The sequence below is a fragment of the Schlesneria paludicola DSM 18645 genome, assembly GCF_000255655.1.
Classification (GTDB): domain Bacteria; phylum Planctomycetota; class Planctomycetia; order Planctomycetales; family Planctomycetaceae; genus Schlesneria; species Schlesneria paludicola.
Window position 1 is genome coordinate 231038 of record NZ_JH636437.1, and the last position, 57671, is coordinate 288708.

General features: G+C 56.7%; 37 protein-coding genes (2 of these 37 running past the window's edge). 19 read left to right on the forward strand and 18 right to left on the reverse strand.

Translation table 11 applies throughout. The features are described 5' to 3' along the window. Both OSO_RS0139260 and OSO_RS0139265 read right to left on the reverse strand, forming a co-directional pair. Positions 1-44, reverse strand: partial view of a SixA phosphatase family protein gene (locus tag OSO_RS0139260; protein WP_010588187.1) — the 5' portion only. Its footprint begins 454 nt before the window's first position; 44 of the gene's 498 nt are visible here — the first part of the coding sequence; its start codon is at positions 42-44; its stop codon lies off the left edge, out of view. Between the two features lie 43 nt (positions 45-87). Further along, positions 88-447: a hypothetical protein gene (locus OSO_RS0139265; RefSeq protein ID WP_010588188.1), complete on the reverse strand. Its 360-nt coding sequence runs from the start codon at positions 445-447 to the stop codon at positions 88-90. Between the two features lie 565 nt (positions 448-1012). Between OSO_RS0139265 and OSO_RS46895 the strand changes: the two genes are divergently transcribed. From OSO_RS46895 to OSO_RS0139325, 8 genes are all read left to right on the forward strand, one after another. Then, on the forward strand, positions 1013-2416 hold the full coding sequence (locus tag OSO_RS46895; RefSeq protein ID WP_050986305.1) for a PP2C family protein-serine/threonine phosphatase: 1404 nt from the start codon (positions 1013-1015) through the stop codon (positions 2414-2416). Positions 2417-2798: 382 nt separating this feature from the next. Next, positions 2799-3581 (forward strand): hypothetical protein, encoded by a 783-nt coding sequence (locus OSO_RS0139295; RefSeq protein WP_010588190.1) that lies wholly within the window; start codon positions 2799-2801, stop codon positions 3579-3581. Positions 3582-3939: 358 nt separating this feature from the next. Next, positions 3940-5007 (forward strand): DUF1559 domain-containing protein, encoded by a 1068-nt coding sequence (locus OSO_RS0139300; protein ID WP_010588191.1) that lies wholly within the window; start codon positions 3940-3942, stop codon positions 5005-5007. A gap of 428 nt (positions 5008-5435) precedes the next feature. Further along, a complete protein-coding gene (locus OSO_RS0139305; RefSeq protein ID WP_010588192.1) occupies positions 5436-9671 on the forward strand; it encodes a DUF1592 domain-containing protein in 4236 nt (1411 codons plus the stop codon). Positions 9672-9850: 179 nt separating this feature from the next. Further along, the gene (locus OSO_RS0139310) at positions 9851-11173 is read left to right on the forward strand and encodes a DUF1552 domain-containing protein (protein ID WP_202800041.1); all 1323 of its coding nucleotides are present in this window, start codon (positions 9851-9853) and stop codon (positions 11171-11173) included. A gap of 194 nt (positions 11174-11367) precedes the next feature. Further along, positions 11368-12564, forward strand: a complete 1197-nt coding sequence (locus OSO_RS0139315; RefSeq protein WP_010588194.1) for an FG-GAP repeat domain-containing protein — start codon at positions 11368-11370, stop codon at positions 12562-12564. A gap of 36 nt (positions 12565-12600) precedes the next feature. Then, positions 12601-14439 (forward strand): ABC transporter permease, encoded by a 1839-nt coding sequence (locus OSO_RS0139320; protein ID WP_010588195.1) that lies wholly within the window; start codon positions 12601-12603, stop codon positions 14437-14439. Beyond that, positions 14429-17899: a PD-(D/E)XK nuclease family protein gene (locus OSO_RS0139325; RefSeq protein WP_010588196.1), complete on the forward strand. Its 3471-nt coding sequence runs from the start codon at positions 14429-14431 to the stop codon at positions 17897-17899. The genes OSO_RS0139320 and OSO_RS0139325 overlap by 11 nt, the downstream gene beginning before the upstream one ends. 44 nt (positions 17900-17943) lie before the next feature. Here OSO_RS0139325 and OSO_RS0139330 read toward each other — a convergent pair whose 3' ends face one another. Further along, positions 17944-18753 carry a hypothetical protein gene (locus OSO_RS0139330; protein WP_157606189.1) on the reverse strand — a complete coding sequence of 270 codons (810 nt, stop codon included), beginning with the start codon at positions 18751-18753 and terminating at the stop codon, positions 17944-17946. 113 nt (positions 18754-18866) lie between these two features. Further along, the gene (locus OSO_RS0139335) at positions 18867-19757 is read right to left on the reverse strand and encodes a peptidylprolyl isomerase (RefSeq protein ID WP_010588198.1); all 891 of its coding nucleotides are present in this window, start codon (positions 19755-19757) and stop codon (positions 18867-18869) included. 356 nt (positions 19758-20113) lie between these two features. Here OSO_RS0139335 and OSO_RS46900 point away from each other — a divergent pair, with 356 nt between their 5' ends. Further along, positions 20114-20650: a hypothetical protein gene (locus OSO_RS46900; protein ID WP_010588199.1), complete on the forward strand. Its 537-nt coding sequence runs from the start codon at positions 20114-20116 to the stop codon at positions 20648-20650. A 419-nt stretch (positions 20651-21069) separates the two neighbouring features. Next, on the forward strand, positions 21070-21885 hold the full coding sequence (locus OSO_RS0139350; protein WP_010588200.1) for a sensor histidine kinase: 816 nt from the start codon (positions 21070-21072) through the stop codon (positions 21883-21885). Positions 21886-21989: 104 nt separating this feature from the next. On the opposite strand, the gene OSO_RS0139355 is transcribed toward OSO_RS0139350, so the two are convergent. Beyond that, on the reverse strand, positions 21990-26507 hold the full coding sequence (locus tag OSO_RS0139355) for a BamB-related PQQ repeat family beta-propellar protein (protein WP_010588201.1): 4518 nt from the start codon (positions 26505-26507) through the stop codon (positions 21990-21992). 271 nt (positions 26508-26778) lie between these two features. Here OSO_RS0139355 and OSO_RS0139360 point away from each other — a divergent pair, with 271 nt between their 5' ends. After that, positions 26779-29202: an ATP-binding protein gene (locus OSO_RS0139360; protein WP_040593989.1), complete on the forward strand. Its 2424-nt coding sequence runs from the start codon at positions 26779-26781 to the stop codon at positions 29200-29202. Between the two features lie 247 nt (positions 29203-29449). Continuing rightward, positions 29450-31285: a POT family MFS transporter gene (locus tag OSO_RS49210; protein ID WP_010588203.1), complete on the forward strand. Its 1836-nt coding sequence runs from the start codon at positions 29450-29452 to the stop codon at positions 31283-31285. On the opposite strand, the gene asnB is transcribed toward OSO_RS49210, so the two are convergent. From asnB to OSO_RS50475, 8 genes are all read right to left on the reverse strand, one after another. Next, entirely contained in the window at positions 31261-33288 is a 2028-nt protein-coding gene (gene asnB / locus OSO_RS46910) for an asparagine synthase (glutamine-hydrolyzing) (RefSeq protein WP_010588204.1), read from the reverse strand. The genes OSO_RS49210 and asnB overlap by 25 nt on opposite strands. 124 nt (positions 33289-33412) lie before the next feature. Further along, positions 33413-33883 (reverse strand): hypothetical protein, encoded by a 471-nt coding sequence (locus OSO_RS0139375; RefSeq protein WP_010588205.1) that lies wholly within the window; start codon positions 33881-33883, stop codon positions 33413-33415. A gap of 62 nt (positions 33884-33945) precedes the next feature. Next, positions 33946-36321 (reverse strand): alpha/beta hydrolase family protein, encoded by a 2376-nt coding sequence (locus OSO_RS0139380; protein WP_010588206.1) that lies wholly within the window; start codon positions 36319-36321, stop codon positions 33946-33948. A gap of 98 nt (positions 36322-36419) precedes the next feature. Continuing rightward, positions 36420-38942 (reverse strand): zinc ribbon domain-containing protein, encoded by a 2523-nt coding sequence (locus tag OSO_RS0139385; RefSeq protein ID WP_010588207.1) that lies wholly within the window; start codon positions 38940-38942, stop codon positions 36420-36422. A gap of 448 nt (positions 38943-39390) precedes the next feature. Further along, the gene (trpC, locus tag OSO_RS0139400; protein ID WP_010588208.1) at positions 39391-40203 is read right to left on the reverse strand and encodes an indole-3-glycerol phosphate synthase TrpC; all 813 of its coding nucleotides are present in this window, start codon (positions 40201-40203) and stop codon (positions 39391-39393) included. 265 nt (positions 40204-40468) lie between these two features. Further along, complete coding sequence (locus tag OSO_RS49565; RefSeq protein ID WP_010588209.1) at positions 40469-40816, reverse strand: PGPGW domain-containing protein; 348 nt, start codon at positions 40814-40816, stop codon at positions 40469-40471. Positions 40817-40844: 28 nt separating this feature from the next. Then, positions 40845-41609, reverse strand: a complete 765-nt coding sequence (locus OSO_RS50470; protein WP_010588210.1) for an enoyl-CoA hydratase — start codon at positions 41607-41609, stop codon at positions 40845-40847. 6 nt (positions 41610-41615) lie between these two features. Further along, on the reverse strand, positions 41616-42485 hold the full coding sequence (locus OSO_RS50475; protein ID WP_010588211.1) for a fumarylacetoacetate hydrolase family protein: 870 nt from the start codon (positions 42483-42485) through the stop codon (positions 41616-41618). 196 nt (positions 42486-42681) lie between these two features. On the opposite strand from OSO_RS50475, the gene OSO_RS0139420 reads away from it, so the two are divergent. Both OSO_RS0139420 and OSO_RS0139425 read left to right on the forward strand, forming a co-directional pair. Further along, positions 42682-43227 (forward strand): peptidylprolyl isomerase, encoded by a 546-nt coding sequence (locus OSO_RS0139420; RefSeq protein ID WP_010588212.1) that lies wholly within the window; start codon positions 42682-42684, stop codon positions 43225-43227. An 8-nt stretch (positions 43228-43235) separates the two neighbouring features. After that, entirely contained in the window at positions 43236-44720 is a 1485-nt protein-coding gene (locus OSO_RS0139425; protein WP_010588213.1) for a hypothetical protein, read from the forward strand. Positions 44721-44917: 197 nt separating this feature from the next. On the opposite strand, the gene OSO_RS0139430 is transcribed toward OSO_RS0139425, so the two are convergent. The 3 genes from OSO_RS0139430 to OSO_RS0139445 form a co-directional block, all read right to left on the reverse strand. Continuing rightward, positions 44918-45685, reverse strand: a complete 768-nt coding sequence (locus OSO_RS0139430; RefSeq protein ID WP_010588214.1) for a tetratricopeptide repeat protein — start codon at positions 45683-45685, stop codon at positions 44918-44920. A 62-nt stretch (positions 45686-45747) separates the two neighbouring features. Then, a complete protein-coding gene (locus OSO_RS0139435) occupies positions 45748-47241 on the reverse strand; it encodes a DUF8689 domain-containing protein (RefSeq protein WP_202800042.1) in 1494 nt (497 codons plus the stop codon). 228 nt (positions 47242-47469) lie between these two features. Continuing rightward, positions 47470-48216 (reverse strand): hypothetical protein, encoded by a 747-nt coding sequence (locus OSO_RS0139445; protein WP_157606192.1) that lies wholly within the window; start codon positions 48214-48216, stop codon positions 47470-47472. Between the two features lie 566 nt (positions 48217-48782). Here OSO_RS0139445 and OSO_RS0139455 point away from each other — a divergent pair. The 3 genes from OSO_RS0139455 to OSO_RS0139465 all read left to right on the forward strand — a co-directional run bounded on the left by OSO_RS0139455 (position 48783) and on the right by OSO_RS0139465 (position 53255). Then, on the forward strand, positions 48783-49463 hold the full coding sequence (locus OSO_RS0139455) for a 7-carboxy-7-deazaguanine synthase QueE (protein ID WP_010588218.1): 681 nt from the start codon (positions 48783-48785) through the stop codon (positions 49461-49463). Between the two features lie 195 nt (positions 49464-49658). Beyond that, positions 49659-51767: an elongation factor G gene (locus tag OSO_RS0139460; protein ID WP_040593997.1), complete on the forward strand. Its 2109-nt coding sequence runs from the start codon at positions 49659-49661 to the stop codon at positions 51765-51767. 189 nt (positions 51768-51956) lie between these two features. Further along, positions 51957-53255, forward strand: coding sequence for a glucoamylase family protein (locus OSO_RS0139465; protein ID WP_010588220.1), 1299 nt, complete (start codon positions 51957-51959; stop codon positions 53253-53255). Between the two features lie 472 nt (positions 53256-53727). Here the strand turns inward: OSO_RS0139465 and OSO_RS0139475 are convergent, their stop codons facing one another. Continuing rightward, a complete protein-coding gene (locus OSO_RS0139475; protein WP_157606195.1) occupies positions 53728-53937 on the reverse strand; it encodes a hypothetical protein in 210 nt (69 codons plus the stop codon). A 158-nt stretch (positions 53938-54095) separates the two neighbouring features. Beyond that, positions 54096-54233, reverse strand: coding sequence for a hypothetical protein (locus tag OSO_RS51240; RefSeq protein ID WP_157606197.1), 138 nt, complete (start codon positions 54231-54233; stop codon positions 54096-54098). 362 nt (positions 54234-54595) lie between these two features. Between OSO_RS51240 and OSO_RS49215 the strand changes: the two genes are divergently transcribed. Both OSO_RS49215 and OSO_RS0139495 read left to right on the forward strand, forming a co-directional pair. Further along, positions 54596-55258: a MarR family winged helix-turn-helix transcriptional regulator gene (locus OSO_RS49215; RefSeq protein ID WP_010588223.1), complete on the forward strand. Its 663-nt coding sequence runs from the start codon at positions 54596-54598 to the stop codon at positions 55256-55258. Between the two features lie 74 nt (positions 55259-55332). Then, positions 55333-57671: the 5' portion of a TolC family protein gene (locus OSO_RS0139495; RefSeq protein WP_157606200.1), read on the forward strand. The gene runs 847 nt beyond the window's last position; only the first 2339 of its 3186 coding nucleotides appear in the window; its start codon is at positions 55333-55335; the stop codon falls past the right edge of the window.

Sequence of the window (57671 nt, forward strand, 5' to 3'; positions counted from 1 at the left end):
TTTGACTTGGCATGGCGGAGAAGCAACAGCGTTTTGGTGCTCATGAAATGCATTTCATTCGCGGCATGGCGGAGCGACTGAACAAGATTATCTCGGCCCGGATTTTGATTTTGGTCGTAGAATCATGATGGCGATGGCGGCACCGATCAGCATCGGCAGCACGATTCGGAAGTCGACACGTTTGCTAGTCAGGATGACGAGCAGTGCCATAAAGCCGATAACGGCTCCCCATGACGCCTGGCCCAGATTCCCGCGTCGTGAAATTGTGGGAAGTGCCAACCAGAGGGCGGCCATGACGATCCCCACCTTCAGGCACGCGCCGGTCCACATATTTTGGCTGCCTGCGAAGACCCAGAGCGCACCGGCACTGACAAGCATGATGCTAGACAGAATCCCAATCAATGCACGATTGATCGTGAGCGTTTGGGATGTGGGTGAATCGGTCATAGGATTTTCGAAGTTCTACGCGAGACTCAAAACGGGATGCGATTAGCCTGTTGGAATTATGCGATGTCCTGAGCCCGAAGAGAGGGGTACAGGCATATTTTCCCGGTTCAGTGGAAATCCACAGCACATCGACGAAGGTAAGCCTTCCCTTTACCGCAGGAAAATGAGCCAGTCCCCGGGTTGTGAACGGTTACCATTTTCTGACACCCCCAATCGGTGAAAGAAATATCTTAACCGGCAATTCATCAATCGGAACGCCGGGCGTCAGAATTTGTTTCTCGCCAGCCATCTCGCGGATTTCCACGTCGCCAAGCGTGACGATCCCGATAGAATGCCGTGCTTTATTCGTCCTGAAACGGAATCAAATCTATTTCCGTGTGTAACGATGAAACGTTAAGATATTGTCATTTCGCCGACCGTCGAAATCGACGGTCAAATTTGGTCGCAATTTGTTCGACGATTTGGAATTGAGACGGCACATACAAAACGGGTCGAGTCACTTGGTCGCGATGTCCTTCGCTGACACCAGCGGTGGATGGGTGGCATTCGCATAGTCCGAAGGTTCATGATGCTCTGGGAGCAACAAGTCCGATACGCGGCGCTCACCGATATCGGCTTTCGCCGGCAGAATAACCAAGATTCGTGCGCCGTCACGCTCAGCCAATCCCTTGAGGCGTGGGAAGAGGGAGGGCACCTGTTCGTTGTTGCCGACGGAATGGGTGGTCACGCTGTCGGAGAACTGGCGAGCAAGATCGCGGTCGACACCGTTCCGCACACGTTCGCCAAGCTGCGAAATCACCCGCCGAACGAAGCCCTGCGGATCGCGATCGAAGCGGCAAATGAAGCGATTCACGAGCGGGGTTCGCAGAACCAGGATTTCCTGCGGATGGGGACCACGTGCTCCTCATTGCTGCTGTGCTCGCAGGGTGCGATCGTCGGACATGTGGGAGACAGCCGTGTTTATCGCATTCGCAGCCGGCAGATTGATCAACTGACGTTCGACCACAGTCTGGTCTGGGAGATGATTCACAGTCGCCGAGTGCATCCGCGCGATGCCGAGCGACTGTGCCCCCGCAACGTCATTACGCGTTCGCTGGGGCCCGAACCGAACGTCAATGTGGATATCGAGGGCCCCCACCCTGTTCTTCCCGGCGACATCTTTCTGCTGTGCTCGGATGGACTGAGCGGTCTGCTCAGCGATGCCGAGATCGGCATGATTGCCGGGACGCTCGCCCCTCACGAAGCGTGCCGATTACTGGTGAATTTAGCCAACCTGCGGGGGGGGCCGGATAACATCACCGTCATCGTGGTGCATACCGGCGAACTACCCGAAGGCGTTGACCTGGTCTACGAATTGCCTCCCCCGCCTCCACGGATTGAGGGGCTGAGCTGGGCCGGTTTTGGATTGATGTGCCTGTTCGCCGCGTTCTTTCTGGTCGGTCTGTACTTCTTTGAGTTGGACGTACAACGACGCCTTCAAGGTGGTGCGATCCTGGCGATGGCGGCATTGTCGGGCATCGGGTTCTGGGCGTGGCACCGCAGCAAGAATCCAACAAAGACGATTGAATACGACCCACAGGCAACCGAAATCTGGCGCCCGTATCGATCGGCTTCCGCCGTCATCAACGATGAATTCGTCGAGAATCTGACGCGGATGGAAGCCGATCTACATCACGCGGCTCTGGAAGACCGGTGGCCCGTGGACTGGGTTCAGTACGAAGCGGCGTTCCGCGAAGCGCGCGATGCCGTCGACAAACGGCTATTCGGTCGGGCGCTCGTGCAGTATGGGCGGTTGTTCGATCTGCTGATGGCCGCGATCCAGCAGCAGCGCAAGCTGCAGATGAAATCGAATCGCCCCAAAAAGACGGGCAGTTCTCCGTCGATTGCGACGGCGGATGGAAACGGTTCATCGTCTGGGCAGAAATCGGAACCGGAAGTGAAGCCGCCATCATCTGGCGCCGCCCGGTAGAGTCGTAGTCTCTCGAGCCTGATATAGCAGGCCGACTCATGCATGCCGAAGTCGAAATCTTCGGCGGGTCCTATTTGTTGTTAACCCTTCTTTGGATCGATTGTAGTAGTTTGTCTTAAGTATACGGTGTCACGTCGACCATTCACGAAGATTCCACGGACGTTCTTTCGTTCCTCGCGTGTCCAGTTTCGTATTCCCCGTGTTTGTTTGTCGCGAACTGTCTGTTGAGATCAGGGGGACAGACACCTTCGTTTTCACGATCAACGCGGTGCATTTGAATCTGAACACCGGCCGTTATTGCAACGTCAACGGGCGATGAAGTTCCTTCAGAGAAACGGTGTTTTCGCAACGATTTCGAGGGCTTGCCGTGAAAGGGCCGTGCATGTTCGCAATCAAGTTGCACTTGCCGCGATTGGCGTTCGAAGTGTGGCTGGCGGTCTTCAGTGTTGCGACAGACGGCTGGGGGGCAACCAACACGTGGTCTCAAAAGGAGTTTTTGGCAGGTGTCACGGCCGCTGCCGCAAAGGTGGAGAAGCCGTCAGTGCATGTCGTGTATTCAACTCGGGATGATCAACCCGGTCAGGCGCCTCCCAACCCAGTCGACAGGCGCGATGTTGTGTTCAGCGGAGATTTTGGAAAAGCAAAAGTCACTAATAACAGAGGTCAGCGTGTGGATCTGGTCATCAATCCGAAGTATGCCTTCAAGCTCAATCTCGGGAAGGACAAATCGCCGCATACGATGGGCTGGCTGGAAGAGTTGGCAACGGCAAACGACGAAGTGAAGGCCATGATTGCCGAGGACACACGTGAACCGCTAAATGCGATTTTGGCGCCGTGGAACATGTTTAGGAAATTCCTTTGGGAATCCATTAAAGACCCAGGATTTACTGTGGAATCCGTGAGCGAGGCGAATGAGAGTCAGCGTGTCAGGGTTGAGTACCGTTATTCCAGTGTGATTCAACAAGGACCCAAAAAAGGGGATCCGTTTGGTTATCTTGGCTATCTGATCTGTGATTCGGCGCGGGACTGGTGTTTGTGTGAATACGGCACAATCAGAAAAGAGGGAGTTCTGGTCGGGAAAGCGATCGTTGAGTATGTCGATGCCGAATCCGTCGTGCCAAAGTCAAAATCGATCACGATCTTTGGGACGATGGAAAAACGATAAAAGGTGTCTCAACAGTCAAATTTGAAACGTATGAGCCCACTACGATTAACGAATCCGAATTCTATTTGTCCTATTACGGTCTGAAAAAGCCTGTATTTCGTCGTCGCCTGGCCGGTTGGGTTTGGTATTCAGGGATTGGTATCGCAGTTCTTGCGATCGCTCTTTACCTGAGAAATCGGCGTATCAGGATGTCGCACGATTAGCGACAGGCACCTTGGACCTCATGGCGTTATTGCATCCTCGCCGAGTCAGTCCCCGATACGTGGACAGAGAGTTTGGTGCGGGTCAACGCCGCAATTTACGCGATCCGCTCCGCACGTACTCAAAACTGCATGCAGTAGAAATCGAGGACGTCTTTATGACCAGACGACGCGCATTCACCTTGATTGAGCTCTTGGTTGCGATGTCGATCATCGCGTTGTTAATTGCATTGCTACTCCCTGCAGTACAACAGTCGCGCGAATCCGCACGTCGCTTGCAGTGCAAGAATAACTTGAAACAGATTGGTATTGCCCTGCACAACGACCACGACAGATATGGACTCTTGTGTCCTGGATCGATCTGGTCCCAGCGTGGCGAACCATACGGAGGTGGGATTATTCCGTTAGGGACGTTCGACCGAGTCGCACTCGGGATCTCGCCTGGGACTGAGCCGGACCGACTTTACGCGAACTGGTTGATGCTGTTGCTTCCCGATCTTGATCAATCTGCGTTGTATTCAAGCTTCGATTTGCAGCGCCCCGTTGATGATGATTTGAACAAGTCGGCACGACGCGCGAAGGTCAGTGTCTTCAAGTGTCCTTCCGATTCCTTCAACGACGTCGAGTATGATCGCTCTTTGCTCGCGGGAACCTCCGGTCATCTGTATGCGCGGGGAAACTATGCGATGAATATTGGATGCAATCGTGAATGTTTCACGTTCCAGCCCAACTGCTCCAATGGATTTACCGCTGGTACAAGTGACCTGATCAGTACCAACGCCACCATTTCGGGATCGGGCGTCGGCGGGATCAATGTCTCGTTTAGTTTCAGGAATGCCACGAGGGGGTTGTCGAATGTGATCGCCGTGGACGAAATCCGATCTGGAATCGACCCTGTCGATCCAAGAGGGACCTGGGCGCTCGGAATGCCGTCTGCAAGTTTAACCAGTGTCAACATGCCGGGTCCCAATTCTTCAATTCCCGATGGCATCGTGTCCTGTACGGATCTGACCATTCGGCATTCCACGGCGACACTGACACAAATGGGGATGCCGTGTTCCGATTCGACGCCCCCGAGCAACTATGCCTCGACGGCGCGAAGCATGCACGTCGGGATGGTTCATTCATTACGGCTTGATGGTTCGGTGAACAGTGTCAGCGATTCTGTCGACCGACAGGTCTGGGCTGGCCTTCATTCCAAGGACGGTCCTTCCCTGGCGTTTTAATCGCCAATTTGAATGGGAATCATCGCGGCGCGGAATAAAGAATGAGGTCACTCGAAAGCGGCCTGAGCGTTCTGCGTGGTGGAACGGAGGATTCCCGAGCGGGCGCTCTTGAAGTTGCACGCCGTCCCTCGTTTCCTAACTCCGGCTTGGCGATGCTTCCGATGAGCAGGAAGCGTGTGAGCGGGTCCAAAACCACCATCCTGGTCGAGAGAAAATGAGATCGCAAGAGGCGTTACCAAGCGGGAGCTTGGTAACGAGGAAACGAGGATCTTCAACGAGGAACTTCGATTCCTAGCGGACGAGCGACCGTAAGCGGAACTTCAAAACGAGCGAAGGAGCAAGTCGCACATATATCGGCCGCTTGATATGATTGGGAGGACGGTGGCGACACAGGCCGCCGGATGAATCATTCCTGCGGAGCAATGCGAATGCGGTCGATCGGTCGTCTGGTGCTGCTAGTCGTTGGCGTAACGTCGTTCTCGCGAACGTTGGTTGCGGCGGATGCGGTTGAGTTTCAAACGTTCGAAAAGACGTTTGTGAGTGATGTACGTCCCATTATTTTGCGGACATGCGAGAAATGTCACTCGAACGAAGTCATGGAAGCGGACATCGATCTGTCGATGTTCAAGTCGCTCGCTGACATTCGCAAGCATCCAGACGTCTGGCAAAAAGTGAACGAGATGCTGGAAAGCGGCCAGATGCCGCCCAAGGACGCACCTCAACCGACCGAAGGTGAACGGACCACGTTACAGCAATGGGTGCGGTCGTACTTGAAAGCAGAAGCGCGCTCACGAGCCGGTGATCCTGGACGGGTTGTCCTGCGACGCCTGAACAACGTCGAATACACCAACACGATTCGGTCGCTGACGGGCGTGCCGACGCTTGCTCCGGCGAAAGAGTTTCCGGTGGATAGCGCCGCAGGCGAAGGGTTTACTAACCTTGGAAACGCACTCGTCATGTCGCCGGCACTGGTCACAAAGTATCTGGACGCGGCCAAAGAGATTGCCAATCACGCCGTACTTCTGCCCGACGGTTTTCGTTTTTCGCCGTCGGTGATGCAGCGCGACTGGATCGAGGAATTGCTCGCCGATATCCGCGGACTGTACGCACTGTACACTGATGATCGAGGCGGGACGCAAGTGAACCTGCAGGGGATCATTTTCGACACGAATGGCGGCGGTCGATTGCCACTCGATCGGTATCTGGAAGTGACACTGCGCGAGCGCGAAGCGATTTCGACCGGGAAAAAGTCGATCGAGACACTCGCCCAGGAACACAAATTGAGCCCCAAGTACCTGGGGCTTCTGTGGAAGGCACTGACTGGCAAGGAACCGTCATTTCTGCTGGACGGCTTGCGTACACGCTGGCGCACGGCGAAGCCAGAAGATGCGGTTGCACTCGCGACGGATATCGCTCGATGGCAGCAGGCGCTTTGGCGGTTTACGAGCGTCGGGCATATCGGAAAGCTCAACGGACCGAAAGCCTGGATGGAACCCGTCAGCCCGATGACGAGTCGGTTCGAGATTCGCCAAAAGCTGGCGGAACCTGCACCGGGTGCGGATGTCTCGGTCTACTTGCTGACCACTGATGCCGGTGATGGAAACGAGAATGATTTCGTTGTCTGGGAACAGCCGCGGTTGGTCGCCCCCGGCCGTCCGGACCTTTTGCTGCGTGACGTGCGGACTTACACAAGTGAACTGCTGGAACGTCGCAAACAAACATTGAACAGTGCGGCAAGCTATTTGAATGTCGCGGCCGAAGCGGCGGCGTCCGAGACGAAGATTGATCCAGTGGAACTGGCCAAGAAGCGGGGATTGAAAGCAGAGGTTCTGACCGCGTGGCTCGACTATCTGGGAGTTGCGATTGGCGGACCGGCGAAGATCGAAAATCACTTTACCAGTAAGATGTCGAATGTCGGTGGGTATGATTTCGTCCGTGGCTGGGGCAGCGATGCGACACCACTGATCGTTGCCAATTCATCCGATCAGCATGTCCGGATCCCCGGAAACATGAAGCCGCACGGGGTCGTCGTACATCCTTCGCCAACGCTCAACGCGGTCGTGGGATGGCAGAGTCCGGTCGACGCGACATTGCGTGTCGATGCAAAAGTCCAGCACGCACATCCCGAGTGCGGCAATGGTGTCACCTGGTCGGTCGAAGTTCGCCGTGGCGCTCATCGACAGCGACTGGCGACGGGCATTGCGCACGGTGCCACGCCCGTGGTTGTACCGCCGATTGAAAATCTGATCGTTCATCCCGGCGACATCGTTTCGCTGCTGATCGGGCCGCGGGATGGAAACCACTCGTGCGATTCGACCGCGGTCGATTTGACGTTGACCGCAGCGGGGGCCGAGGGACGTGTGTGGGATTTGTCGCGTGACGTTTCGCCCGACATTCACGCCGCCAATCCGCACGCGGATCGATTTGGCAACAAAGACGTCTGGCACTTCTATACAGAATCCGTGACAGGGGCTTCACTGGGACCGGTCATTCCGGCGAATTCGTTGCTCACACAATGGCAGGCGACCAAGTCGGTCGAAGAACAGCAAAAGCTGGCAATCGCCGTACAAACGCTGCTCTCGGGTCCGTCGCCTGCAGAGAAGGAGAGCCCCGATGCACAGCTTTACCGCCAACTGACATCGCTCGGCGGGCCACTGTTCCGCTCGGTCATTCCTGTGACCGCCACCACCAAATCGAAGGAGACGGCGCAGCCGATTTCGAATTGGGGTTTGGACCCTGTGCTGTTTGGAAAGCATCCCAACGGGCAAGCGGTTGATCCCGCCAGCCTGTGCGTCAAGGCTCCCTCGGTGATCGAAGTGAAGCTGCCAGCGGATCTGGTCAGCGGTTGGGAACTGGTCGCAACGGGAGCGTTGCATCGCGAAACGGGCGCGGAAGGAACGGTGCAGTTGCAGGTTCTGACCACAAAGCCCGAAGGAGATCAGGGGCTGGTTGCCGCGACGGTGAAGGAAACCAACGCGAACAGCACTTGGACGGATAACAAGCGGTCGTTGTCGTATTCAACTCCGATCCTGGTCAGCGAAGGCAGTGCAGCCAGTCGACGCGTGGAATCGGCCTTTGAAACGTACCGCAACTTGTTCCCTGCGGCACTGTGCTACTCGAGAATCGTCCCGGTCGATGAAGTGGTCACACTGACCATCTTCTATCGTGAGGACAATCAACTCAGCCGCCTGATGCTCAGTGATGAACAGGCTGCACGACTCAACCAGCGATGGAATGAGTTGCACTTTGTCAGTCGCGACGCGCTGACACTGGTCGACGGCTTCAACCAATTGATGGAGTTTGCGACTCAGGACGCCGATCCTAAGGTCTTCGAACCACTTCGGAAACCGATCCACGACAGAGCCGATCAGTTCAAGCAGGCACTGCTTGACGCCGAACCGCGGCAACTGGAATCGGTGATTCGATTCGCCGAACGAGCGTATCGCCGTCCACTTCGATCCGAAGAGGGGCAGGAGCTTCGTCACTTGTACTCGCGCTTGCGTGAGCAAGAGCTGCCGCATGACGAAGCGATTCGCTTTACGATCGCTCGTGTCCTGATCTCCCCTGCGTTCTTGTACCGAGTCGAACCACTGTCCGTGGCCGCGACAGGATCGGCGCCAGCATCGGCCACGGCGATCAGCGACTGGGCGCTGGCCAGCCGTTTGAGTTACTTCCTGTGGTCAACGATGCCAGACGACGAACTGCGTCAACTGGCGAGTGCCGGCCGGTTGCATGACCCAAACGTGCTGGTGACTCAATCCAAGAGGATGCTGAAGGATGATCGAGTCCGGATGCTCGCGACCGAGTTCGCCTGCCAGTGGCTGGGAGTACGTGATTTCGACAATCACGGTGAAAAGAGCGAGCAGGTGTTTCCGACGTTCACCGCGCTGCGGGGCGACATGTACGAAGAATCGATTCGGTTCTTCCAGGATCTATTTGAGCGTGACGGTTCGGTGCTGGAGATTCTGGACGCCGATCACACCTTCCTGAACGAATCATTGGCGGCTCATTATGGTATTCCCGGAGTGACGGGGCCGGAATGGCGACGTGTCGACAATGTCAAGCAGTATGGTCGGGGCGGAATCCTGACGTTGGCAACGACCTTGGCACAACAATCTGGTGCGTCGCGTACGAGTCCGATTCTGCGGGGCAACTGGGTGCTGGAGACGTTGCTGGGTGAAAAGCTTCCTCGGCCACCGAAAAACGTGCCACCGCTGCCGGAGACGGAAACGGATACGAATCTGACCGTGCGCCAACTGGTCGAGGCACACCGCAGTATTGAAAGTTGTGCGCATTGCCACGAACGAATCGACGCATTCGGGTTTTCGCTGGAAAGCTATGATGCCATTGGCCGACGTCGCGATAAGGATCTGGGCGGTCGCGCGATCGAAGTGAATGTGCAGCTGAAAGACGGCACCAAGTTCGCGGGCGAAACGGGGTTGAAAGACTATTTACTGCATGCCCGGCGCAATGCGTTCTTGCGCCATTTCTGCCGAAAGCTGCTCGGTTATTCGCTGGCTCGTGGCGTCCAATTGTCCGACGAGACGGTCTTGGACGAAATGATGACGCAACTTCAATCGCATGATTACCGTTTTTCGGCCGCGGTCGAAACAATCGTTCGCAGCCAGCAATTCCAGTATCAACGCGGGAATGTTGCCGAGTAGAATAGAGGACTGCGTGGTTGGGGGGGCGTTGCGCCCTGATCGGCGGGATTGATTTTGGATGATTTTTGAGTCGAGAGCTGAGTAACGCGCTCTTCAGCGAGTCGCGTTTGAACGAATAAAACGGTTGAACGAATAGAGACCTGATCCATCGCGGATCGCCAGATTGAGGAATTGCATTCATGTCTCAAGAAAGATCTGCCATGTCGCATCCGTTTGATCGTCGCACGTTCCTGCGTGGTGTCGGCGTTTCGATGGCATTGCCGTGGATGGAATCGTTGCGGGTCTGGGGTGACCAGCCGAAAGGACGGACGGCATCGAGCGAAGCGCCCGTGCGATTGGCGGTTCTGTTCTCGGGGAACGGTTACCACGGGAAAGAGTTCTGGGCCAAAGAGTCGGCTCAAGGATTGGAATTCGGCCAGGTACTGGCACCGCTGAACGAGTTTCGTGATAAGGCGCTCTTCATCAAAGGTCTGTACAACGAACAGGCATTGAAAGGGAACATTCACAGCTCGCAGACGGGCAATCTGTTGTCCGGCGCTCCACTCGCTGCGGGCGGCGAGATTCATTCGGGGACGAGCGTCGATCAGTTGCTGGCGCAAACCTACGGTCGTTCAACCAAGGTGCCCAGCCTGGTGCTGGGTTGTGAAGCGGGGAACCCCTCGGTCCACAAGAACTACTCGATGATCTACAGCTCGCACATTTCGTGGAGCTCGCCGACCACACCAACGCCGCTGGAACTGTACCCCGCACTGGCCTTCGACCGACTGTTCAAAGACGAAGTGCAGAAGGGTGACAAGAGCGTTCTGGATGCGGTCCTGGCGGATGCCCGTGATATTCGCCGTCAAATCAGCACGTCGGATCAGCGGAAGTTGGACGAGTATCTCGATTCGGTGCGTGACGTTGAAGAGCGGATTGAATCGGCAGGAAAACAAGGTGAGCTGCAAGGCTGGCGACCGACGCTCGACAAGCCGAACATGCCGCGTCCTGCCGAAGGAATTCCGCAGAACATTGCCGACCACATGCGCCTGATGTGCGACATCATGGTCCTCGGGTTCCAGACGGATACGACTCGCATCAGCACGCTGAAACTGAACAATGACCATTCGTCATTGCGGTTCCCGCACCTGAACGTGGATTACATGATCCACCACCTACTTTCCCACTCGGACACGGCGGACTGGCTGAAGGTCAATCAGTTCTTCTTCGAACAATTGGCCTACATCGCGCGTAAGCTCGACGCGATCCAGGAAGGCGAACGCACGGCGCTCGACAATTCGATGCTGATGATGTGTTCCAGCATGATGACCGGAAGTCACGACGCGACGCAGCTGCCGGTGGTGATGCTTGGTAAAGGCGGCGGCAAGATCAAGACCGGCAAGGTGCTGGATTATCGCGAACAGTCGAATCGTCAGATGTGCCGACTGTACCTGTCGATGATGGACAAGATGAACGTCCGCCCCGGCACGTTCGGTGACGCGACCGAGGCTCTGGCCGAAGTGTAGTGGCACCGCTTTTCTGTCCTGGTCGATTCGTGAGGATCGGTTGCAGGCTCGTTGGCCTGCTCGCCGCAAGTTCTTCCACGTGTCAATTCAGGTTTGAAGATCCACTCGTTCATTCCACATTGAATGCCTGTTGAAATCACCGGATGAGGATTTCAACAGGCGTATTGTTCAACGTGTTGCCTGGAAGGTCATCGATGCGTCGTTTCCTAGCGCTCGCGGTGTTGGGGTTGTTTGGTGTCTCGGGGATGAATTCGGCGCAGGCTGGCTGTCCGAAATTCACCGAGCGGGTCATTGATCCGCACATTGGGGAGGTCTGCTACGCAGTCACGAAGGCGGACGTCAACGGCGACAACCAGCTCGACATTGTCGCCGTCAGCGAAAACCGCGTGCAGTGGTACGAAGCCCCCTCGTGGAAAAAGCACATCATTCTCGAGGATCAGACCGAGCGTGACAACGTCTGCCTTGCGGCTCATGACATCGACGGCGATGGCAAGGTGGATTTCGCGCTGGGTGCGGGCTGGATCAAGGCCAATACGGGCTCGATCCAATGGATTTCGCGCGGACCGAACGAAGGGGATAAGTGGACCGTGCATCTGATCGCTCACGAACGCAGTACGCATCGAATGAGTTTTTCGGATGTGCTGGGGACGGGGAAATCGCAGTTGGTGGTCACACCGCTCAACCGCAGTCTGGAAGGTGCGGTGGGGGCACGCATCCTGGCGTTTGAGATTCCCGAGCAGCCAAAGACGGGTCGCTGGCCGGCGACGGTACTCGATCAGTCGCTCAATCGGATCCATGCGCATACGCACTTCGATTGGGACGGCGACGGACGTCTCGACACGATCGCCGCAAGCGAAGAGGGACTCAGTTTCATTCATCGACGGAATTCCTCGTTCGAGAAGGCGAAGCTGGGAACTGGCGCCGTCGGCGATAAGGCGGAACTTCGCGGGTCCGGCGAAATCAAGATCGGCACGTTGAAAGGCGGCCAGCGTTTCCTTGCAGCGGTTGAGCCAATGCATGGAAACGCTGTAGCCATCTACGTTGCGGATGCCGATCCCAAGTTGCCTTTGCAGCGAATCGTAATCGAAGATTCGTTGCGACAAGGTCACGCAGTCTGGACGGCCGATCTTGATGAAGATGGAACGGACGAAGTGCTGGTCGGACATCGTGAAGCAGGTACGGGAGTGATCAAAGGGCCGGGCCTGTATGTGTTCTCGTGTGACGATGACGCTGGGCGTAAGTGGTCGAAGACTGTCATCGACAATGGCGGCATTGCGGTTGAAGATGCAATCGTGGCGGACTTCACGGGTGACGGCAAACCGGATCTGCTTGCGGGGGGCCGCGCGACGCACAATGTCAAACTGTATGTGAATGAGGGCGGACGTCCTTAGGCGGCGATCGAACGACGCTCAGGATCGGCATTCAACATGGTCTGGTTCACGTCGGGCTTCTCTTGGCTGTCATTGCCACTGCTCTCGAAAGATCTGATCGAGCAATCGAACCAGCGTCGGACTTACGTCTATCGTGCATTGTTTGCACTCGCCCTGTACGGCGGTGGTTTGTGGATTTATTTCCACTTTCTGTCGGAAGGGATTTCACAACTGGGGCATGGCACCGTCGTGCTGACGCGGCTGCTGTGGTTTCAGGTCGGGGTGACGGTGACCATCGTTCCGCTCCTCGCATCGGGGGCTCTGGCGGGAGAAAAAGAGCGTGAAACGCTGGACCTGCTGCTGACAACGAAACTGTCACCGCAAACAATTGTGATCGAAAAATTCGGGGCGCATTTTATCTCGATTGCTTCGTTGCAATTGTTGGCACTACCTCTGATGGCACTTGCGTATGCCATGGGTGGTGTTGATCTCGTGGACGTGCTCGATGCAATCGTCAAACTGATGTGCATGGCCGAGATCTCGGTGGCGTGGGCCATTATTTGCTCGAGCTGGGCGTATACGACAAACGGTGCCTTGCTGGGCTATCTGTCGCTTGCCCCTTTATGGATCATGCTGTTGATCCCTGCCGGGCCGCTCCAGCAGACAATCCTGCCGATTTTCGCACTCTATGGATGCGCGTTGCTGACGACCGGCTTAATTCTCGGTGCACAGCTTTTAGAAAAATTCAACGAGCCTCGTGAAGCACCCGAAGATCCTGAAGGTGAACCGGACGAAGTCGTCGTCACCGTGAATCTTCGGAAGCTCTCATCATACTACCCCATCTTTTTTCAAATCTTTGTGATGGTGATGTCGGTCGTCGTTACGAGGTCTCCACGCCTTGGACCGGTGTTGATGTTGTGTTGCACAACAGTTTGCACGCTGTTTTTGCTGGTCAGGGCCGGCCCGGCGATTTTGATGGTTCGGATGCGTCGTCCGGGAGAGCGACATCGTTCAGAGGTGTTGCTCGCCGTAGAAGCGGCCGTTGATGAAGTGAATTCTCTCACGCTCACGGGTACGACGCTCGGTCGAGCCGTACAGACTGTCTCCGGCGAACGACCTGTTGAATGGCGTGAACTACATCGTTTGATTTACAGAGTCCGAACCTTGCTGTGGTGCGTCATCTTCATCATGTCGGTTCTGGGTCTGATCATCTATTGGGGGCTGGCATCCGGCGCGTCCCGGGATGATTTCGAGTTGATGTGGTCCACTGTGGAAATCATTCTATGGGGCTCCGCGGTGGGATCATTGTCCTTCTATGCGGCGAACCTGTTTCCCACCGAGCGCGCTCAACAAACCCTCGACGTGTTGCTAGTGACACCGCTCTCGTCCAAAGAGATCGTCGATCAAAAGCTAGCCGGTGCCCGTCGAATGATTCTGGCTTGGAGCTTTCCGCTGATCGGAATGTGGCTAGTGCGAGTCGGTCTTTTGAACCGGTCATTGCTGCGTGCCACACCTGTAACGTCGATTCCGTGGTGGATGGTGATGTTCACTGGCAGCGTGGGAATTGTCCTGCTTCCCAGGTTGATTACCTGGCTTGGAGTGTACTGCGGTTTGCGGGCCTCTTCGCGTTCGGTGGCATTGATTTCGACGATCAGCGTCGTGTCAGCGATCTTCCTGGCACCCTGGCTGCTGGTGGTGGTTCAGCAATCCGGATGGCTGTGGCTCTGTCCGCTTGTTCCCTTCTCGCCGGAACTTTGGTCTGCGTCGTTCGGTGCCGATTCGTCGTGGGGGGCACTGAGTCTGCGGCTGGTGACGAGTCTCGTATTGCTTTGCGGTCTGAGATTTGCCGTCTATCGGCAGTTTTCAAGGTTGGTCGGTCGGCTGGATGCCTCCTGAGTCCGCGACGGCGATCGGGGGCTACCGACAAGGATCACTGCGAACTACAATCGCGCGCATGTCACAGGTCACGATTGTTACCGGATGTGCGGGGTCAGGCAAAACCGAGCGGTTGCTTGCGGGTTATTGTGCCGCGCTCAGGCAGGCCCGGGTGGATCGAAAGCCAGGTACAGCCTTATGGCTGGCGCCGACTCGGCGGATTCAGAGCGAGATTGCACGTCGCGCTGTGATCTCGGATGGGGCCGCTTGTTTTGCTATCAATGTGCTAACGTTCGATCTGTTTGCTGAGAAAATCCTGCACGCCGTGGGAAGTCCCGAGACACCGATTTCTCCGGTGATGAAACGGTTGATCCTGCGTCGCATTGCCCGCTCGTTGCGAGAACGCGGCGAGCTGCGGCATTTCGAACCGATTGCCGAGACAACGGGTTTCCTTGATGTCGTTTCCAGCTTTATCAGCGAGCTAAAACGGGAAGAAATCTGGCCCGCGGACTTTGTCGAAGCGTGCCGGGAACGCAAGTCGGCGTTCGCACGTCGCGATCTGGAATTAGGATTGATCTATGACGAGTATCAGCGGCATCTCGAAGAACAATGCTGGTATGACAATGAAGGTCGATTCTGGCTGGCACGAGACAAAATCGAAAAGAACAGCCGCGACCCGTTCAAGCAGGTTCGCTTTCTGGCCGTCGATGGGTTTACAGATTTTACGCAGACCCAGTATGAGATTCTGGGCCACTTGGCCGGTTGGATTGATCAGATCCTGCTTTCCGTTCCGGACGAGCAACCCACATCTCGTGCCGACCTGTTTACCAAGCCGCACGCGGCGATTGACCGAATTCGCGAGCAGATACCCGATGGTGTCAAATTCGAGATTGAACGGTTGAATGCAGGATCGACATCGGCGGTTACAGAGACCCAACCGGAGATTCGCAGGAACTGGTCAGCATCCATTCGCGTCTTGGCCGATCGATTGTTTTCCAACCCGCGGTTTGGCACGCCATCACCAGAGACTGCCGGGTTAGAAGTGATTGAGGCAACCGGCCAGAATGGCGAGTGGGAAGCGGTCGCGGCGCGAATCAAAACGATGCTGGCGGGCGGAGAGAAGAATGGGCCAGGCGTCGCGCGGGATCGATCGACTGCGTCGCTGGTTCGACCTCAAGAGATTGTGATCGGGTTGCGGTCGATCTCTGACGACGGGCCGCGACTGCGCGATTATCTGACTGCGGCCGGCCTGCCCGTCTGGTGCGAAGCGGAGCTTCCCTTTACGTCCAGTTCCATCGTCAAAGCGGTCTCGTCGCTCTTGCAGCTCGAACTGGAAGACTGGCCATTCGAACGGTTGATGGGCGTATTGGATTCGACCTTCTTTCAACCTGGCTGGCCTGAATTGAGAAACGGCCTGGCCGTTCGCGCCGTTGCGGCGTCACTGCGGCATTTGCAACTGCACACCGGGCGTGACCTGATCCTGCGGGTGCTTGGTCGCTCGCTTGCCGATCCTGAACCAGAGGCCGAAAATGCGGTCTCGCGCCATGCGACGACCTTGCGTCTGGCCGCAGGTCTCTTGCAGAGATTTCATCGTTCGTGTGAGCGACTTCGACGTTCGCACACGCTTGCCGACTGGACCGACGTGCTGGCCGCGGTGGTTGACGAACTGGGACTGAATCAGCCCGTGGCAGGACTTGACGAGGCCCTGCAGGCGAACGAATCGCGTGACCTGGATCTGCTTCAGCGGATCTTGCGAACTGCGGCCGAGGCGGATCAAAAGCTGGCGGGGACGAGCCGCCCGAAGAAATTGACGCTTGCCGAGTTTCAAGCCGAGTTTCGAGATTTGCTGAGTCACGAAAAGCTGAAGGCTCCTCCAGAGCCGAATGGATGCATCCGGATTCTGAGTGTGGAACAGATTCGAAACCTGGATGTGCCGCACCTATTCTTGATGGGGCTGACTGAGAATAGCTTTCCGAAAAGTCGATCCGACGATTGTCTGTTCAGCGAGACCGAGCGGCAGGACTTCATTTCTCGCGGTGTCGCGCTCAGGCATCGGTCAGGTCATCACTCTGAGGAAATGTTCCTCTTTTACAGCGTGGTGGCTCGGGCACGTCGCAGTCTGACGCTCAGCTATCCCGCCGTGAATTCCAAGGGCCAGCCCGTCTTTTCAAGTCCGTATGTCACCGCGCTGAAGTCGCTATTCGTGCCGGGAATGGTGGCGACGTCGAAAGAAGGACAACTTGATCCGGTGCCCCTGCCGGAACGCGTGTTGACACAGACGGATCTGCGGCTGGCGGCGATGGTCGAAGGGCTTCAGGGCCGGGCGGGATTGTTTCGTTCGGCGATGGAACTCGATTCGTTGAGACAAACATGCTGGAACACGCTGGCTGCGTGTGATGTCGCCGATCATCGATTCCATCACCAAGGCTTTACGGCGTACGAGGGACGACTGGAGTCCGGACAAAACCTGCAGCACCTGCAACAGCGATTTGGCGCGCACCATCAGTTCAGCGCGACGGAGCTGGAAGCGTACGCTCGCTGTCCCTTCCAGTTTTGGGTTTCGAACGTTTTGAGAATTGGCGCGGTTGAATCACCTGAAGAGGGAACTGACCATGCGGGCCGCGGCAACCTGTTGCATGAGGTCTTGGCTCGATTGCTGACCGAAGGGGCGTTCGAAGATCCAGGTGGACTACCGGCGCGATTTCGAGAACTGGTTGAAGAACAGCTTGGTCGCAAGTTTCCGGAAACCGAGTTGCAGCGAGCCTTACTGGAGATCGAGCAACTGATTCTGCAGGATTGGTCGCTGGCGTTCGCACGGCAGCACGTCACCTATCAACAAGAGACGAGCGAACTATTGAAGGAGGTTCGTTCGCTCGACCCCGAAATCGCGTTTGGAAATCTGCCAGACGCGCCGATGACCGCTGACGTGGTGGCTCCTCCGATCGAGTTTGGATCGGACGAGAACATTGTCAAACTGCGTGGCCGCATCGATCGTATCGATGTTGGGGCGTTCGAGGGGCGACCCGCCTATGTCGTCGTCGACTACAAGACGGGACAGCGACCAACGTTTCGTGATCAGGATCTGGTGACGGGCCGTTCGATGCAGCTGGCGCTGTATCTTCTCGTGATCAAGCGGCTGGGACTTGTCGCCGACGATGCGGTTCCGCTGCAGATGGGATACTGGGCGCTGCGGGATTCCGGCTTCAAGGCAGTGCTGTCAACAAAGAAGTTGAGGACGCTGTCTCCGGATAAAATTCAGCGGATGGAAGCGATCTTGGACCATCTGCTGCCTGAACTTGCCGGCGAGATTCGCCAGGGACGTTTTGTCGTTGAGAACTCGGATCTGAATTGCACCGGCCGCTGTGCGTATCGGACCGTTTGCCGCGTCAATCAATTGCGACCGTTGGCGGAATCATTGAGAAAACTTTCTCCGCCACGAGTTGACCCGACCGGAGCCGATGGTGGCACGGATGACGAATGAATCCCCCAATGTTTTAGGACTCGTCGCAGTCATACCGATGATGATCAAGGCTCGTTCAGTTCGCTTCTCGCGTCGGTTCCTGTTTCCTGAGCCAGCATTTCGGTGGTCACTTCGGTGACAGGCTTGAAGGTGTCCCGCGGGGCCAGATCGTCTTTGACGGAACGAATCAGCTTTGAGGTCCAGCGGGCGACGCCAAATGGAATCTCGGTGCTTTTCCAGACGGTCGATTCTTGGACCGTGCGACTATTCGGACGCTCGATCGTAATCTCACCCTTCCACTGATCGGCCTTGATCGCTCCGACACCCACTTCTGGATCAACCGCTTCCGCGATCTTCTCAAGTTCGCGATAGTAGCCCACCAAAATTCCCAACGGATATAGCTGCAATGCCTGTTCCGTTAAGACTTTCGGGGATTCTTTTCCGACTTTGCGATAGCCTTTGATCATGGGAAGGAAGCTGACAGGAACTCCTTCCGCATCGACATTGTCGTTGATCACCGCCACTTCTGGGATCAACACTTTGTAGATCTCCAGGCCGGTCAGACCTGTATCGATCTTTCCATCACGGACGCGTCCGCGTTCCACCTTAATCTCGATCCAGCGGCAGTCGGTTTGCTCCCCATGGTATTCCGCCGACTCTTTCCCGACGGATTTGATCGTCACATGTTCTTTCCAGGGGTCGATTTCGACCTTGCCTGCGGCGGTTTCCGGCCGGATCTCAATCTGTGAGTAGGTTCCTTCGTAGCGGACCCACGACCCGTCTTCGGGGATTTGGCATACGATTCCTTGTGCCGAGACCACGCTGCCAACCAGTCCGGCGATTCCCGCGAGGATCATTGTGAGACGTCGCCGCATGGAACAAACCCTTTCAAAGACGGAACATAAACGCACTGACTTCAGTCTGTCATAGACTTTGGGGGCTGACAAGGCAGAAATTCCCGCGATCCCCAGTTCATTCAACTCGACAATTACTTCTGTCCGATCTTCGCGGTCGCGCGCTCGTCGGCGACGGTCGCTTTCCACAAATCCTGTGAAAGTCGGTCGAAAATGATGGGACGAACGTCTTCGAGGCTGAGATCGCCTGGATGGCGCTCAGTGACCTGGATCAAATGCATCCCGAACGGAGACTGGATCGGTTCGCTCAACTCTCCGACCTTCAGATCGAATGCGGCTTTCGATACCGTTGGCGGCAGTTTTCCCCGCCAGCCGAACAAGCCGATATCACCACCCTGCACTTTGGTTGGGGCCTCGGAATGCTGTTTGGCGGCATCTGCGAAGGAGATCGTCTTGTCCAAGATCTGGCGTCGAAGATCGGCGAGTGCCTGCGTTTTTGTCGCAACGTCTGAATCAGTTGGTGGTTTCGGCAATTTCAAGAAGATTTGGCTGCCACGCAGTTGTGTTCCGTCGAACTCCTGATGGTGGTCGTTGAAATACTCCTTGAACTGTTCGGGCGTTACGGTGCGGCGGACATAGGCCCGCCAGGCCGACGGAAGTTCCAACTCGTTTTTCAGTCGAGTTTTGGTGTAGCCGATCTTGGGAAGAAACGTCTTGGGGTCTTCGCCACGTTTGCGGACAAGCTCTTCGGCACGTGCGATTTGCTCTTGAACTTCTGCCGATACCGGGTCGATCTTCTTTGAAGACAAGAACTTACGGATCAGTTGTCGCTCGATAAGCTGTTCAATGAGTTTGGGTTGTTCGTGAATCTTCTGATCGTCGGTCATTCCCAGCTGCATCGCGGCGAAGTCGAGGTCCCCTTTGGTGATAGGGGTGCCGTTGACGCTTACAATCACCGTTGCAGCAGGATCGGCCGAGAAGAACGCGAGTAGGGTGGCCAGCAAGGTCCACTGCAAAACAGCCATGATGACTCCTTCATTCGAGCATGCTTTCGTATGGCGGCAAAGCATAACGGAGCCGGCGATGAGAACGAAGATCGACCGTAGGTTCGATTCGAGCGTAAGGGGCAGGATCTATCGACGCGGCGGCTTCATGGATCGCTTCAAAACGGAAAAACGAAATTGACGAACCGCTGAACTCGCGACGAGCAGGTTCGTGAGCCAGTAGGCGAGGCTCGCGAACCTGTCAGAACAGGGTGGATATGCCAATAGTTCACGCTGCGAAGAAAATCACTATGATTGCCGCGCGTGAACGGATTCGTCCTCGTTCGAATTCGGGGATTCCGAGAGTGTGATTTTTAATCATTGAAGGAATATGTGAAATGGTTCGGATCAATTTGATCGTGGCATTGGCGCTGGGACTGATTGGCGGCGCCATTGGCTGCGATAACTCGAAGCAGTTCAAGTCCGTGCAGGAAGTGAAGCAAGCCAACCCTTTGGCTGATCATGACCATGGCGCAAAGGGACCGCACGGGGGTGGGATTGTCGAATTGGGCGAAGAAGAATACCACGGCGAGATCGTGGTTGACCACGACAGCCACAGCCTGACCGTGTATGTCCTGGGTAAGGACGCCAAGACGGCTGAGCCCATCACCTCGACCGAAGTGACCGTGACACCCGAAGGCAAAGACGCGTTGACGCTGAAAGCGGTGCCACAACAAGGTGATGGAGAAGGAAAGTCGTCAAAGTTCGTGCTGGAAGATGATCAACTCGTCCATGCCTTGATGGACGCAGGCTTTGTGCACGGTGATTTGAGAATCACGATCGGCGACAAGCCCTATCTTGGTCACATCGATTACCACCTGGATGGCGGTCACGATCATCACGACCACGACGAAAAGCCGGCCGAGAAGAAGTAGAACGGAAAAGCAATACGCGAAGTCACTGTGTGATGTGTCTCTTCGACTTCGCTTTACCGTAAGTCTGTGACAGCAACCCGAGGCGACTTCGATCCGCAGATCCGCTGATTGTTCGTTGGAACAGTGCGAACCGGCAGGATCTGCAGTTTTGGGTTGACTGCGATAATTCGCAGGTCCGGAAAACGTTTCCCAGCCCGCCCGCGTGCCGCATCTGTGGCACGCGGAAGCGGCCTGGAGTTGTCCCTCGCCTCCGACCGTTGGACGCCGCTTGAGCGTGCAGTCACGGCGGGCAGCCTACCGATACTCGACAAGCACGGATATCAGAGCTCGGCCAATACCTCTGATGCGGCGTTCGTGATGTCGTGATCGGATCGAAAACGTCCAGCTCGACGGGTTGCTCATTCAAGGCGGTATGCGGCATGAAAGCCACGATTTCTGAATTTGACGAACTGCCAACGGCGGCACGAGTTGCCGAGCTTCAGCAGCAGATTCAATCGCTTCAGCAGCAACTGTTGCAGGCGCAGAAAATGAGTTCGATTGGGGTATTGGCCTCGTCGATCACTCATGAATTCAACAATATCCTGATGACCGTCATCAATTACGCAAAAATGGGCGTTCGGCACAAAGATCCTGCCACGCGTGATAAGGCGTTCGACAAGATTCTGGCGGCTGGCCATCGGGCCTCGAAAATCACGACGGGGATGCTTTCGTACGCGCGGCAACAGAGCGACCGACGCGAAGCGATGGATTTGGTGCCGCTCGTCGAAGATGTCCTGGTCCTGGTCGAAAAAGACTTGCAGCGCTATCGCATCCGCTTGACGACTCAGTTTGATGTTCATCCGTACGCGGCAGTGAACTCGGGTCAGGTGCAGCAGGTCTTGCTGAATCTGGTGATCAATGCGCGGCAGGCGATGGAGAATGGCGGCAACCTGACTGTGACTGTGCGATCGAATCAGGAACAAGGCCAGGCCGAAATCAGCATCCGCGACACGGGCAGCGGAATCGCCCCGGACAAATTGCGAAAGATCTTCGATCCGTTCTTCACCACGAAGACGGTGGATGAGCAGGGGCAAGGCGGTACGGGACTAGGATTGTCGCTGGCCCGTGACGTGATGGAATCACACGGCGGTCGAATCCGCGTCGAGAGCGCGGTCGGCAGCGGAACCACCTTCACGCTGAAGTTCCCTCAGGTGGCGTCGCCCGTCAAACCGCAGGCAAAGCAGGCGGTTGGTTAGTGTCAGCGCCACTCTTTACTGACTAATTCGAGTGGATCGTGCGCGGCCTCATTGGCCCGCTCGCGGCAAGTTCATCAACGAGTCACTTCAGGTTTGGTGTTCCGTCACTTGTCGGCGTCAGGAAAAGACAGTTCCAAGTTCCAGTCCAGAAAATCGACGACAAGTTTTTGTTCGTCGATTTTTGGAATGAACTGGGCGCTGCGGAAGTTGGGTGATGTTGTTTCTTGTGACTCGTACACGAGCCGCCCTGTCCGTTTGTCGAGGATCATCACCGAGCCGCGTGGCATGTGTCCGAATCGGCGCAGCACGTCGTTCTCGGAATGTCGTGCTGCGAGTACCAGCACCGGCAGGTAAGCCGGCTGCGTGAAATCATAGGCCAGTTGCTCGATTGGTACAGACCAGACGATCTTGCCTTCAGTCGCATCAATCGCGCAGGCGATTCCATCCACGGTAAACGCGTTTTCGGACGCTGCCGCGAAATCGAGTGTGCTTACGGTGCGTTTCTCGGTTCTTCTCGAAGGCTGCCCCGCGATGACGATGTATCGTCCGCCCGATGCCTGGGCCGCCATCACACCCCCTGCTCCGTGAAGGCGATTCACAGGAAGTTTGGACGTCAGTCGGGTTTGTCCGGTGTCGAAGTCGATGACGTGGAACGTGCCCGATGGTTCGAGCGTCGCGATCAAATTGCGATTAAACAAGTTGAACAGCGTTCCCGCTGCGAACTGATTTTGCCAGAGAATTTTGTCGCCATCGAAATCACGCATTTCGAGCACCAACTGATCGGTGCCCTCGGTTCGCTTGCTTAACCGTCGTGTATCGCGAAAACAAATCGGATCTTCATCGGGTGTCCCCTTATGGTGTTGCAGCAGGTATCCATCGAGCGGACGCAGCAACAGCGCATCGCGCGTCGAAGTGTGAAGTGTCAGCACGCGGTCGACGGTTCCATCGGATCGGGCATACTGCGGCCCCGTACGTGTCCATAAGACCTGGCCCGTTTCGATGTCGACCGCGAACAGAGTTTTATCGAGTTGATAAAAGACGGCCTCGTCAGAAAGCCCGAGTAGAACGCCGACAGCGCCGCGGAAGTCGAGGATCGATTGCGATCGTCGACCATTCGGGAACAGGCGATATTTGTCTTGCGACATTTCGAAACCACGGCGATCCGTTGAGGTGGTCGAGTGCAATGACCTTTCGAGCAACAATTGTGGCGAGTTGAGTGACTCGGGAAACTCGACCACGACCAGCGAGAAGCCCGATGCGATCGCCATTCGCCGATCACGGATATGAATCTGAGTTCCCAGCCCGCGAGCGAGATCGGGAGAGCTTGGTAATTGGAATGGCCAGACGCTGTGTAGCGATGGATCACGTGCTGTCAGCACGGAGTTGATTGGATCAAACTCGAACGTCCAATTGAGGAAATGGCGTCCGACGTGAGTGACGACGTCCACCTGCGAACCCATGGCGTTGACGCGGTTTCGAGTTCGCTCGACATCCATCGTGCCCGCGGGCCATTCTGCGGGAACTGGTTTTGCCTGTTGCACCTCGTCACGTGCCAGCCATTCGGCACTCAGTTCTTGCCCCGTCTTCCCATCCAGACAGACCTCGTTCGGGAATGTCAAAGCCAGTTGTTCAATCCATGGCAGAGCTTCGCGAGGTGATCCGCTGGTCATGGCACTGAGGGCGAGTCGTGCCGTGGCCGCGGCCGCGACGGCTGTGGTCTGGCATCGAGCGAGACGTTCCAGCAATCGCGAACGAACGATCCGTTCCGGCAGGGGATCGTTCGATTCGGCCAGACTTAAGAGCAAGGTATCGGCGGCGGGATGTCCGAGCGTCATTGTGACGAACCGAGCGAGCCGGTCGTCAGACTTCGGGACACTCGTGGCAAGCTCAAATTCCTTTGCCACGATCTGAACGAGTTTTTCGCGTGTCGACATGTTTGCGGCTTCGTACATCGTCAACATTTGTGAACGAATATACTGCCACAGCATGACACTGTGGTCTGGAGCCACCGAGACCATCTCGTCGCGAAATTCAGCGACATCAGCCAGTCGGAAGAGTTGTTTCATCGCTTCGACGTAGTCGCCGCTGTCTTTCAGAGCGCTCGCATACAGCCGGAGGAATTCGACGCGTTGTCGTGGCTCGTCCGTCAGTGTTTCCAGTTCCGGTGCGGCGGTCAGCAGGCGTGCAGGATCTTTTTTCATCACATTCAGCAGCGTGCCCGCCAAAACGCGTTTCACTCTCGATTCGGGTTGTTGCCGGACTGATTCTCGCAGATCCTGAATTGCCGCCTCGTCATCGCCATGGTGCAGTCGCATTTCACCTCGAAGGGCGAGAGCTTCGGCATCTTTCGGATTGGCCGCCAACTGGGTGGCAATCCGATGTTCGATTTCTTCGAGTGGTCGGAAACCAATGACTTCATGGATGCCTGCCGAGACCAATGACCCGTGCGCGACGGCCAGGTTGCCGGGGACTCGACCTTCAGGCAAGCGCGATCGGCCGAGCAAGCGGCCCCGCTTCAGATCGATCGATGCAATTTCACCGGTGGAGAGCGGCAGGAGGTAACGCGAACCCATATGTACGCCGCGACCGCTGGGCTCGGGAATTTCGAGCGGTTGAGTCCACTGTTCTGCCCCATCTGTCAACGAGTATGCCAACACACTCGATTTGCTGACGACGACGACCGAGCCTTCGTAAACACAGGCCAGATACAGACCTTGTTGTCGTGGTCGCTTCCAGATCAACGTCCCGTCGATGGCATCCACACAATGCAGCTCGGCAGAATCCCGCGGCGTCATCAACAACCGCCCCTGAGCCAGCACGGGAGCTCCGTCGTTCCAGCGCTCTTCCTCGTCAAGCAGCATCACGTTGACGTCAAACACATCGGGCAAGTGGCGGCTGCGGTGCATTGCATATGTGTATCCCCAGCGTAATTGATGCTGTCGCAGATCGTAGGCGACGACTGAGCCACATCCGGTTGGGCAGATCATCAGATTGTCAGAGATCACGGGAATGAGTCCCGCCTGACGACTTGAAATGGCGATCCAGTCGTTGACCGCGATCAATGTCTGTGACCATTCAAGCTCGATCGACTTTTCGTTCGGGGCCAGCGCGAGCAGGCGCAGTTCGTCTTTTACTTCTGCGAGACAATAAAGGCGGCCATCCCACGGAAGCGGAGGGCCGAGAAAGAAGATTCCAGACAGTTCGATCGGTGGAGTTCCGCGAACCCCTCCGGCTTCCCAGACCAGGCGACCACCATCGAGTTCGTACGCGACCAATTTATTCGTTGGATCGATCGCGTTGGGAGCTCCGTTGATCGGCCGAACGCGCGGCCGCAATGGATTGAACTGCGTATCCACTTCTTCGATGGCGTAGACGTATCGACCATCACTGGTCAGTGAGCCAGTCAGATGGTCGCGGAACAGTTTCTGTCGCAGGTATCCAGGAAACGTCAATGGCGACGACTGATTCGTGCCATCGATTTCGGCGGCTGAGCTTTGAAACAGCCAGGTCAACATGCCGTCTGTGACCGATGAACGCCAGAGTAACTCACCGGTACGCAGGCTGACCGCGGTCACATCATTCAAAGTGCGATAAACAACGCGGTCGCCGACGACCAGAGGCATCGAGGCCGGCAGCGCCAGACGGTTATCGTCGATCAGAAGGCGCTCAATTTTCCGGGACAACAGATCGAAGGCCGTGCGATGCGCCTGGTTTGCGGCGTCTTCCAGGCGAAAACGGTTGTACTCCAGTGGTGAAATGGTCCAGGAACCGCCCCCAGCAGGATACGCGGCGGTTGCGGATTCATTTCCGGTCGGACCGCCACGGGGCAACATCCACTGGGATTCGGTCAGCTCGAGTTGCGTCGGAGCCAGGCCGAAATGTGTCGCCAGCCATGCTGTAGCCTCGCGTTCATTCTGCAGAACCGGAACTTGTTTCCCTCCAAAATGCCAGGCTGATGGCAAATCCAGTTCGACGAGTTGTTTGAGTGCTGCCAAGCAACGCGTAGGTTGACCCGCCAGATGCCAGGCAAACGCGGCGCGCAGGATGAGTGGTCCCGAGACATCGCCCTGGGCCGACGGATGATGCTGCATCGCCTCGCACAGAATCGCCGCTTCGAGCGGCTGATTCAGGTCAAAGGCACGGGCTGACAGAATCTGCATCGCTTCAAAGCCGGCCGCCGTCATCATGTAGCGGCTGGCAACCATGGCGATTGTCTCGAAATCGTTTTTCGGCACCGCTTCATTCAAGATCGCGCGTGCGGTTGTCCCGAAATGAAGTTCGTATGCGGCGCGACCGGTGGCCGGAAGGCCGGCGAGGATGCGATGAGTTTGTCCTTTCACGCCGGCTGGCACGTCGTCTTTGGACCGGAAATCTTCGAGCCGAAAGAAATCTTCAGGGTAGTCGAGAATTGATTGCAGCCGCGTGACCGCCTGCACGTATTGGCGATCTTTGATCAACTGTTGCGCGTCGATTTTGGCTTGCTGTACGGTCCGATCGATCCTGGCGGTGACCCGTTTCGAATCTTCCGTGGTAAATCGATCTCGTACGAATTGCGCGCTGGCGGTCAGTCCTGAACTGATGAACGCACAGCACAAAATTCCCGCAAACCACTCGCAACGCATCCTCGTTCTCCTCGTGGCCCAGCCACTCTGTGCTGACAGGTTCACGAGCATCGCCTGCAGGCTCGGTGGCCTGCTCGCAGCGAGTTCTTCAACGCGTCAATTCAGGTTTGAAGCGACACTAGAACGAACCCTCAACCTTTGAGATGATACTCGAAGATCAAGAGGTTTGCTGCGACGAAACCGTTCAAGATTCCGATGAACAGACATTGTGTGCGAAACTCGTGTCCGTTCGTCGATGCAGATCATTCCCCGTTTTCCTGAGGACTTTGCGATGCAAGACTACGAAAAGCTGGGTGTCTTTTATCTGGGCAAGACCTATGACATGGAGTCGCGACAGATTCAGGATGATTTGCTGCTTTACGATGCGAAAGATCTGACGACCCATGCGGTCTGTGTGGGGATGACCGGCAGCGGAAAAACGGGTCTGTGTCTTTCGCTGCTGGAAGAAGCGGCCATCGACGGCATTCCAGCCATCTGCATCGATCCGAAGGGCGATCTGGGAAATCTGCTGCTCGCATTTCCGAATCTGCAACCCTCTGATTTTCGTCCGTGGATTGATCCAGCCGACGCGACTCGTGCCGGGCTGTCGCCGGATGATTATTCGGTCAAGATGGCGAAAGTCTGGAAAGACGGATTGGCCGCATGGGGGCAGCCACCCGAGCGGATCAAGCGTTATCGCGATGCCGTCGATATCTCGATTTACACACCGGCCAGCAATGCCGGACTGCCGCTGACGGTTCTGAAATCGTTTTCCGCACCGCCCGCCGCGATCATCGAGAACAGCGAATCGATGCGCGAACGCGTTGCTTCGGCCGCATCAGGTCTGTTGGCGCTGCTTGGAAACAATGCGGACCCTCTGCAAAGCAAAGAACATATCCTGCTTTCGACGATTCTCGATCGGTCGTGGCGCGAAGGAAAAGATGTCGATCTGGGCGGGTTGATTCGGCTGATTCAGAAGCCAAATTTTGATCGAGTCGGTGTCGTCGATTTGGAGAGTTTCTACCCTTCCAAAGAGCGATTTGCATTTGCGATGACGCTGAACAACCTGATCGCGTCCCCAGGATTTCAGGCGTGGATGGAAGGCGAATCGCTTGATATTCAGCGGCTGATGTACACGCCCGAAGGGAAGCCTCGCCTGACAATCATCTCGATTGCGCATCTGAGTGACAGCGAGCGAATGTTCTTTGTCACGATTCTCTTGAACGAAGTCGTGACGTGGATGCGGGCCCAGTCGGGGACGTCCAGCCTGCGGGCCATTCTGTATATGGACGAGATTTTCGGCTACTTCCCGCCGACCGCGAACCCGCCATCGAAGACACCGATGCTGACACTTTTGAAGCAGGCCCGTGCGTTTGGAGTCGGGATCGTCCTGGCGACGCAGAACCCAGTCGATCTGGACTACAAAGGGCTTTCGAACGCGGGAACCTGGTTCCTGGGCCGGCTGCAGACAGAACGTGACAAGGCGCGGGTGCTGGAGGGGCTGGAAGGCGCGTCGGCCGCGGCGGGCGCGAAGTTCGATCGCGGCAAAATGGAAAAGATTCTGGCGGGGTTAGGAAACCGAGTCTTTCTGATGAACAACGTTCACGAAGATCACCCGGTTGTCTTTCAAAGTCGCTGGGCGTTGTCGTTCCTGCGTGGGCCCGTCAATCGCGACGAGATTGCCAGACTGATGGCTGATAAGAAGGCGATGCTACCCGCCGCCTCCAAGCCTGCGACGGCCCTGTTGGGCGGGTCATCGGGAGGTGGCACGCATCCGGTGCTGCCCCCCGGCATTGAAGAATCGTTCGTGGTACGCCAAAGCAGTCTGCTGGGCGATGTCAAATTGACGTACCGTCCAGGACTCCTGGCTTCGACGCGCGTGCGGTTTGTGCAGGCGACCGCGGGAATTGATTCCTTGCAAGACATGAGTGTCTTCCTGCCCGCGGTTGATAAGGTGTCCCCGACGATGTTCGATGATGCGACGATCAGCACCGAGGCCGAGCCCGAACAGCAGGCACAGCCCGATAGTGAAGGAAGCTTTGCCAGCCTGCCTGGGGAACTGAGTCGCGCCAAGACCTATACCGAATTGCAGGCGGCACTCAAGGATCACGTCTACAAGACCGAAAAGTTGACGCTTTGGAAATGCGCCGAACTGAAGCAGACGTCGAATCCCGGCGAGTCCGAAGGCGACTTTCGTGTCCGGATTGCACACGCAGTCAAAGAGCAACGCGATCAAGCCGTTGAAAAACTGCGTGCCAAGTACGGGCCAAAACTTGCAACGATCCAGGAACAGCTTCGCAAGGCGATGCAGAAGGTTGAGAAGGAAAAGCTGGATGCCCGGAATCAAACGACGCAGGTATTGGTGACGGTTGGTACGTCGATTCTGGGAGCCGTGTTTGGCCGCAAGACGATCTCGGCGACGAACATGGGCAAGATTGCGACAGGGGTCCGCGCTGCGGGGCGGATGGAAGCTGGCAAGCAGGATGTGACACTTGCCGAGGAATCTGTGGAGGCGATTCAGGCCCGGTACGACGCCTTGAACAAGCAGTTCTCGGACGAGGCAACGGCGCTCTTGGACGGTGCCGTGCCCGAGAATCTGAGGCTGGACGAAGTGACCATCGCACCGAAGAAAACGGATGTGACGATCAACAAGTTCGTCTTGTGTTGGACACCCTGGATCGTGGATGCGAAAGGGAACGCGCAGCAGGCCTGGTAGGAGTGATCGAGCCGACGACGATGCGGATCGTGGTTTTCCGTCGTTGCCTCGTTACTAAGCGGGAGGGGACGTTGAAATAACGGGGGCTGGCTCCGCAAGGTGCCTGTCCACGTTATTTCAACATGTCATCACACTCGCTTCGGGCAGGCTTACCGTCAACCGAACTCTCGCTCGTACGCTGTGGCCGATTCGTCTATTCTGCAGTTCGCTTCGCACATCGAATTCACTTCAGGGCAGAGGGTTACGCATGTCGGATCAGGCCGCGGATCATGCACAAAAGCCACTGACATGGCGTGAGATGCCTTCGGGGATCCCTTACATCGTCGGCAATGAAGCGGCCGAACGATTCAGTTTCTACGGAATGAAGGCGATCCTGTTCGTCTACATGACGAAGTATCTGGTGAATGCGATGGGCCAGCCCGACCCCCTGTCGTCGGAACAGGCGCGGGCGGCCGTGCATTGGTTTGTGGCCTCGGCATACTTCTTTCCACTGGCCGGGGCCATCCTTTCCGATTGGCTACTGGGGAAATACCGGACAATTTTCTGGTTGTCGCTCGTGTACTGTCTCGGGCACCTGGCACTGGCGGCGATTCCCGGAAGGGCTGGTTTGCTCGCGGGACTGACGCTGATCGCGATCGGTTCGGGGGGAATTAAGCCCTGCGTCTCGGCCCATGTCGGCGACCAGTTCACCGAGAAAAATCGAGACCTGCTGCCGCGGGTTTACAGTTGGTTCTACTTTTCGATCAACCTGGGGGCCTTCGTGTCATCGATGCTCACCCCAGTCCTTTTGGAAGAATTTGGACCACATTGGGGCCCTCACATTGCGTTCGGTCTGCCCGGTCTGTTGATGTTGCTTGCGACGTTTGTCTTCTGGCTGGGCCGTAAGAAATTTGTTCACGTCAAACCGGCCGGCTTTTCGTTTATTCGCGAGACCTTCAGTCTTGACGGTCTCAAGGCGCTCAGCGGTTTGATTCCACTCTACTTGTTCGTCGCGATCTTCTGGTGCCTGTACGATCAGACCGCGTCGGCGTGGGTCGAGCAGGCCGATTCGATGGATCGACGCTGGCTGGGCATCAATTGGCTGTCCAGCCAGATTCAGGCGATCAACCCGATCATGGTCCTGGTCCTGATTCCCACCTGTACCTATCTCGTCTATCCCGCAATCAATGCTCTGTTCTCTTTGACGGCACTGCGTAAGGTTGCGATCGGATTCCTGCTTGCGGTGATCTCCTTCGGTATCAGTGCCACGATTGAATCCGAGATCACCGGTGGCCGGCTGATCCGAAACGCCGACATCGAACCTGCGAAAGACGACACCTCGAAGTTGAAATCCCACGAGTTGATTGCCCAGCTCAGAGAACTTCGTGCGTGGAGTGTGGGTTCGGTCAGTTGGCAGCTCGACGAACCCGGTGCATCCGATGGAGACTCGTCGTCCGGTGGAGTTGGCGTTCCGGTCACGCTGCGTGTGGAAGTGGGTTCCACCCCCAAGGGGCCCTGGACCGAGAAAGCCACAGCGGATTTTGCAGCGAATGCATCTGCACCATATCTCGTCAAACTTCTCGAACCGGCCTGTGCGAAGTATGTGCGGCTCGTGGTTACCACGTCGTCAGCGGACAGCGACGCTCCAACGATCGATTGGAGAAAACCTCAATTGCTACGCGTGCTGGCCGACGAATCCGCTCCACCTTATGACGCTCATCCTCACGCCGCCCAGGTCTGGCCCGATCTGACGGCGGTGGGATATCGGCCCAACATTGTGTGGCAACTGGCTGCCTATTTCTTTCTGACGCTGGCCGAGATCTTTGTTTCGATCACCTGCTTGGAATTCTCGTATACGCAGGCACCCAACAAAATGAAATCGCTGGTGATGTCGTTGTACATGCTGTCGGTCGCACTGGGAAATACGCTCACCGCTGTCGTGAACGAGTACATTCCAAACGCGGACGGAACCAGCAAGCTGCCTGGTGCGAGTTACTATTGGTTCTTCACGGGGTTGATGCTGGCCGCTTCCGTTGGCTTTCTGGTCGTCGTCGCAACCTACCGCGAAAAGGCCTATCTTCAGTCTGCAGCTGATCGGGAATGAAGCGGCCGGTCGTACTCTGCGAGCCAGGCTTGAAACATCAGGACATCCCACAAGTGATATTGCCAGTTGGCTTGTCCCTTCAAATGTTCTGACCACTTTTGTCGGATTGGCGCCGGGTTCAAGAAGCCTTCACGCTTGAGCCGCGACTCGTCCAGCAGATCTTCGGCCCAATCGCGCAGCGGGCCTCGCAACCAGGAATCGATCGGTACACCAAACCCTGTCTTTGGCCGTTCGAACAGCTCACGCGGAACATACCTGGCAAGCAGGTCCCGCAGGATGCGTTTGCCCTGACCGTTGTGAACTTTGAATTCCTGTGGCAACGTCCAGGCAAATTCCACCACGCGATGATCAAGCAGCGGCGTACGCGCTTCGAGCGAAACACCCATGCTCGCCCGGTCAACTTTCGTCAGGATGTCGCCAGGCAAATAGTTCAACGTGTCGTACATCTGCCAGATCTCTTGATACTGGCTCGGCATGGTTACGGTTTGATCCAGCCAACGCGACAGGTCGGTCGCCAATGCCTTCGTATCGGAAATTGGTACGCCTAGTGCCTCGGCATCTTCTGTCTGCCAGTGCGACAAATTCCTCAAATAGCGATAGTGCGGACCCGCATCGTCGAACAATGCCGCGGCCATCGCGAGCTTTTTGGAAGCTGATCCAACGGGCCATTTGGAAGCGCGCTCCATCAACGTTTGCGCCAGGTGCCGTAAAGGGCTGGGCATTGCCCTGGAGACGGCGGCGATGCGAGACACCAGTCCGCCCGTTGATCCATTGCCATGGTTCGTTTGATTCCGGAAGAATCCCTCCAGCGGCTCAAAGTACCGTCGATAGCCGCAGAACAACTCATCACCGCCGTCTCCGGACAAGGCGACGGTCACGCGTTGACGTGCGAGCTGGCTCACCAGATAGGTTGGAATCTGAGAGGAATCCGCAAACGGTTCGTCGAACAGTTTAGGCAGCAGCGGAATGACATCGCGTGCCTGCTGAGCCGTCACGTAAAGTTCGGTGTGTTCGGTCTTCAGATGTTTGGCAACACGCTCGGCAAAAGGAGCTTCATTGTAAGACTCTTCCTCGAATCCGATGGTGAATGTTTTGACTGGACGCGATGACTGCTTCTGCATCAAAGCGACCACCAGCGACGAATCAATCCCACCTGACAGAAACGCCCCCAGCGGGACATCGGCCAGCATGCGACTGCCGACGGCGTCGGTAAGCAACTCGTCCAGCTGATCGATCGCCTGTTCGTACGTGCCTCGGAACGGATTGCCCAGATTCGATTTGATGATCGGCCGCAGACTCCAGAACCGTTTGACATCGGCGAATCGACGCCCCGACCAAAACTGACTGTCGCCCAATGAAATCGTTGTCAGCGTACCCGGTTGTGTGCACACGACGCCGTTATAGATCGACCCTGTGGGTAGGTAGGAGTGTTTCAGAAACTCGCCCACCATCTGACGATCAATGGTGGCGTTGAATGCCGAATGAGCTCGCAAGGTTTTGGTCTCGGACCCGAACAAGACCAACGATCCCGAGTGCCAGAAATAGAGCGGCTTCTTTCCCAGTCGATCGCGACCAAGTGTCAGCGTCTGCTCTTTTGTGTCCCAAACCGCAAAGGCGAACATGCCGATGCAGCGCTGGATCGTCGCTGCGATCCCCCATTGGGCAAAACTTTCCACCAGCGTTTCTGTGTCCGAGTGACCTCGAAAAGAATGGCCCTTGGAGATCAGTTCGTTGCGGAGTTCACCATGATTATAGATCTCACCGTTGTAGGCGATCACAAACCGGCCGCACGAAGAGGTCATCGGCTGATGCCCGGCTTCCGAGAGATCGACGATACTCAGACGTTTGAACCCCAATGCGATCCCCACCGACGGATCGCACCAGACGCCCGTGTCATCAGGACCACGGTGATGAATTGTCTCGGCCATCGCGCTGACGACGGCGCGCATCTGATCGGCCGTCTGGTCTTGTGCCGCGTTAAGAAATCCGGTCAGACCACACATGAATCAGCCAAAACTCGAGATCAAGAAGAACGTGGGTTGAGATGTCATCATCAAAATGAAGTGACATGGATTGCGATCGATGTTTCAAAGGAAACGTGCGAACATCGTATGGGGCTCTCGTCGGTTACACCATCGGCACGGGTTCGAATTGAGCCACCAGTTTCACCAATGCGTCCTTGGGATTCATGTTGAACAATGCTTTGCCGCCCGTGCCCCACGACCCCTGATTAAAGTGGAATACGGCCACCGCGTCGCGAACGGTGGTTACTGCGGCGACATCTTCCATGTCACCCCCTTCGATCGCTTCGAAGCGGACGTTGATCCCCACAAACGCGGTCAGTAGGCCCGAATTCTTGTCTCGAGCGAACGTCGTCTCATCAAACCACTCACAGTCCAACCATCGCAATCCACGAGGTTTCCCGAGCGACTGCGCGAGATCGAAGAATTTGGCTTCCAGGATCTCGCGTCGTTTGTGAAACAGGCGAATCGCGCGTCGCGCTTCCCCGCGCTGCCACCATGCTGCGAGCGGGATCGCCGTGAATGCGATGACCAGCAACATTGTGACAACAAGTCCAATCCCCCAGACCCAGATCATGATGTCCTTCCGGAACGAATACACGCTCACTCGAGACACGTACAATGCGGTATTGGCGTTCGTCAATTTTGCGGTTGTGGCCAGTTCAAATGGCGATGCAGAAACGCAAACGTGGCCTTTCCGTTGATCGTATGCGGCCCGTTAAAGAATTCGATCTCGGTCTTGTCCGCGAGATTCAGCTTCGAGTAGTGCCGCCGGACCTTCGCATATTCAAAGGCCACCCATTCATCCAAACCCACGCCATCGTCATGACCACGTTCAACCATGAACGGGCGGGGCGTCATGAGCATCGAAAGCTCGGCGTAGTTGGCGACATGGCCCATGTTCCATTCGAAGATTTCATATTCGGGCGTGAAGACATAAGTGAATGGCAACTCGACGCTCGCATTCTTGTTGACCCACTCGTTGAAATCGGCGGAACAGATCGAAAGGCAATATCCGGGGCGTCCTTCTCGTGGCGGCAGCAGGGGAGGAACACGAACCGCCGTCTTACCTCCGTACGACAACCCGTAAAATGCCAGGCGGTTGGCATCGACATTCGGCAACGAGGCCAGCCATTTCAACGTCACCTGGTGTTGAGGGATGATGTAGCTAAACAGCGATCGACCCAAGGGATTCGACTTACGTTGCAGAGTCCGAAACAGATCCTTTCCGCGATACGGATTCTGCGGTGAATAGGTGATAAATCCGCGTTTGACGAGTTCCACCGCGAAGCTCTTGTAGTACTTGTAGCCGTCAGAATCAGGGCCGCTGATCGTGTCCATCGGCACCCCTTCCAATCCGTGCTGGCAGACGACCACCGGACGCCTTTCGTCCGGTTTCATGTCTTTTGGCAATAAGAGGATTCCGGCGGCGATCACATCGGGGTATGTATCAAGCACCACTTCGTAACCACGAAAGTCTTTTTCGTCGAGTACTTGTCGCGTCCGCGGGTTCAGCGGAGCAACCGGTTCGGGCAGCTTGCCAATCAGTTCTTCATAAACCTCGTCACGATACCGATCCGCGGAAGCGACCCAACTTTCGACGGAACTTCGGTCGATTTTGGAGACTCGCTTGTCGCGGGTCTTGTACGAGTCACGCAGTAGATTTTGTGTGAACTGCACCGCTTCGGTCACTTGCCGCTGCTGAATGGCCGCGCGATCGAGAGAGACTCTCAAACGCGGTGTCGGCCCGCTCGATGCGGCGGGAACATTCTTCCAGCCTAAACCATTCATGAACGCGACAACCGCCGCGTCACTGAAACCGGGGCCGCGTCCATCGGCACCGCTGGACACCAGCCGAAGCTGATTTCCGACTTTCAATTGCTCGAACAGATGTTGAGCCAGTTTGAACTCGGCTTGAACCAGCTCAATGTCGGCGGTCTTGATCTGGCCGGGAGCCGCCCCACCGCGTCGACCGGGTTTTACTGGCAATGGACCATCGGTTTCGGGAACCTGACAGGCTTCGATGACCAACGTCCGCGGTGCAATCATCGAAGCAAGCTGAGCGTCACCAAACTCGGTCAGCAGACGCCAGACATTGCGATCGATCGGCTCCTGCCAGACCGCTTCGCGCTGCTGAAAATAACCGCTGACCAGGACACTGTTGATCCGGTTGTCGAGTGCCGCGCTGTAGAGCGCCAGTTGGCCGCCGTCACCAATGCCCGCCACGCCAATCGGTCGTGTCTGACTGGATTCGGCATTCATGCGTGTCAACAGATCGACCGCGGCGAGCACCTTCTGAACTTCATAGCCAATGACATGGCGACCCATCTCGAACGCCGATCGGTAGACCCACTCACGATTCGATTGATTCGTCATGGCGATCTCGGGATTGCCCGCAAAGTCGTCGTTACGATTGATCAAGGTGGGAATGACGACCAGACATCCATTCTCAGCCAGTCGTTGTGGCAGTGTTGAGATTGCCGTTTCGGTACCGGGTGCGGCACCCGAGAACAGATCAGGTGACCAGCGTGCGTCGGGGATGACGATCACCATGGCGTTCCAGTTGTTGTGCTCTGGAATCAGCAACAATCCTTCGGCAGCGATCCCGGCCAGCGTCTGCCAGCGAGTGGCCTCGACGGAGTACTTGGAAGGACCTGTCGAATGTCCTGTTTGCGACGGCGCCAAAGATGGGAATTGTTTTGCCAGTTCAAACTTTGCCGTTTCCACACGGGGATCGACGGCACCCAGAATGGTGCGGAACTTCTCGCGATAGGGTGCCAGACTTTTTTCGTAGGCTGCGGCGTTGCTGAAGTCGCGCTGCCACAGTGATTCGCGTTTGAGTCGGGCTGCGACAATCTCTTTCAGGCAGAAACGATCGATTCCTTCGATCATCAGCACATCGAGTGGTTTTTCGGCTTTGAGCAATTGCGTTCCAGGTAACGGCAAGCTTGTGTCTTGAGCCGAGACCAGAACGGGCGAAAGACAAACCAGAACCGCGAGCAGGCACACACGCATCTCGAACTCCCAAAGTCCACTTGAGAACCCATCCTCGGAATCGGCATCCCGCTGCCGGTGATTGAATCTGCCGCCGCACCGTCCAGGTGCGCTGGCGCTCAATCATCGATGACTCGTCCATTCTTGTCCCGTTTCATGCCGGGTGGCCCAACCGGACCAGTGCCAGGTAACGTCAGAGCGGGCGGCGTCGTGGGAAGCCCGATTTGCGGGGCTCCTACGGGGGGGATCTGGGTTTGGATCAGATTCATCGCTTCGGACTTGGACTCGGGCGAGGGCAGGGGCACGTTCTCAAATCGAAACCTGACCATTTTTTCTTCGACGTGCGAGTAAAGCGAGAACTGAAGCTGAAGATCGTCGGGAAAGACCTGCGTGGGATGGTTGGAATACAGCCGCTGCACGGTTCGGTCTTTTTCAAACTCAGTGAAGGCGATCAGATCGCCCGGCATTCCCCGAACCTGGCCCAGGAAATGACCTTTGTCACACCAGAGCGTTAACGATTGTGGTCGGACGGCGGAATGGCTGCGGCGCAGGTTCAGTCCTGACTCTTTGAATTCCGTTCGCGTCAGGGGCCGCGATGCGGTTCGGACAGCGTTTTCGATCGTGAACTGCTCCGCGCCTGTCGATGTCAGATACAGAAACGATCCTTCGAAGACATCCAGGGTTGTCGCGGATGACGTCGGGGCATCGACCGACAACCGCACGCGTAGTGTCTTTGGCGGGTGGTCGTCAGCCATGTCGTCCTCGGCATCAAACAGGGCAAACGCGGATTCTGGAACCACGTCACCCACCTCGGATTTTTTCGGGGCACTGGCGTGCAAGGTGCCCCCGTCAGACAGTTTCATCGTTTTGGGAGTGATCCCGGCGGAACCGCAGATGGTCTCGAGACCGTCTCCGGTCACATCGATCAGTAGATCCACAGATAGTTCAGGCGTTCCCGTTGACGAAATTTTTGGGTGAGTGCTCCAGGCTGTTCGCGCTTCGATCTTCATCCCGCCCAGCAACCCTTCCGCCTTTTGAGGTTCAACCCCTTCGGTTTCACCGGGTTGCTTCAATGAAAACTTCGACGCGGCGGGCGATCCCGGTGCTCCGGCGGGAAGTCCGGTTCCGGGGATACCCATGCCGCTGGTCATTGCCATCACCATCAGGATCGGAGGAAGTTGTTCGAGTTTCGCCTGGGCCGAATCGGGAACGCTGGTCGAGATTTTCACCACCTGACTTTGCTCGACGATCTTGGCGTTGGTGAAGATCATGTCACCCAATTCACCGATCAGCGGGGGTGCCATCTCTTTGTAGCTCTTGAACCACTCCCGTGCGGATGCAAGTCCAGTTTCCATCTCGGCTTTCAGACGACTCGACCCTTCTGGTGTGCCGCTGGCCGCGCTGATGCGAAGGTCGAATCCTCCTTTGATCGACACGCCAACGCTGCCCCAGCGCAAGGCGTGTTGCTTCAATGAATCCTGTACCTGAGAAAAGCCGGGCACCGCCTGCAACGAGGTCATTTTCCCCTCAGCGTCGGCAGTGGGAAATGCCGCTGCAATGACGATCAACGGCCCTGAATCGACGGCCGTCAATTCTTTACGGGGAATCGTGCTTTCGCCACGTTCCATTGTCGAGAACAGTTCCGCTTCGCTGCCAGCGATCAGCAGATTCGGGTTCGGCGCCCAGTATCCCGCGGGCGCCATCTTCGCTGTTGCGGGATTGTCCAGTGAGGACACATACGATTTGCCATTCTTTTCCCGCAGCTTCCCCCCGACGATTCGTTCGGCAATCTGTTTGAGATCGACCGCTTTTTTGGTCTTCATCACCAGGACAAATCGATTCGTATCGTTCAACCAGCCGGGTGCCGGAATTCCATCAGCACTTGCTGCGGGATCCGTTGCGGGCGTCGAATCGGCATTTGCCGAATTGCCTGCGCCGGGTGTCTGTGAGATCGCCGTGGCGGCCGTGGTAAATGCGTCGGGGATCCCCACCGTGATGCTCTCGATCTCCGTTGGGCCGAGTCCGACCGTCTCTTTCCACTTCGCCAGACTATCAGTGACCATCTTGTCGCTGAGCGGGCCTTTGAGCAGCGGTGCGTTCCAAAGCTCTGCCACTTTCACATGAATGACAAGATCGGTTGCTGACGGCATCCAACGCAGGCCGAGCGCCCGTTCCGCCAAGCTCGCCGGGGGAGCATCTGGGGCCTTCGGTGTTGGTGCGGCGGCAGGCTCAGCCGCCGGGGCTGGTGTTGGAGCGGCAGTCACGACGATGGGCTCTTCAGGCGGGGGAGCCTTCTTGCTCAAGAGCATAAATCCCCCGCCGATCAGCACGAGAACCCCGACGATTCCCCCGATGATCAGCGGTGACTTCGAGCCTTCGCTTGATGAACCACCCTTGCCACCCTTCTTCCCGGCGCCTTTTTTGCCTCCTCCTACAGGTCCTTTGCGACGCGGAGATTCTTCGGCTGGCTCCTCGTCCAGATCGTCATCCATCTCGAACGAGTCTTCGTCGTCCTCAGAGACCTCGGGCGTGAAGACTTCCTGGCACTTGGGGCATTTGATTTTCTTCCCCAATTTGCTTTTGTCGGGTGCGCTCAGCTTGGCCAGGCACCCCGGACATTCGAAAGAAACCTTGCTGGGCATGACGACGCTCTCTGCAAGAGAACTTCCTGTTCTCACCGTTGTTGATTCGATCCGTTCTTATTGTTCGATCAATGACACGTTGCGCAGCTGCTGCTGGCAACCGGCGGGAAAGCCCGAGGAAAATGACAACCGAATTCGAGTTCTGCGTCCAAAGACCGAGTGACGCCGTCTCTGTGTCGGTTGTAGAGTACCGTAAATTGTCCCATAGCGGACGCCTGACCACTGACAAATTTCAGCAACATGCCGCAAGAAGGCGGAATCGACCTGACCCCTGCGGCAGACAGGAGTCCCGTTTCTGATCTGCACCACGAAGGCATATCGTGGACGAAGCATCCACCAGATCCCAAACACGATCGCGATCAAGACCCCGAGGGATAACAGGTCACTCATCGTTTCCGCCCTGTTGCTCGCCGTCCCCTGGATTTCAATAGTCAATTCATGGTCATCATCATTGCGTCACTGCGGATCGACCCAGTAGCGTGTCGACCGCCGCACCAATGTCAGCCGATCGCATCAATGATTCGCCAACCAGAATGGCCCGAGCGCCACCCGCTTTGACGCGATCGATGTCGATACGAGTCTTGATCCCGCTCTCGCTGACCAGAAGTGTCGTCGCCGGAACCTGTTTGGAGAGCCGCGTCGTGTGGTCCAGGTCCGTGACAAAGGTCCGCAAGTCGCGATTGTTGATGCCGACCAATGCGGGCTCCAGTTTCAGAACTCGGTCCAGATTCTCGGCATCGTAGAGCTCAATCAACGATTCCATCCCCAGTTCCGACGCGTAAAAATACAGGTCGCGCAACTGGCAATCGTCCAGACATTCGGCAATCAGCAGAATACAGTCGGCTCCCGCAGCCCGTGCTTCCAGCACTTGATACCGGTCGATAAAAAAGTCTTTCCGCAAGACCGGAATCGTCACGGCCTGCCGTACCGCCTTCAAATAGTCGAGATGCCCCAAAAAGAACGTCTCGTCCGTCAGTACACTTAAGCATGACGCACCATGCTGTTCATAAATTCTTGCAATTTGAACAGGATCAAAATCCTGCCGGATCACGCCCGCAGACGGCGACCCCTTTTTGACTTCGGCGATCAATCCGATATCCGGATTGGACCTGAGCGACTGGACGAAATCTCGTACCGGACTGGCCGCAGCGGCTTGATCCCGCAACTGTTCGATTGGGCGAAGTCGTTTCGCTTCAGCGACTTCAGTCCGCTTGTGATCGATGATCTTCGTCAACACATTGGTATCGGTACGAGGCGTCATGAAATGGGGCGAGCCAATCGGATCAGTAAGGAAAGAAGGTCGCAAACTCTCATTGGACAACCAACCTGGCTTTCCAGGTTCGAAGCTCGACTAGTTTATCGCTGTCTCACCCCTCGCGAAACCCGCCATTTTCAGTTTGCCAGGCTCAAATTCAGGTGAAGGCTGGCTCAAACTCATCGTGTCTCGGCGACTCCTACACCACCAATGCGTTCCCCGAGTCACGGAGGCATTCAACGGGATTCAAGTACCACCATGGATCTCGGAATCATTCGTGTGGTGGCGTCTTGTCTGTTGAAGAGGGTGACGTCTTGTCCGCTGAAGAGTTCGATGACGTGGCTTTCATGGCCGCCGCGGCGAGTGAATCGACTTGCCGTTTGGCGTATTCCAACCAGCGCTTGGCCCACACGAATTCGGTGGCGAGAATGCCAAGGCCTGCAGGAATGACAATGAACGCCGGTCCCGGTAATAGGATCATCGCGATCCCAATCAGCAGCACCGTTGTGCCGACAATAAATACGACGACGCGTCGTGCGTGCCCGAAGAGCCAATAGGCAATTTTGCCGGGCGAATTCGGCCCCTGATCATCCGAAGGTTGCGGGCTGGGATTCGTCATTTTCCGATTGTTCGTCCTGCCAGCCGCGTCATTCGCCTGTCCACTGAGCCGGACGTTTTTGCAGGAACGCCGAGATCCCTTCCTGGGCATCATGCTTCATCGCGTTGTCCGTCATGACTTGCGTCGCACGAACATAGGCGGACGGTTCGTCCAGATGCAACTGATCATAGAAGGCCCGCTTGCCCAGGCGGATCGTCATCGGGCTACTGGCGACGATCGCATCAGTCATCTGCTTGATGACCGTATCGAGCTCGTCCGCAGCCACGACACGATTCACCAACCCGAGTTCCAGTGCCCGCTGCGCTGGAATCGGGACCCCGGTCATCAGCATTTCCATCGCGGCCTTGGCCGGAATGGCCCTGACCAAGGGCACCATCGGTGTGGAACAGAACAGGCCAATCTTGACCCCTGGTGTGGCAAATTTCGCCTCGTTTGCGGCCACCGCCAGGTCACAGGCCGCCACCAACTGGCAGCCTGCGGCAGTTGCCAATCCCTGTACACGGGCAAGGACGGGCTGAGGCAGCTTCCGCAACTGCTGCATCACCGCTGAACAGCGTGAAAATAGCTCCTGATACTCGGACTCGGACCGGCCCACCATTTCGCCCAGATCGTGACCTGAACTGAAGACCGGGCCAGACGATGCCAGCACGACGACACGTGTCAGGACATCGTCCGCCAATCGTTCCAGCGTCGCACCCAGTTCCGTCAGCAGTGCCGACGACAGGGCATTCCGACGTTCGGGTCGATTGAGCGTGACTTTCGTGACACCCGCGTTTGTTTCCACCAGCAGCATGATCGTCTATCCCGCCTTGACGATAGGATTCGACAAGGTCCCAATGCCCGTGATTTCGATGCTCACGGCATCATTGTTCAATAAGGTGAAATTGTCCGGCGGGACGATTCCCGTGCCGGTCAGCAGGAACGCCCCGGTGACCAGATCATTCTCACGCGTCAGCCAGTCAATCAGTTCTTGAAATTCGCGTTTCATCTGGCCCAGGTCCGTTTCGCCGGTGAAGGCCGTCTTCCCTTCACGCTCGATCGTCAGCCGGATTTTCGTTGCCGTACGATCAAGTGGTTGTTCGGGGATCAGGACGAAGGGCCCAAGTCCACAGCAGCCATTATAGACCTTGGCTTGGGGCAGATAGAGTGGATTTTCGCCTTCGATATCGCGGGCTGACATGTCATTTCCGACGGTGAACCCGACCAATCGTCCGGCGGGCGAGATCACAAGTGCCAGTTCCGGTTCAGGCACGCTCCAACCGCTGTCGGCGCGGACACGCAACGGTTCGCCGGGGCCGGAGACGCGATTGGGGGTCGCCTTAAAGAAGATCTCGGGACGCGGCGCCGTATAGACACGGTCGTAATGAGACGCCCCGGTTTCAGACTCTTCCATCCGAGCCACCTGACTGCGTTTGTATGTGACACCCGCCGCCCAGACCTCTTGCCGATCGATCGGAGCCAGAATCGTCACTTGACGCGCATCGAGCAACGGGGCATCGCGATCGATCAGAAATCGCGCCAGCCCAATCGGATCTGGTGCGTGCAACACGTCCATCAGACTGCGGGCGATATCGACTTGCAGCAGGTCCAGCAGACGCAGGCGTCCATCATCTTCGACAATCGCCACGCGCATCGAACCATCGGCCAATCGAAGCTTTGCGAGACGCATGAACCCTACCTCACCTTTGTACATTTTCAATTCTGGATGACTGTCCAGAAGATCGCATAACCCGATATCGGAGGCAAGCGGCACGCCGCCTGAAATGAGGCATAGACATGACGTTGCCGCCTGGGGAATGTATGATCGTGGCTTGCAGGAAGAGTCGTCTGCATTTTCTCTTGATTTCATTTGAAGGAATTGTCACGTGACAGCCAACCGCCGCGCGGAAGTCGATAAAGCCCTTGCCGATGTCGACTTTTCCAAGAATACGTATCAGGTCGAATTCGACACCACCGCCGGCAAGATCCTGCTGGATGTGTTTCCCGATGTCGCACCAGGACATGCCAAGAATCTGATCGGATTGACAAAGATCGGATTCTACGACGGCATCATCTTCCACCGCGTGATTTCCGGCTTCGTGATCCAAGTGGGCTGCCCACAAGGCACCGGAACGGGCGGTCCGGGATATCGAATCCCCGCGGAATTCAACAAGACACCACACGATGCCGGCGTGCTGTCGATGGCCCGTACCAGCGATCCAAACTCGGCCGGTTCACAGTTCTTCATCTGCCTGAGCCGTGCCGGCACCGCCAGTCTGGACAACCAATACACGGTCTTCGGTAAGACGGCAGACAAGGACAGCCTGGACGTCGTCCTGAAGATTGGTGCCGTCGAAACCGGCTCGGGAGATCGCCCGAAGAAGGAAGTGAAGATCACCAAGGGCCGCGTGATCGCTACCCCAAAGAAGTAACTTTTCTGATGACTGGCCGTGCAATTCACCTTTGCCGAAGCCTGTATCTCGTCTGGTGTCTGTGGATCGGATTGCCGGGCTGTGATCGCGTCAACGCGCCACAGCCCGCTCCGGTCGCTCAGGACGTCGATCGACAGAAACACTCGCACTCCGCCAAGCCCGCGGTGACTGAAACGCCCGTCGAAGTTCCTGCATCGCACGTCGCGTCGCCACAGGTCCCACCGCAGTCGGCGTACCGTCCCGCCGATCAGCGCCTCCGACATGATGAGGCGCGCCTGAAAGCCGCCGGGATCTCTCTTGTCGAGTCAAAACGGCTGAAGCTGTATACTGACATCCCACTTGAGTCAGCCTGCGATCTCCCTGATTTGGTGGACCAGATCTATCCGGTGTGGGAATCGGCACTGGGCTCTCTTCCGCCCGATCGCGCGGGAACCGACTTCCAGATGAGCGGTTACCTGATCCGAGATCTGGCCCTGTTCCGCGAGCTGGGCCTGGTCCCGGAAGAATTGAACTTCGAGCACGGACGACATGTGCGCAACGAGTTTTGGATGCGCGAGCAGGCGACGGATTACTACCGCCGCCATCTGTTGCTGCACGAAGCGACACACTGCTTTATGATGTATTGGGCCGAGATCAACGCCCCCATTTGGTATCTGGAGGGGATGGCCGAATATTTTGCGGCACATCGGATCGACGATCAACGGCGGGCACATTTCCGCGTGATGCCCACGTCTGCTCGTGATTTCGCCGGGTTTGGTCGAATTCTGACGATCCACGACAGTGTCGTTGCCGGAAGGCTCAAGTCGATCTCCGAGATTCTCGCGTTCGAACCTCACGATTTTCGCTCGAATGATTGTTACGCGTGGTCGTGGGCTCTTTGTGCGTTTCTCGATGGAACACCGAGCTATCAGGCACGCTTTCGGCAGCTTAATGAGCTCATCCATGGAAATCAGTTTCGGCCGACCGCCATCGAATTCTTCGGGCCCCAACAGCGCGAATTGGCCACCGAGTGGTCGCTGTTTCTACATCACCTGCAAGACGGATATGACCTGACTCGTGCGGCAATCGAGTTTCAACCGGGGTTGCCGTTCTCAACGACAGAGACCGAACGCCTTGCCCGGGTGCAGGCAGACCGTGGCTGGCAATCAAGCCAGGTCCAGCTTGAGGCGGGCCAGCGGTACACGGTCACTGCGACCGGTCAGTTCACGCTGGCGGACACGCCAAAGCCTTGGCTGAGCGAACCACAAGGTGTCACGATCCGATACTTTGGCGGACATCCGATCGGAATGCTGGTCGGATGCATTCATCCCGACGAAGGCCCGGCCGGTGGCAATGATGAACCGATGCTGCGCGTCATTCCCTTGGGACGCGAATCCCAGTTTGAATCGCCTGTGACTGGAACGCTGTATCTGCGATTGAACGACGCCTGGAACTCACTGGCCGATAATCGGGGCCAGGTCGATGTCACGATTCGACATGTCACGATGCCCTAACGCACGGAATGTCTTCTCGTTCCTCCCGCGTTTTCTCCTCTCGTTACGAAGCTCCCGGTTAATAACGAGGTGGAATCACGGCGTGTTGAAATAAAGGGGACTGCATCCGCCAGGTGCCTGTCCCCTTTATTTCAACCAAACGGAAGCGGGCAACAAGGACAAGAGATCCTCGAGCATCCGTTCACCGCCAATCTCAATCACTCGTTGAAGCTAGGGCGCGCCTGTGCCTTCTTGTTGTAAGAAACGGGCTGCACCGGGTCGTGGTTGTGTGTGCGAAGTGCCGCCAGCGTTTGTTCGGCTTGCTTGAGATCTGGCTTCAGTTTCAGCGCCTTCATCAGATGAAACTCGGCCTCGCTCGTGTTCCCCTGTTCGTTCAGGATGAAGCCCACATTGTAGTGGGCTTCCGCCTGGCCCACCGATCGGGTGAAGTGTTCCATCGCGGCGGTGATTTCTCCGGCTTGGGCTTCTACCACAGCCAGATGGTATTCATACATCTTTTCGTACGGATCGAGTTTATGCGCGGCCTGCATCTTCTCGAGTGCTTCCGGCCATTCCTGACGGGAAGCATGGACTTGGCCCATGGCGACCAGGACCCGTGGATCTTTCGGATGCAGCTTAAACGTCTTCTGCAATTGCCGATCTGCCTCTTCCTGTCGATCGAAGGCGCGATCAACGCGTGCCAGGCCGAGCATCGCTTCCACGTCTTTAGGGCTCTTTTGCAGCACTTTCAGGTACGACTTCCGGGCTTCCTGATAGTTCCCAGACTGCTCGTGCCAACCTGCATAGGCCAGGTGCATCTTCACCGGGTCTTTGAGCTTCTTTGAGGACGAGAATTCGGGAGACCCGACGCGTGACGTCGCCGTCGGTTGCGACTTCGACTTGAATTCCCCGAACGTGCTCATCGAATTGCAACCGACCAGGCACATCGTCATGCCGATCCAGACGGAACAAGTGATGCGTCCCATGGTGATCCTCCTTGACCGCGCCCTGCGCGCTCAACACTCTGCCCAATCATTGGGCGATTGACTCAAATCTCGCCGAAGAACCGTCGGGCACATTCGTCAACCAATTCCGCCGTCAGTGCGATCGGACGTTCGCGATAACGGCTGATGGACTGCGCCATGTCGATCAGATCGCGAGGATCGCTCGAACGCGGCGTTCGTCCCTGATCGTAATACTTCTGAAAGAGCGAGCTGACCGTCGACTCGTCATAAGGAATGTCGCGCTGACTGCATACCATTTGGAAGATGGACGTATACAAATCCCGGGTGGGTGGATTGATGCGAATCTTGTGCTTGATCCGCCGCAAGAACGCATCATCCACCAGATCTTTCGGATCGAGATTCGTCGAGAAGATGATCAACTGCTCGAACGGCAACATGAATTTCCGGCCCGTGGCCAGCGTCAAGTAGTCGACGCGTTCCTCAAGCGGAACAATCCAGCGGTTCAGCAAGTCCTTGGGACGGACAATCTGTCGTCCGAAGTCGTCGATCAGGAACACGCCGCCGTTGGCCTTGATATGCAAAGGAGCATTGTAATAGTTCGCGGTCTTGCTGTATTGCAGTTCCAGCATGTCCAGAGACAGTTCGCCACCCGTGACCACGACCGGGCGCTTGATCCGACGCCAGCGTAAATCGACCGGCCCGTCGTGAACCACATAACTCGACTGCTCGTTCGAGCCCGTTGCAAAGCCGCGTTGCGACAGATCGGCATCGTCTGTCGTTTGATGAATCCCCGGATCATAGACCGTGATGATGCTGTTTTCGGCCAGGATCGCATACGGAACGTAGATCTCGCCGCCGAACGTATTCAGGAATCGTCCCAGCCCTTTGGCGATCACCGTCTTGCCGTTACCGGGAGGACCGTGAACGAAGATCGACTTGCCGCTGCAGACCGCCGGTCCGAGTTCATCAAGCATTTCGGGCTGGACCACGAAATCTTGAAACGCGCTGCGCAAGGCCGCCGATGTGCAGGGAGTGCCCGTCACATGCTGCAGGCGGCAGTGCTCGATATACTGTTCGAGCGGCACGGGGGCCGGTCCGACGTAACGGCAATTCTCGAATGAATCACGGGCACGGGCACGACCCATTTCGGTCAACGCAAATCGGTACGAGATCCGCCCGACCACATCGCCCGATGCAACCTCCACTAGTTTCTGGTCGCGCAGCACGCGCAGTGACTCGTCCAGGATGGCGAACGGCAGTCGCGTGGAACGACTAAGGTCCGATCCCTGCAAGACACCCTGCACATACAGCGTCTTCAGGACCAGATCACAAAGCTGTCCCATTGACAGCCCCGAGTCGGCCAGCGTCAAGGGACTTCGTGGTGGCGGCGCCGGTGCCACTTGCCCCTTCGTCAATTCGCGCGGACGGGGCATGGGTGTCGATGCCGGCACCGCTTCCGGTACGGGTTCGACCGCAGTCTGATTCGAAAACAAGTCGGCGTAAAGATCATAGACCTGTGGTGAACTGACGCGTGGGCGACTTGCCAAGTCAGGCGTCGATGACCGATTCAATGACATCGGCGGTCTCTCTCTGCGGAAGGTTCTCGATCGGAAGAATCCCCTCGGGATTCTGAGGAAGCGGCATCCTGCCGAATCCTTTGCATCGCACTGGTGTTCGAGTCACAGAAACGCGCCACTCGAACTTCTTGCGGGACACGAGTGCATTGTCACATCGAAATCTTGGGGGCCGGGGTTGATGGGCCTTGCCGAAACCCCGGCACTTCCAGCGACAGCGTCGCTGTGCCCCTAACGCGATGGACCGTTCGTTGGGTTCGCGGTTGTCGTTGAACCCGCTCCACCGGTTGGTCCACCCGCACCCCCGGGCACCCCACCACCTGCTCCGGCCCCCGCCGTCGCGGCCCCGATGTAGAACAGTCGCGGACGTGGAATACTCTGTAGCTCAAGCTGGCGGATGCGATCCACTTCGACGGCTGGCCGCCCTTCGAACGAATCGAATCGCGCCAGAATCACGGGAGGATTCACAATCCCCGATTCTCGATAGAACTGCTCCGCCAGTTCGACGCGCGATTGCCCGACTTCCGCCGTACCACCCTGTGCGACATAGACGGTCCGATGCTGGGCGGGGACCGTTTGGGCGACCCAAAGCAAATGGTTTCGACCTCCGTCGGTCAACTGTTGAGTGTCGGCGTTGAAGTGGTAGTCGTGCAACGTCGTGGCGGTCACCCAGCCCCCTGCGGCCTGCAGATCGAGCAGGTTCCGCATGTACGATTGGTCTTCGCAATTGTGCGGATGGGGCCAATAGTGGGCGTAGTGGTAAGTGTGTGCTGCGGTTGCCTTACGGCCGACGGGGCGGGGATACGGTGGCCACAGTTTTCCGTGTGATTCGACCTGCCGGGCACCCGGGGGATCGCAAGCACGCTCGGCGTACCAGGCACGTGTGTAGGGGAATGGACCTCCTGCACACGCCACACTCGAAAGCCCGACGGAAGCCAATCCGGTCAAGAGGACCTTCTGCCATGCAGCTCCGCTCATCGTCTCGCTCCAGTCACATCCTGTGTTCTGTTGAACCTCTGCGGTCCGTCCGTCGAATGGCCCTGGAACATCCCACTCCAGCCCGGCGCGATTTTTGCGCGGACAATTCGACTCATCCTGCATATCGGCTCACCTCTGAAGGTCCATGACGGAATGCCCTTCAGCCCGCAACGTCAACCGACTCCACGTAGTTCGGCCAGTGAACGTGTGTGCCTGTTCAGGCGACTTTGCCGCAATCTTCACATCAGGATGGAGCAGCAATTCCAAAATCTGTCGGAATCCGCCTTCGGAACCGGCAGATCTTGCTGGAGTGGGCCATGGGGCGCTCAAGACGTTGCGGACCGTCCAACCAAAGGGGACAGGGAAGTGTCTGACACGATTTGATGCGTGACGAATTTCGTGTTTCACGCGCAATCCACTTGTCGACTTTGATGCGATCCGTGGAGATTCGCGTCTTGGCCTTTCGTCCAGACGTCCGAGCGGCGAAGATGTCTCTTTCCCCGCATGGGGTCCCTTGGGGCCCCACAGCGAAGTTTGCCCCATGATCGAGCCAGACGACGAATAACGTGCGAATCGCAGAGGTCTTTCATTCAATTCAGGGAGAAGGTGAATTCGCGGGAACGCCGTCGGTGTTCGTACGAACGACGGGGTGCAACCTGCGCTGCTGGTTTTGCGACACCCCTTACACGTCGTTCCGGGCCGAGGGGCCAATTCGCGATTGGCGAGACGTTCTGAGCGAGGTGTTGGCCGTGGATTGCGCGCATGTCGTACTGACGGGCGGTGAGCCGCTGTTGCAGCCCGAAATCGTACCCCTTGCCGAAGCGCTGCGTCGGGAAGGCCGCGTGGTGACCGTGGAAACGGCGGGAACCGTCTTCCGTCCCGTCGAGTCGGATCTGATGTCGATCAGCCCGAAGCTGTCGAACTCGACGCCGCTCACCTCCGCCCGCTGGCGAGAACGCCATGATCGTGATCGCGATCAGCCCCACGTCATTCGACAGTTGATGAACGCGTCGCGGTTTCAATTGAAATTTGTCGTCGATCAACCCGCCGATTTGGACGAGATCGTCCGATATCTCGCGAGATTTCCCGAGGTACCACGCGAGTGCGTCTGGCTGATGCCTCAGGGAACGCAACAATCCGATCTGGTCGAAAAGGCGATCTGGCTTGCACCGGCCGCCGCGCGACTCGGACATCGATTCTGCCCCCGCATGCAGATCGAATTGTTCGGCAGTGTCCGCGGGACCTGAGACTCGAGTTCTCTCCCGGCTGGATCAATGTGCCACGGGCACCGCAAGGTGTGAATTGGTTTCCTACCAATCTTGGGTCCGGCCCACCTCCACTACGGAAGATGCCTCTGGAATTCTCGATTTTGGGCGGCCAGAATGGAAGAGACGTCCTTTCTCTTGTTCGACAGCTCGCGCCAATCGACGAAAGGGGTTCTCATGTCTAAGTTCAAATCGGAGCAAATTCGCAATATTGTGCTTGTCGGCCATGGTGCCGTCGGAAAAACAACGCTCGCCGATCAATTGCTGTTTAAGGCGGGAGTCGGTTCCCGAGCCGGCTCCGTCGATGATGGCACCAGTCTGCTCGATACGGACGAAGAGGCCAAGCAGCATCACTTCTCGATCTCGTCGGCCATGGTGCATTTCGAACATCATGGGTTGCGCGTCAACGTCATCGACACGCCCGGATACCCCGATTTCGTCGGCGAGGTGATCAGCGCGATCTGCGCGGCCGAGACGGCGCTGATCACGATGAGTGCAACGGCGGGAATCGAAGCCAACACGCGACGCACGTTTGAACTTGCTGGCCAGGCCCACCTGGCGCGCATGATCGTGATCAATAAACTGGACCAGGAAAACATCGACTTCGCCCGGCTCGTTGAATCGATTCAAGATTCGTTTGGCAAGAATTGTGTGCCGATGAATGTTCCTTGTGGTATCGGCACCAAGTTTCATGCGGTCAAAAGTACGTTGACCTCCCACGCAGGGAAGAACGGCTCTATTGTTGATCCGGCGGTGTATGGTTCATCGGTCATGGACATCATTGCCGAGACCGACGATGAACTGATGGAACGCTATCTCGAAGGAATCGAACTGACCTCCGATGAAGTCCTGGGCGGGGTCAGCAAAGCCATCGCCTCGGGAGCACTCATACCCATCCTGTGCGTCTGCGCCAAAACAGGGATTGGGGTGCCTGAGTTGATGGATGCCATCACGGACTTCGCGTTGGCGCCAGGGGAACTGGTTCGGCACGCGACGGAAGAATCGGGTGTGGATGTGGAAGTGGCCGCCGCCGAAGATGCGCCGTTCGTTGCTCAGGTCTTCAAGACGCGGATCGATCCGTTCGTGTCGAAGATGAGCTTCATTCGCGTGATGTCAGGCCGGCTGCTGAAGGATTCGATGGTCAAAGACATGCGCACGGGGCGTGGGGTCAAGATCCACCAGTTGCTTGACGTGCAAGGTGGGCACGTCGAAACCGTCGACGAGGCCCATGCGGGCGATGTCGTCGTCGTGGCAAAGATCGATGAATTTCAGGTGGGGGACACCCTGGTCAACGGTGATCGAGGCGTCACGCTGCCCCGGATGATCTTCCCCACTCCCATGATCGGTCTGGCCGTCGAACCGAAAAGCCGTTCCGATCAGCAGAAGATTTCGGGCGCGCTGCACAAGATCGAAGAAGAAGACCCGACGTTCCGAATCACCCGCGATCCGCAGACGCACGAAATGGTCATGCGAGGAATGAGCGATCTGCATCTGCAAATCGTGCAGGAGCGGCTCCACAAACGGGATAAGGTGGATGTCGTCACGCATGCTCCCAAAGTTCCCTACCGAGAAACCATCGTCAGTCGTGCCGAAGGCTCCTACCGCCATAAGAAGCAGTCGGGTGGTTCCGGTCAGTTTGCCGAGGTTCATTTGCGATTGTACGCGCTGCCGCAAGACATCGACCCCAGTACCTATTTCACGCGTGAGCATTTCGAGAGCCTGCGTTCACACCACTACGATTCCGAGCTGAATTTCGCATTTCTCGACTGCGTCACCGGTGGTTCCGTTCCCAATCAATTCATCCCCGCCGTCGAAAAGGGCGTGCGCGAACGAATGGAACGAGGCGTCCTGGCAGGTTACCAAGTCCAGGATCTGGCGGTTGCCCTCTTCTTCGGGAAGGATCACCCCGTCGACAGCAATGAAGCCGCCTTCCGCACGGCGGCGAGCAACTGTTTCCGCGACGTTTTCAAGAACGCCAAACCCTCACTGCTCGAACCAATCATGCATCTGGAAATTACCGTCCCAGGCGAGAAGCTGGGCGATATCACCGGCGACCTGAATACACGCCGGGGTCGAATGGAAGGGATGGACTCACTTCCTGGCGGGATGCAGACCGTCCATGCGCGGGCTCCTCTGGCTGAATTGATGACCTACGCCCGCTCACTATCCAGCATGACGGGCGGCCAAGGTTCATACACCATGCAGTTCAGTCATTACGAACCGGTACCGCCGAACGAACAACACAAGATCATCTCCGCCGCGCGCATGGCCGAGGACGAAGAGTGAGCGGGTTCAGAGCATCGTAAAAGCAGGGCAGGTGGACTTTAGCGCGACCTAATACGAGGTGGTACACGATCGTATTCGGCGCCAATCGCATCAACGCACTCCTGCGAGGTGGCTGTCTGATGTCGTCGGTCCGATAAGATCTCAACCCGCAATTGACGACCATCCCATTCACCCGATACGGTTTCGGGTATGAGCAGACAACGAACCGTCGTCGCCTCCGAACTCGACGAACTTCAATGCGATGCCTTTCGATACATCCTTCATGAAACCAATCCGAAAAACGGTTTGGTTGTTGATCGGACATCGCCGAACTGGCATGCCAGTATCGCCGCAGTTGGGATGGCACTCACCGCGTATCCGGTCGCTGTCGAGCGAGGGTTCATCACCCGTGAAGCGGCCATCGAACGAACATTGACCACGTTACGCTTCTTCTGGAATAGCCATCAGGGTCCAGAGCCCGATGCGACCGGCCATCGCGGATTTTACTATCATTTTCTTGATATGCAGACCGGCCGTCGTGCCGTCAAGTCTGAATTGTCGACCGTCGACACCGCAATCTTAATGGCCGGAATTCTGGTCGCGGCACTCTACTTCAGTGCGAAGACTCCGTCGGAACAAGAGATTGGGCAGTTGGCCGAAAAGCTCTATGAGCGCGTCGACTGGCGTTGGGCACAAAACCGCGGCGCAACGGTCACGCACGGCTGGAAGCCGAAATCGGGATTTCTCAAGTTCCGCTGGGAGGGATACGACGAAGCGCTCTTGTTGTATGTCCTCGGTTTGGGTTCGCCCACACACCCACTTACGGATGACTGTTACACGGCATGGGCATCGTCCTATGAATGGGCCTCTCACTATGGCATCGAATATTTGTCCGCAGGTCCCTTGTTCATTCATCAAATGTCGCATCTCTGGATCGATTTCCGCAAAATTCAGGACGCCTTCATGCGGGGCAAGGGGATCGACTATTTTGAAAATAGCCGACGGGCGACTTTGGTTCAGCAGAAGTACGCCATCGATAACCCACTGAAATTTGAGGAATATGGCGAGCACTGCTGGGGAATCACCGCCAGCGATGGCCCTGGTCCCGGCACGAAAAAGATCAATGGGATTGAACGTAAGTTCTTCGATTACAAAGCACGTGGAGTTCCCAACGGGCCCGATGACGGCACGCTGGCACCTTGGGCCGTTGTTGCGTCGCTACCGTTCGCACCGGAAATTGTGCTTCCCGCCATCGATTTCCTGATTCACGATGTGGAACTGAAGCACACAGGCCCCTACGGATTCAAGGCTTCTTATAACCCGACCCATCCTGCCATCAGAGCTGATCAGCCGTTTTGGATTTCACCGTGGCACTACGGTATCGATCAGGTTCCGATCGTTCTCATGATCGAAAACTATCGGTCGAATTTGATCTGGCAATTGACCAGGCACTGCCCCTACATCGTGAACGGCCTGCGAAAAGCGGGCTTTCAGGGGGGCTGGATGTGACGCACGCATCCGTCACTCGCTGACGTTCAATGTCAGTCAGCCAAACCATGCGGTTCAGTTCGGCGACAACGCCTGTCTCAATCACCGTCGAAGCCGAGTCAGGACATCGGACTCAGCGGCGAGGTCGAATCGGGAAGAACCCTGTCACCTCGTCCACGTACCTCATGAAGCCGCGATCACGACGAACATCGCGCGGCGCTTCTGAACGATCACCCTTGAGAATTTGGGTGAGTAAGAAAGCGGAGGAACTTTGCGCACCGTTCCGACTTCGAGGTCCGCAACAATCGTTGGTCCGATTCGAATTGGACCTTCACCATTTCGTCCCATCGTGACCTTAGTCACGGGAACAATACGAAAACACGGCGAGCGCCACTCGACGTGAAATTCAATCGCGAGTAAGCAAGACGACGAGGTGCGCTGCCGAACACGGGCGGGTAATATCGTTAACGATCACCATCCTCCCACGCGAGGATCAAGAATTGACCGGCGTCGCGCGTCCCGATTTCTGATCAAGCATCTCGACCAGCTGGCGAATTTCGCTGAGTTCGTCTTTACGCTCTTCCGCGATCTTGTCAGGCGTGTCGCGAATCTCAAGCATCCGACTGCTTCGCACGAAACGCAGACCGCGGACCAGCAATTCACGTTGACGATCCGTCAGTTCCAAATGAAACAGGTCACTCATGGGATTGTCATCCGACAAACGGTGGAGGTCGAAATGCTTGCCGATCGTCATTTTATCGACAGAGCCACGGAAATATGCTAGTGGCGCAATCCCTGCTTCACAAGTATTCCGTCGCAGTCAAGGGCAAGACGCGATTTGGGAATCTCGCTCGTTCAGGCTCACCAGAGCGTTTCCCCATTTTCGAGGAATGGCCCTGCGATTTCCACCGACGAAACATTTTCGTCACGCGCGTCTTTCGTCAACCGGACAACGGGGACGCTGTCCCACCAGCACAGCGTCCCCGCGGAAGTTATCATCGACGCAGCTCTCGGCAATCTTGGCCGGTTCTCAAGGTGTCACTTTTCCGACTACGACCGCTGAAGTTTGACTTCTGCCCCTTGCTTGCTGGCAGTTCATGGCGGTTCGGTAGGCTTTGGGGTTAAGGTGAAATCTTCCTGTCGCATCGAAAAATCCTTCAGATGCGAACGATTTCCAGACGAATCAATCTGGCGGAGTTGATGGATTTTTTCGTTTGCGCTGAATGCACGCCCCTGCCACCTCATTTGGACGCGCATTGATGCGTAAGGCCGTCCGCGGCGGACGCCGGTCATTTCCAATTCGAAAACATTCCACCAGCTCGGTTTACGACGCTCAATGACTTCGTGCCAGGAATGACGGAATGGGCCCTGACGGTCAGTCTCGCGCGATGAATGCATCCGACAATTCAGCCGTTTTGATGGACGGACTGCTTCGCGCCGCCCAGATTGCTCGCTTTCGTTTCAATGACTGGCTCGGTCATTTCGAATTGACGGAAGGTCGCCATGCCGTGTTGTCGGCATTGGTTCGCGCCGGGGACGGTGGTTGTTCGCAAGCGGAGCTGGCAGACAGCTTAGGTCAATCCGAATCCAACGTCAGCACCTTGATCGAGCGCATGCAGCGTGACGGATTGGTAAGCCGTTCGCGTAGCGAGTTTGATCGGCGGAAACGCATTCTCCTCGTCACGGCGGCGGGGCGTACCAAGCTGGAATCGGTAGAAGCCCATCGTTCCGCCTGGGCCGCGCGCCTATTTCAGGGGATTTCGTTTGATGACCAAGCCCGGTTGTTCACGCTGCTGCAACGGCTTGGAAGCAGCCTGGAACCCGCCTTTGTGAGTGCGCTTCGTCAGGTCATTGTTCCGGCCGTGACGCCACCGGTCGTGCCGTCGACCGACAAGGTGCCGTCTGGAGCGGATCTTTCCGATCCCACGGGTGATCCCGCGACGCCACAATTTGCCTTACGGCGAATGTTGCTGTCACTCGGCTCCGTGACACGTAACGAATCGCGTGACAAGGAGGCTGCATGATGCTGCGTTCGCCTCAAGCTGCCAATATTTCGGCCGACACGTCCTCCCTTGCATTCCAGTCTGGATCCAGCCCGATGAGCTCGATTCGTCCGCCATCATCGTCCATTCGCCCTCCTGTCTGGTTGGTGCTGATCGCCTTCGGCTGGCTGAGCTGTTGCGGTTGCTCACGTAGCTTCTGGCGCAGTCAGGCAGATTTCGACGCCTACAACCTCCTCAGTCAAAAGCAGTTTGATCCTCGCTGGGTCATTCCGCGCACATCCGTCGAACCGGATCCACGAAGCCGGTTCTATGATGTTGATGACCGCGATAAGCCGATGCTGCCCCCCGATGATCCTGCCGCGTCACGGTACATGGAGTGGGTCAATGGCATGCGGGGATATAAGAGCTGGCATAAATTCGGGCAGTCGATGACCGTCGAGAATCCCCAATGGCTGGCCAACTTCGGAGTCGCTCCAGATACATTCCACGACAGCTACATGTTGTCGGATGGTGTGTCGGTCGGAGACGACCCCACCAAGCTTCCCACCGAATCGTCGATTCGCCTCGTCCCAACAATCGAAAACTTGACGCTGCCACAAGCGATTGAGCTCGCCAGTATCCACAGCCGCGACTATCAGACGCAGCTCGAAAACTTGTTCTTGTCCGCACTGCAATTGTCGCTGGACCAGTATCAGTTCCAAGTGCGATATCTGCTTGGCACGGCACCGACGCGGCCCACGACGGCTCTTCCAGGCACATCGGTGCCGTCGGGCGTATTGACAAACAGCACAGTGCCAGGGGTTAGCAATACACTGGGGCTTACCACGGCAGGCGGGGTCAGTCAGATTCTGCCCACCGGCGGGCAATGGATCGTGGGCCTGGCAAACAACACCCTGTGGTTGTTCTCGGGAGGCCAACAAGCCACCACATCGCAATCATTGCTCTCGTATTCGCTGGTTCAGCCCTTGCTGGCGGGCGCAGGTCGAAAGCTGTTTCTCGAGAACTTGACGTTCAGTGAACGTAACGTGCTTTACAATACCCGTCTTTTGACCCGCTATCGCCGCTTATTTTTCGCCGACACCGTGGTCAACACCAACGGGGGATCAGGCAGTTCGCCGTCCGCGATCTCGGGTTCGACGGGGGCCAGCGTTGCGAACCCGACCGTCATCAGCACAAACGCCGGCGCCACAATTGCTGCGGGGAACACGGTCTCGTCGGCCGCCGCGCAGGGCGGCGGAATCTTTGGTTACCTGGGGATGCTGTATCAGTTGCAGCAGGTGTTGAACCAGCGTGAAAACGTGGACTACCTTCGATCGCAATCCGAGCGTTTGAAGGAATTGTTGACTCAAATGCCATTTCGCCGTCTGAACATGGATGCGCTTCCTGATGGAATTCGATTCCCGGAAAGCCTGTCGCCCAAAATCGATTACACGCCCGAGACGCATCGGTTGAGGTGGAAAGATAGCGACGTCATGTCGGAGCGGGAACGCGACGAATTGCTCGCGCTGAGCGACGATGCCAGTTACCAGTCGGCCATTCGCGAAATTTACAGCCAGCTTCGAATCGGTGTTACGACACTTGACTATTTGCAGGTCGCAACACAGTTGACGAATTCAGAACTTCGCGAACGCCAATTGCGACAAGCCTATGACGATGAGATCGATCAATACAAGTTTTTCCTCGGTCTGCCCGTCGACTTGCAGATGACGATCGATCCATCCATGCTGAAACCGTTCGAATTGACCGATCCGCGACTGAAGGTGCTCGACTATCGCCTGATGAAGTTCGTCTCGAGACCCTGGCAACTCGACATGGAAACCCCAGCGATCGAGCCCTTGCGGTTCATTGTGGATCAATTCGCAGATCTGGTTCGAAAGATCGGGCAGGATGGAATCGACGTTGTCACCAACGACGTCAAGGCCGTGCGCGATACCATGCCGCGGCGCTTGGAACGATTGCTGTGGGACGAGTCGCGCGAAGTGGTCGCCGCGCGTTTTGACCGCGATATGCTCGTTTACGACAATGTTCGTGAAACCTATTTCGATGTCGCACAGCAAGTCGATGTCTGGAAGCGACAGGTCCAAAATAATGACCTCGAACTGGAAGATCGCAAGACGATTCTTAGTCGTCTGAAAGATGCTCGCGAAGACATGCTTCAGGTTGTACAAACCTTACGATTGCTTCAAGCAGGATTGCGCGCCGAACTGATTGAGCTCGTCGATTTCACCATGACTCTCGATGAAGCCACTGACACAGCGCTCGAGAACCGTCTGGATCTGATGAACGCGCGAGCCCGCGTGATGGACTCCCGAAGAAATATGGAAGTCGCCGCCAACCGCCTTGAGGCAATCTTAAATCTGGTGGCTCAGGGAAATATCAACACACCTGGGGTCGGTAACCATCCGCTCGACTTCCGAGGAGCTGCCAGTTCATT

Bases quoted from the DNA above. Each gene is read 5' to 3' on its own strand.
- OSO_RS0139435 (WP_202800042.1), bottom strand. From the start codon at position 47,241: ATGTCATTGAATCGGTCATCGACGCCTGACTTGGCAAGTCGCCCACGC.
- OSO_RS0139295 (WP_010588190.1), top strand. From the start codon at position 2,799: ATGTTCGCAATCAAGTTGCACTTGCCGCGATTGGCGTTCGAAGTGTGG.
- OSO_RS0139335 (WP_010588198.1), bottom strand. From the start codon at position 19,757: ATGGCTGTTTTGCAGTGGACCTTGCTGGCCACCCTACTCGCGTTCTTC.
- OSO_RS46895 (WP_050986305.1), top strand. From the start codon at position 1,013: ATGATGCTCTGGGAGCAACAAGTCCGATACGCGGCGCTCACCGATATC.
- OSO_RS46900 (WP_010588199.1), top strand. From the start codon at position 20,114: ATGGTTCGGATCAATTTGATCGTGGCATTGGCGCTGGGACTGATTGGC.
- OSO_RS0139355 (WP_010588201.1), bottom strand. From the start codon at position 26,507: ATGCGTTGCGAGTGGTTTGCGGGAATTTTGTGCTGTGCGTTCATCAGT.
- OSO_RS0139375 (WP_010588205.1), bottom strand. From the start codon at position 33,883: ATGATCTGGGTCTGGGGGATTGGACTTGTTGTCACAATGTTGCTGGTC.
- OSO_RS0139425 (WP_010588213.1), top strand. From the start codon at position 43,236: ATGACTGGCCGTGCAATTCACCTTTGCCGAAGCCTGTATCTCGTCTGG.
- OSO_RS0139305 (WP_010588192.1), top strand. From the start codon at position 5,436: ATGCGGTCGATCGGTCGTCTGGTGCTGCTAGTCGTTGGCGTAACGTCG.
- OSO_RS0139475 (WP_157606195.1), bottom strand. From the start codon at position 53,937: ATGAGTGACCTGTTTCATTTGGAACTGACGGATCGTCAACGTGAATTG.
- OSO_RS0139465 (WP_010588220.1), top strand. From the start codon at position 51,957: ATGAGCAGACAACGAACCGTCGTCGCCTCCGAACTCGACGAACTTCAA.
- trpC (WP_010588208.1), bottom strand. From the start codon at position 40,203: ATGACGCCTCGTACCGATACCAATGTGTTGACGAAGATCATCGATCAC.
- OSO_RS0139315 (WP_010588194.1), top strand. From the start codon at position 11,368: ATGCGTCGTTTCCTAGCGCTCGCGGTGTTGGGGTTGTTTGGTGTCTCG.
- OSO_RS0139460 (WP_040593997.1), top strand. From the start codon at position 49,659: ATGTCTAAGTTCAAATCGGAGCAAATTCGCAATATTGTGCTTGTCGGC.
- OSO_RS0139360 (WP_040593989.1), top strand. From the start codon at position 26,779: ATGCAAGACTACGAAAAGCTGGGTGTCTTTTATCTGGGCAAGACCTAT.
- OSO_RS50470 (WP_010588210.1), bottom strand. From the start codon at position 41,609: ATGCTGCTGGTGGAAACAAACGCGGGTGTCACGAAAGTCACGCTCAAT.
- OSO_RS0139265 (WP_010588188.1), bottom strand. From the start codon at position 447: ATGACCGATTCACCCACATCCCAAACGCTCACGATCAATCGTGCATTG.
- OSO_RS0139430 (WP_010588214.1), bottom strand. From the start codon at position 45,685: ATGGGACGCATCACTTGTTCCGTCTGGATCGGCATGACGATGTGCCTG.
- OSO_RS0139385 (WP_010588207.1), bottom strand. From the start codon at position 38,942: ATGCCCAGCAAGGTTTCTTTCGAATGTCCGGGGTGCCTGGCCAAGCTG.
- OSO_RS0139300 (WP_010588191.1), top strand. From the start codon at position 3,940: ATGACCAGACGACGCGCATTCACCTTGATTGAGCTCTTGGTTGCGATG.
- OSO_RS0139325 (WP_010588196.1), top strand. From the start codon at position 14,429: ATGCCTCCTGAGTCCGCGACGGCGATCGGGGGCTACCGACAAGGATCA.
- OSO_RS49210 (WP_010588203.1), top strand. From the start codon at position 29,450: ATGTCGGATCAGGCCGCGGATCATGCACAAAAGCCACTGACATGGCGT.
- OSO_RS49565 (WP_010588209.1), bottom strand. From the start codon at position 40,816: ATGACGAATCCCAGCCCGCAACCTTCGGATGATCAGGGGCCGAATTCG.
- OSO_RS50475 (WP_010588211.1), bottom strand. From the start codon at position 42,485: ATGCGTCTCGCAAAGCTTCGATTGGCCGATGGTTCGATGCGCGTGGCG.
- OSO_RS0139310 (WP_202800041.1), top strand. From the start codon at position 9,851: ATGTCTCAAGAAAGATCTGCCATGTCGCATCCGTTTGATCGTCGCACG.
- OSO_RS49215 (WP_010588223.1), top strand. From the start codon at position 54,596: ATGGGCCCTGACGGTCAGTCTCGCGCGATGAATGCATCCGACAATTCA.
- OSO_RS0139445 (WP_157606192.1), bottom strand. From the start codon at position 48,216: ATGAGCGGAGCTGCATGGCAGAAGGTCCTCTTGACCGGATTGGCTTCC.
- OSO_RS0139330 (WP_157606189.1), bottom strand. From the start codon at position 18,753: ATGCGGCGACGTCTCACAATGATCCTCGCGGGAATCGCCGGACTGGTT.
- OSO_RS51240 (WP_157606197.1), bottom strand. From the start codon at position 54,233: ATGATAACTTCCGCGGGGACGCTGTGCTGGTGGGACAGCGTCCCCGTT.
- OSO_RS0139380 (WP_010588206.1), bottom strand. From the start codon at position 36,321: ATGCGTGTGTGCCTGCTCGCGGTTCTGGTTTGTCTTTCGCCCGTTCTG.
- OSO_RS0139320 (WP_010588195.1), top strand. From the start codon at position 12,601: ATGGTCTGGTTCACGTCGGGCTTCTCTTGGCTGTCATTGCCACTGCTC.
- OSO_RS0139350 (WP_010588200.1), top strand. From the start codon at position 21,070: ATGAAAGCCACGATTTCTGAATTTGACGAACTGCCAACGGCGGCACGA.
- asnB (WP_010588204.1), bottom strand. From the start codon at position 33,288: ATGTGTGGTCTGACCGGATTTCTTAACGCGGCACAAGACCAGACGGCC.